At 72.0% G+C, this 57,671-nt stretch carries 41 protein-coding genes and 1 pseudogene (2 of these 42 cut by a window edge); 27 read left to right on the top strand and 15 right to left on the bottom strand.

Annotation, left to right across the window (positions count from 1 at the left end):
- The 4 genes in view from R2S09_RS22880 to R2S09_RS22865 are tightly spaced (at most 58 nt apart) and all read left to right on the top strand, a layout consistent with a single transcriptional unit that may run on beyond the window.
- On the top strand, nt 1-2,495 hold the 3' portion of the coding sequence (locus R2S09_RS22880; protein WP_316742945.1) for a sensor histidine kinase KdpD. It extends 97 nt beyond the left edge of the window; the window shows 2,495 of its 2,592 coding nt (coding positions 98-2,592); its start codon lies off the left edge, out of view; its stop codon occupies nt 2,493-2,495.
- Nucleotides 2,492-3,178 carry a response regulator gene (locus R2S09_RS22875; RefSeq protein WP_316742943.1) on the top strand — a complete coding sequence of 229 codons (687 nt, stop codon included), beginning with the start codon at nt 2,492-2,494 and terminating at the stop codon, nt 3,176-3,178. Before R2S09_RS22880 ends, R2S09_RS22875 begins: the two co-directional genes overlap by 4 nt.
- A 58-nt stretch (nt 3,179-3,236) precedes the next feature.
- Nucleotides 3,237-3,635 (top strand): OB-fold nucleic acid binding domain-containing protein, encoded by a 399-nt coding sequence (locus R2S09_RS22870; protein ID WP_078917104.1) that lies wholly within the window; start codon nt 3,237-3,239, stop codon nt 3,633-3,635.
- Between the two features lie 3 nt (nt 3,636-3,638).
- A complete protein-coding gene (locus R2S09_RS22865) occupies nt 3,639-4,397 on the top strand; it encodes a DUF3159 domain-containing protein (protein WP_306189760.1) in 759 nt (252 codons plus the stop codon).
- Nucleotides 4,398-4,763: 366 nt separating this feature from the next.
- Here R2S09_RS22865 and R2S09_RS22860 read toward each other — a convergent pair whose 3' ends face one another.
- Both R2S09_RS22860 and R2S09_RS22855 read right to left on the bottom strand, forming a co-directional pair.
- The gene (locus tag R2S09_RS22860; protein ID WP_306192469.1) at nt 4,764-5,441 is read right to left on the bottom strand and encodes a TrkA family potassium uptake protein; all 678 of its coding nucleotides are present in this window, start codon (nt 5,439-5,441) and stop codon (nt 4,764-4,766) included.
- On the bottom strand, nt 5,441-6,112 hold the full coding sequence (locus R2S09_RS22855; RefSeq protein ID WP_306192468.1) for a TrkA family potassium uptake protein: 672 nt from the start codon (nt 6,110-6,112) through the stop codon (nt 5,441-5,443). The genes R2S09_RS22860 and R2S09_RS22855 overlap by 1 nt, the downstream gene beginning before the upstream one ends.
- 464 nt (nt 6,113-6,576) lie before the next feature.
- Here R2S09_RS22855 and R2S09_RS22850 point away from each other — a divergent pair, with 464 nt between their 5' ends.
- Entirely contained in the window at nt 6,577-8,643 is a 2,067-nt protein-coding gene (locus R2S09_RS22850; protein ID WP_316742939.1) for an APC family permease, read from the top strand.
- 122 nt (nt 8,644-8,765) lie between these two features.
- Complete coding sequence (locus R2S09_RS22845) at nt 8,766-10,097, top strand: TRAM domain-containing protein (RefSeq protein WP_316742937.1); 1,332 nt, start codon at nt 8,766-8,768, stop codon at nt 10,095-10,097.
- A gap of 159 nt (nt 10,098-10,256) precedes the next feature.
- Here the strand turns inward: R2S09_RS22845 and R2S09_RS22840 are convergent, their stop codons facing one another.
- The gene (locus R2S09_RS22840) at nt 10,257-10,712 is read right to left on the bottom strand and encodes a MarR family winged helix-turn-helix transcriptional regulator (RefSeq protein WP_316742935.1); all 456 of its coding nucleotides are present in this window, start codon (nt 10,710-10,712) and stop codon (nt 10,257-10,259) included.
- A gap of 490 nt (nt 10,713-11,202) precedes the next feature.
- On the opposite strand from R2S09_RS22840, the gene R2S09_RS22835 reads away from it, so the two are divergent.
- Nucleotides 11,203-12,324: a Gfo/Idh/MocA family oxidoreductase gene (locus R2S09_RS22835; RefSeq protein WP_316742933.1), complete on the top strand. Its 1,122-nt coding sequence runs from the start codon at nt 11,203-11,205 to the stop codon at nt 12,322-12,324.
- Between the two features lie 18 nt (nt 12,325-12,342).
- Nucleotides 12,343-13,032: a DUF6882 domain-containing protein gene (locus tag R2S09_RS22830; RefSeq protein ID WP_316742931.1), complete on the top strand. Its 690-nt coding sequence runs from the start codon at nt 12,343-12,345 to the stop codon at nt 13,030-13,032.
- A 46-nt stretch (nt 13,033-13,078) separates the two neighbouring features.
- Here R2S09_RS22830 and R2S09_RS22825 read toward each other — a convergent pair whose 3' ends face one another.
- The 4 genes and pseudogenes from R2S09_RS22825 to R2S09_RS22810 form a co-directional block, all read right to left on the bottom strand.
- On the bottom strand, nt 13,079-13,627 hold the full coding sequence (locus R2S09_RS22825; RefSeq protein ID WP_316742929.1) for an SMI1/KNR4 family protein: 549 nt from the start codon (nt 13,625-13,627) through the stop codon (nt 13,079-13,081).
- A 33-nt stretch (nt 13,628-13,660) separates the two neighbouring features.
- Nucleotides 13,661-14,839 carry a DUF6531 domain-containing protein gene (locus R2S09_RS22820; protein WP_316742969.1) on the bottom strand — a complete coding sequence of 393 codons (1,179 nt, stop codon included), beginning with the start codon at nt 14,837-14,839 and terminating at the stop codon, nt 13,661-13,663.
- Between the two features lie 39 nt (nt 14,840-14,878).
- Nucleotides 14,879-15,373 (bottom strand): annotated as a pseudogene (locus R2S09_RS22815) (GNAT family N-acetyltransferase); the annotation flags it as partial.
- Between the two features lie 869 nt (nt 15,374-16,242).
- Nucleotides 16,243-16,995, bottom strand: coding sequence for a helix-turn-helix domain-containing protein (locus R2S09_RS22810; RefSeq protein ID WP_316742927.1), 753 nt, complete (start codon nt 16,993-16,995; stop codon nt 16,243-16,245).
- 121 nt (nt 16,996-17,116) lie between these two features.
- On the opposite strand from R2S09_RS22810, the gene R2S09_RS22805 reads away from it, so the two are divergent.
- The 3 genes from R2S09_RS22805 to folE all read left to right on the top strand — a co-directional run bounded on the left by R2S09_RS22805 (nt 17,117) and on the right by folE (nt 18,853).
- On the top strand, nt 17,117-17,665 hold the full coding sequence (locus tag R2S09_RS22805) for a DUF2231 domain-containing protein (RefSeq protein ID WP_316742926.1): 549 nt from the start codon (nt 17,117-17,119) through the stop codon (nt 17,663-17,665).
- A 74-nt stretch (nt 17,666-17,739) separates the two neighbouring features.
- Nucleotides 17,740-18,195, top strand: coding sequence for a hypothetical protein (locus R2S09_RS22800; protein WP_306192461.1), 456 nt, complete (start codon nt 17,740-17,742; stop codon nt 18,193-18,195).
- 1 nt (nt 18,196) lies between these two features.
- The gene (gene folE, locus R2S09_RS22795) at nt 18,197-18,853 is read left to right on the top strand and encodes a GTP cyclohydrolase I FolE (RefSeq protein WP_316742923.1); all 657 of its coding nucleotides are present in this window, start codon (nt 18,197-18,199) and stop codon (nt 18,851-18,853) included.
- 96 nt (nt 18,854-18,949) lie between these two features.
- Here folE and R2S09_RS22790 read toward each other — a convergent pair whose 3' ends face one another.
- Complete coding sequence (locus R2S09_RS22790; protein WP_306192459.1) at nt 18,950-28,519, bottom strand: hypothetical protein; 9,570 nt, start codon at nt 28,517-28,519, stop codon at nt 18,950-18,952.
- A 211-nt stretch (nt 28,520-28,730) separates the two neighbouring features.
- A complete protein-coding gene (locus tag R2S09_RS22785; protein ID WP_316742921.1) occupies nt 28,731-31,274 on the bottom strand; it encodes a CHAT domain-containing protein in 2,544 nt (847 codons plus the stop codon).
- A gap of 108 nt (nt 31,275-31,382) precedes the next feature.
- Here R2S09_RS22785 and R2S09_RS22780 point away from each other — a divergent pair, with 108 nt between their 5' ends.
- A complete protein-coding gene (locus R2S09_RS22780) occupies nt 31,383-33,566 on the top strand; it encodes a CHAT domain-containing protein (RefSeq protein WP_316742920.1) in 2,184 nt (727 codons plus the stop codon).
- Here the strand turns inward: R2S09_RS22780 and R2S09_RS22775 are convergent.
- Both R2S09_RS22775 and R2S09_RS22770 read right to left on the bottom strand, forming a co-directional pair.
- On the bottom strand, nt 33,553-33,924 hold the full coding sequence (locus R2S09_RS22775; protein ID WP_306192456.1) for a hypothetical protein: 372 nt from the start codon (nt 33,922-33,924) through the stop codon (nt 33,553-33,555). The two genes, R2S09_RS22780 and R2S09_RS22775, sit on opposite strands and share 14 nt — an antisense overlap.
- A 97-nt stretch (nt 33,925-34,021) precedes the next feature.
- A complete protein-coding gene (locus R2S09_RS22770) occupies nt 34,022-34,594 on the bottom strand; it encodes a heme-binding protein (RefSeq protein ID WP_316742917.1) in 573 nt (190 codons plus the stop codon).
- Between the two features lie 543 nt (nt 34,595-35,137).
- Here R2S09_RS22770 and R2S09_RS22765 point away from each other — a divergent pair.
- From R2S09_RS22765 to R2S09_RS22705, 13 genes are all read left to right on the top strand, one after another.
- Nucleotides 35,138-36,136, top strand: coding sequence for a glycoside hydrolase family 11 protein (locus tag R2S09_RS22765; RefSeq protein ID WP_316742915.1), 999 nt, complete (start codon nt 35,138-35,140; stop codon nt 36,134-36,136).
- Between the two features lie 37 nt (nt 36,137-36,173).
- Entirely contained in the window at nt 36,174-37,163 is a 990-nt protein-coding gene (locus R2S09_RS22760; RefSeq protein WP_316742914.1) for a polysaccharide deacetylase family protein, read from the top strand.
- 225 nt (nt 37,164-37,388) lie between these two features.
- Nucleotides 37,389-37,778 carry a cell division protein SepF gene (locus R2S09_RS22755; protein WP_306184420.1) on the top strand — a complete coding sequence of 130 codons (390 nt, stop codon included), beginning with the start codon at nt 37,389-37,391 and terminating at the stop codon, nt 37,776-37,778.
- 95 nt (nt 37,779-37,873) lie between these two features.
- Nucleotides 37,874-39,127: an AAA family ATPase gene (locus tag R2S09_RS22750; protein ID WP_306184418.1), complete on the top strand. Its 1,254-nt coding sequence runs from the start codon at nt 37,874-37,876 to the stop codon at nt 39,125-39,127.
- A complete protein-coding gene (locus R2S09_RS22745) occupies nt 39,124-39,561 on the top strand; it encodes a nucleotide pyrophosphohydrolase (protein ID WP_306184417.1) in 438 nt (145 codons plus the stop codon). Before R2S09_RS22750 ends, R2S09_RS22745 begins: the two co-directional genes overlap by 4 nt.
- Nucleotides 39,562-39,978: 417 nt before the next feature.
- Nucleotides 39,979-40,452, top strand: coding sequence for a DUF6099 family protein (locus R2S09_RS22740; RefSeq protein WP_316742967.1), 474 nt, complete (start codon nt 39,979-39,981; stop codon nt 40,450-40,452).
- A gap of 68 nt (nt 40,453-40,520) precedes the next feature.
- A complete protein-coding gene (locus R2S09_RS22735) occupies nt 40,521-41,444 on the top strand; it encodes an LLM class F420-dependent oxidoreductase (protein WP_306184415.1) in 924 nt (307 codons plus the stop codon).
- Nucleotides 41,445-41,712: 268 nt separating this feature from the next.
- Nucleotides 41,713-42,624 (top strand): DUF4232 domain-containing protein, encoded by a 912-nt coding sequence (locus R2S09_RS22730; protein ID WP_316742911.1) that lies wholly within the window; start codon nt 41,713-41,715, stop codon nt 42,622-42,624.
- Between the two features lie 123 nt (nt 42,625-42,747).
- The gene (locus tag R2S09_RS22725; protein WP_316742909.1) at nt 42,748-44,346 is read left to right on the top strand and encodes a 3' terminal RNA ribose 2'-O-methyltransferase Hen1; all 1,599 of its coding nucleotides are present in this window, start codon (nt 42,748-42,750) and stop codon (nt 44,344-44,346) included.
- Nucleotides 44,343-46,907: a polynucleotide kinase-phosphatase gene (locus R2S09_RS22720; RefSeq protein WP_316742907.1), complete on the top strand. Its 2,565-nt coding sequence runs from the start codon at nt 44,343-44,345 to the stop codon at nt 46,905-46,907. The genes R2S09_RS22725 and R2S09_RS22720 overlap by 4 nt, the downstream gene beginning before the upstream one ends.
- Before the next feature lie 154 nt (nt 46,908-47,061).
- Entirely contained in the window at nt 47,062-48,288 is a 1,227-nt protein-coding gene (locus R2S09_RS22715; RefSeq protein WP_306184407.1) for an arginine deiminase, read from the top strand.
- Nucleotides 48,289-48,369: 81 nt separating this feature from the next.
- Nucleotides 48,370-49,377: an ornithine carbamoyltransferase gene (argF, locus tag R2S09_RS22710; protein ID WP_306184405.1), complete on the top strand. Its 1,008-nt coding sequence runs from the start codon at nt 48,370-48,372 to the stop codon at nt 49,375-49,377.
- A 128-nt stretch (nt 49,378-49,505) separates the two neighbouring features.
- A complete protein-coding gene (locus R2S09_RS22705) occupies nt 49,506-50,954 on the top strand; it encodes an amino acid permease (protein WP_316742904.1) in 1,449 nt (482 codons plus the stop codon).
- On the opposite strand, the gene R2S09_RS22700 is transcribed toward R2S09_RS22705, so the two are convergent.
- Nucleotides 50,911-51,369 carry an ATP-binding protein gene (locus R2S09_RS22700; RefSeq protein ID WP_316742966.1) on the bottom strand — a complete coding sequence of 153 codons (459 nt, stop codon included), beginning with the start codon at nt 51,367-51,369 and terminating at the stop codon, nt 50,911-50,913. The two genes, R2S09_RS22705 and R2S09_RS22700, sit on opposite strands and share 44 nt — an antisense overlap.
- Before the next feature lie 366 nt (nt 51,370-51,735).
- Here R2S09_RS22700 and R2S09_RS22695 point away from each other — a divergent pair, with 366 nt between their 5' ends.
- Both R2S09_RS22695 and R2S09_RS22690 read left to right on the top strand, forming a co-directional pair.
- Nucleotides 51,736-52,563 (top strand): enoyl-CoA hydratase family protein, encoded by an 828-nt coding sequence (locus R2S09_RS22695; RefSeq protein WP_306184402.1) that lies wholly within the window; start codon nt 51,736-51,738, stop codon nt 52,561-52,563.
- Nucleotides 52,564-52,570: 7 nt separating this feature from the next.
- Nucleotides 52,571-54,931 (top strand): bifunctional salicylyl-CoA 5-hydroxylase/oxidoreductase, encoded by a 2,361-nt coding sequence (locus R2S09_RS22690; RefSeq protein WP_316742902.1) that lies wholly within the window; start codon nt 52,571-52,573, stop codon nt 54,929-54,931.
- Here the strand turns inward: R2S09_RS22690 and R2S09_RS22685 are convergent.
- The 3 genes from R2S09_RS22685 to R2S09_RS22675 all read right to left on the bottom strand — a co-directional run.
- Nucleotides 54,895-55,803 (bottom strand): sulfotransferase, encoded by a 909-nt coding sequence (locus R2S09_RS22685; RefSeq protein ID WP_316742901.1) that lies wholly within the window; start codon nt 55,801-55,803, stop codon nt 54,895-54,897. The genes R2S09_RS22690 and R2S09_RS22685 overlap by 37 nt on opposite strands.
- A gap of 120 nt (nt 55,804-55,923) precedes the next feature.
- Complete coding sequence (locus R2S09_RS22680; protein ID WP_316742900.1) at nt 55,924-56,754, bottom strand: PaaX family transcriptional regulator C-terminal domain-containing protein; 831 nt, start codon at nt 56,752-56,754, stop codon at nt 55,924-55,926.
- A gap of 31 nt (nt 56,755-56,785) precedes the next feature.
- Nucleotides 56,786-57,671, bottom strand: the 3' portion of a protein-coding gene (locus R2S09_RS22675; RefSeq protein WP_316742899.1) for an AMP-binding protein. It continues 800 nt past the right edge of the window; only the last 886 of its 1,686 coding nucleotides appear in the window; the start codon falls outside the window, past its right edge — the gene reads right to left on this strand; it ends in the stop codon at nt 56,786-56,788.

Raw genomic sequence — 57,671 nt, 5'->3', positions numbered from 1 at the left:
GCACCGACTGCGTGGTCGCCTTCGTCGAGCACCACGACCGGCCACGCACCGAGGTGCTGCTGCGCGGCCTGGAACAGCTGCCGCGCAGGGAGCTCCAGCACCGGGGGAGCACCTTCACCGAGATGGACGTCGACGCGGTGCTGCGCCGCGCCCCGGCGGTCGCCCTGGTGGACGACCTCGCCCACACCAACGTCCCCGGCTCCCGCAACACCAAGCGCTGGCAGGACGTGCAGGAGCTGCTCGCGGCCGGTATCGACGTCATCTCCACGGTCAACATCCAGCACCTCGAGTCCCTCGGCGACGTCGTCGAGTCGATCACTGGGACACCGCAGCGGGAGGCCGTCCCCGACGAGCTCGTACGCCGGGCGAACCAGATCGAGCTGGTCGACATGTCGCCGGAGGCGCTGCGCCGCCGGATGGCGCACGGCAACATCTACACGTCCGACAAGGTCGACGCGGCCCTGTCCAACTACTTCCGGCCCGGCAACCTCACGGCCCTGCGCGAGCTCGCCCTGCTCTGGGTGGCCGACCGGGTCGACGAGTACCTGCAGCGCTACCGCAGCGAGCACCAGGTGTCGAAGATCTGGGGTTCGCGCGAGCGGATCGTGGTGGGCCTGACCGGCGGCCCCGAGGGCCGCACCCTGATCCGCCGGGCGGCGCGCCTGGCCGAGAAGGGCGCCGGCGGCGAAGTCATGGCCGTCTACGTCGCCCGCAGCGACGGACTGACCGCCGCCTCCCCCAAGGAGCTGGCCCTCCAGCGCACCCTCGCGGAGGACCTCGGCGGCACCTTCCACCACGTCGTCGGCGACGACATACCGGCCGCGCTGCTCGACTTCGCCCGCGGGGTGAACGCCACCCAGATCGTGCTGGGCTCCTCGCGCCGCAAGACCTGGCAGTACGTGTTCGGGCCGGGAGTCGGTGCCACCGTGGCCCGCGAGTCGGGCCCCGACCTGGACGTGCACATCGTCACCCACGGGGAGGTCGCCAAGGGCCGCGGACTGCCCGTGGCCCGCGGCGCCCGGCTCGGCCGGGCCCGGATCGTCTCCGGCTGGGTGATGGCCGTCGTGGCGCCGGTGGTCCTCGCGCTGCTGCTCAACGGCGTGCACCTGGGCCTGGCCAACGACATGCTGCTGTTCCTCACCGTGACGGTGGCGGCGGCCCTGCTGGGCGGGCTGCTGCCGGCGCTGGCCTCGGCAGCCGTCGGGTCGTTCCTGCTGAACTACTTCTACACACCGCCGCTGCACCGGCTCACCATCGCCGACCCCAAGAACATCGTCGCCATCGCGATCTTCGTCGGGGTCGCGGTGTCGGTGGCGTCCGTGGTGGACCTCGCGGCGCGCCGTACCCACCAGGCCGCCCGGCTGCGTGCCGAGGCGGAGATACTGTCCTTCCTCGCGGGCAGCGTCCTGCGCGGCGAGACCAGCCTGGAGGCGCTGCTGGACCGGGTCCGGGAGACCTTCGGCATGGAGTCGGTGGCGCTGCTGGAGCGGCGCGGCGACGTGGACCCGTGGACGTGCGCCGGACGGGTCGGCACGGGAGGGCCGCTGGACCGTCCGGAGGACGCGGACGTGGACATGCCCGTCGGCGACCACATGGCGCTGGCCCTGACCGGACGTGTGCTGCCCGCCTCCGACCGCCGGGTGCTGGCCGCCTTCGCCGCCCAGGCCGCCGTCGTGCTGGACCGCCGGCGCCTGCGGGAGGAGGCCGACCGGGCCCGCGCCCTCGCCGAGGGCAACCGCATCCGCACCGCGCTGCTCGCCGCCGTCAGCCATGACCTGCGCACGCCCCTCGCCGGGATCAAGGCGGCGGTCTCCTCGCTCAGGTCCGAGGACGTCGAGTGGTCCGAGGAGGACCGGGCCGAACTGCTCGAAGGCATCGAGGACGGCGCCGACCGGCTGGACCACCTGGTCGGCAACCTGCTGGACATGTCCCGCCTGCAGACGGGCACCGTCACCCCGCTGATCCGCGAGATCGACCTCGACGAGGTGGTGCCGATGGCGCTCGGCGGAGTGCCCGAGGACAGCGTGGACCTGGACGTCCCCGAGACGCTGCCGATGGTCGCCGTGGACGCCGGGCTCCTGGAGCGGGCGATGGCCAACGTCGTGGAGAACGCCGTGAAGTACAGTCCGCCGGACGAACCGGTCCTGGTGTCCGCCAGCGCCATCGCCGACCGGGTCGAGGTCCGCGTCGTCGACCGCGGTCCCGGCGTGCCGGACGAGGCCAAGGACCGCATCTTCGAGCCGTTCCAGCGGCACGGCGACGCCCCGCGCGGAGCGGGCGTGGGCCTCGGCCTCGCGGTCGCCCGCGGCTTCGCCGAGGCCATGAACGGCACCCTCGCCGCCGAGGACACACCCGGCGGCGGCCTCACCATGGTCCTCAGCCTCCGGGCGGCCGACGCCGGCCCCGACACGCGCCCCGAGGGGACGTACCGCCCCGGGACGTACCGCCCCGAGGATGCGCACAGCCCCGTACACGCAGAAAGGCAGGTTTCATGACCAGGGTGCTGGTGGTCGACGACGAGCCGCAGATCGTGCGCGCCCTCGTGATCAACCTCAAGGCACGCAAGTACGAGGTCGACGCCGCGCCCGACGGCCGGACCGCCCTCGACCTGGCCGCCTCCCGCCACCCCGACGTGGTCGTGCTCGACCTGGGCCTGCCCGACATGGACGGCGTGGAGGTGATCCGGGGACTGCGCGGCTGGACCCGGGTTCCCATCCTCGTGCTGTCCGCCCGGCACTCCTCCGACGAGAAGGTCGAGGCGCTGGACGCGGGCGCCGACGACTACGTCACCAAGCCCTTCGGCATGGACGAGCTGCTCGCCCGGCTGCGCGCCGCCGTCCGCCGCGCCGAGCCGGTGGGGGCCGGCGAGGACGACGTGACGACGGTGGAGACGGAGGAGTTCACCGTCGACCTGACCGCGAAGAAGGTCACCCGGAGCGGCAAGGACGTACGGCTGACCCCGACCGAATGGCACCTGCTGGAGGTGCTGGTGCGCAACACCGGCCGCCTGGTCAGCCAGAAGCAGCTGCTGCAGGAGGTGTGGGGGCCGTCGTACGGGACGGAGACCAACTACCTGCGGGTGTACATGGCCCAGCTGCGCCGGAAGCTGGAGGCCGACCCGTCGCACCCCAAGCACTTCGTGACCGAGCCCGGGATGGGCTACCGCTTCGAACGGTGAGGGCGAACGGGGTGAGCGGGGTTACGGCGGTGTCGGTGTGCACCGGTACGCTTCAGATATGAGTGCTGTTCCTCGTTCCGAAAAGCCGGTCGGCCGGTTCCGGCGCATGCTCGACCGGCTCTCCTCGTCGCAGGAGGACCTGGAGTCCGAGGAGCTGCGGGAGGACGCCGACACCGCGGGCTGTACGCGGATCGGTGACTGCCACGACCGGCAGATCGTCACCGTTACTGGTACCTTGCGCACGGTCACCCTGCGTCCGCGCGCGGGCGTCCCGGCACTGGAGGCCGAGCTGTTCGACGGCTCCGCCGCCCTGGACGTGGTCTGGCTCGGCAGGCGCTCCATCGTCGGGATAGAACCGGGGCGCAAGCTGATCGCATCGGGCCGGATCTCGATGAGCCGGGGCCGCCGGGTGCTGTTCAACCCCAAGTACGAACTGCGACCCCTCGGACGGGAGTAGCCCGTGACGTCACTCGACAAGCCGACCGAAGAGACGACCGCCGGCGATGAGGCGAGGGCGGTGACGGAGGCCGCGCTGTTCGAGGCGTTCGGCGGAGTCCGGGGCATGGTCGAGACCGTCCTGCCCGGCCTGCTCTTCGTCACCATCTACACGATCAACAAGGACCTGCACTGGTCGGCGATCGCCGCGCTCGCGGTCTCCGTGGTGCTGGTCGTGGTCCGGCTGGCGATGCGGGACACCGTCAAGCACGCCTTCAGCGGTGTCTTCGGCGTGGCGTTCGGTGTGGTCTTCGCGATGATGACCGGCAACGCCAAGGACTTCTACCTGCCGGGCATGCTCTACACGCTGGGCCTGGGCCTCGCGTACATCGTCACCACGCTCGCCGGCGTCCCGCTGATCGGCCTGATCCTCGGCCCGGTCTTCAAGGAGAACCTCTCCTGGCGCACCCGCAACCCGGGCCGCAAGAAGGCGTACGCCAAGGCCAGCTGGGCCTGGGGTCTGATCCTGCTCGCCAAGTGCGCGATCCTCTTCCCGCTGTACTGGTGGGCGGACACGACTCAGCTCGGCTGGGTCCTGATCATCCTCAAGATCCCGCCCTTCCTGCTGGCGGTCTACCTGACCTGGCTCTTCCTGGCCAAGGCCCCCGCTCCCATCGACGTGTTCGCGGAGATGGAGGCGGAGGAGAAGGCCGAGGAGGAACGCAAGGCGGCTGCCGCCGAAGGCCGCGGCACCACGCCGGGCCGCCACCGCCGAGAGGCCTGACCACCCGCCTGTTGCCGCACCCGGGGGGCTTGTAGTCGGGTGGTCATGGCCGCGAGGCCTGGCGGCCGCCCGTCCCCTGCCGAATCCGGGGGTTTGTAGTCGGGCGGTCGTGGCCGCGAGGTCTGGCAGCCGCCCGGAGCCCGCCGAATCTGGGGGCTGGCAGCCGGTGCGTCGCCGCTGCGAGGCATGACCGTCGCCCGCCTGTTGCCGCACCCGGGGGCTTGTAGTCGGGTGGTCATGGCCGCGAGGCGGGCTCACGGCTGTCGCCCCGACCGCCATACCGGGCTCGCAAGCCCCAGCCCCCGCGACGGGAAAGGGCGCCCCGTGATCACAAGGCGCCCTTTCCCGTCGTACTCCCGTAGGGGCTCAGTCCTCCGAGCCTTCCCGTCGCACCGACAGCAGGTCCTCCAGCTGGCCCTCGCGGGCCTGCGCGGCGACGAACAACAGTTCGTCGCCCACCTCCAGGGAGTCCTCCTGGGACGGGGTGAGGACGCGGTTGCCGCGGATGATGGTGACCAGGGACGTGTCCTGGGGCCACTGGACCTCGCCGACCTGCGTGCCGGCCAGCGCCGACTCCTCCGGCAGGGTCAGCTCGACCAGGTTGGCGTCGCCGTGGCTGAAGCGGAGCAGGCGCACCAGGTCGCCGACGCTCACCGCCTCCTCGACCAGGGCGGACATCAGACGCGGAGTGGACACGGCGACGTCCACGCCCCACGCCTCGTTGAACAGCCACTCGTTCTTCGGATTGTTCACCCGGGCCACGACGCGCGGCACGCCGTACTCCGTCTTCGCCAGCAGGGAGACGACCAGGTTCACCTTGTCGTCGCCCGTCGCGGCGATCACGACGTTGCAGCGCTGCAGCGCCGCCTCGTCCAGGGAAGTGATCTCACAGGCGTCGGCCAGCAGCCACTCGGCCTGCGGAACGCGCTCGACCGAGATCGCGGTCGGCGCCTTGTCGACGAGAAGGACCTCGTGGCCGTTCTCCAGCAGCTCGCCCGCGATCGAGCGACCGACCGCGCCGGCACCGGCAATGGCGACCCTCATCAGTGACCGCCCTCCTCTTCGGGGCCCTCGGCGAACGCTGCCTCGACCTTCTCCACGTCGTCCGTCCGCATCATCACGTGCACGAGGTCGCCCTCCTGCAGCACCGTCTGCGAGGACGGCAGGATCGCCTCGCCGAGGCGGGTCAGGAACGCCACGCGGACGCCCGTCTCCTCCTGCAGTTTGCTGATCTTGTGGCCGACCCACTTCGGGGAGGCGTGTACCTCGGCGAGCTGGACCCCGCCGGTGGGGTCGCGCCACAGCGGCTCCGCGCCCGAGGGCAGCAGCCGGCGCAGCATCTGGTCGGCCGTCCAGCGGACCGTGGCCACGGTCGGGATGCCCAGGCGCTGGTAGACCTCGGCACGGCGGGGGTCGTAGATCCGGGCCGCGACGTTCTCCACGCCGAACATCTCCCGGGCCACCCGCGCGGAGATGATGTTGGAGTTGTCGCCGCTGGAGACGGCGGCGAAGGCGCCGGCCTCCTCGATGCCCGCCTCGCGCAGGGTGTCCTGGTCGAAGCCGATCCCGGTGACCCGGCGGCCGCCGAACCCGGGACCCAGTCGGCGGAAGGCGGTGGGGTCCTGGTCGATCACGGCGACCGTGTGCCCCTGTTGCTCCAGGGTCTGGGCGAGAGCGGAGCCCACTCTCCCACAGCCCATGATGACGATGTGCACGACCGTCCTTCCGGTGTCAACAGCTACTGCTCAGCCCCATCAGGGTCTCAGACAGAGGGACAAGCTACACATGCGCGGTGCGGGCCCGGCACCCCCCTGCCCCATCCCGGACGGATCGCGGCGACCGCGGCGCCTCCGGCACCGGCCGAGGGACCTGTTCCGCTTCGGTGGGCGGGCGCCGAGTGATGCTGCGCACGCTGCACAGGGTGAGGAATCCGAGGCCGAGCAGCGTCGCGGCGACGCCGATCAGCTCCGCGGTCGGGGGCATGGGACCTCCGATGAGTCGGGCGGCAGACGGTCGAACGGGCCGGAATGGGCAGAGTTCAGTCAAGTTCCGCCATCTAGGCACGGCCACGCCCTCACCTGCGGAATCCGTAGCGGGCGGGGTCCCCGATTTCACTCGTGAGGCAGATCTCGGGTGGCAGGTGGGCGGCCTCCTGTTCGAAGCCTTACGATCCTCTGTTGTGTCCAAACTGACCGACGTGCCCAAACGGATTCTGATCGGGCGCGCTCTGCGCAGCGACCGGCTCGGGGAGACCCTTCTGCCGAAGCGCATCGCACTCCCCGTCTTCGCCTCCGACCCGCTGTCCTCCGTGGCGTACGCGCCCGGGGAGGTGCTGCTGGTCCTGTCCATCGCGGGCGTGTCGGCGTACCACTTCAGCCCGTGGATCGCGGTCGCGGTGGTCGTGCTGATGTTCACGGTGGTGGCCTCCTACCGGCAGAATGTGCACGCCTATCCCAGCGGCGGCGGCGACTACGAGGTGGCGACCACCAACCTCGGCGCCAAGGCGGGCCTGACGGTGGCCAGTGCGCTGCTCGTCGACTACGTGATGACCGTGGCCGTCTCGATCTCGTCCGGCATCGAGAACCTCGGCTCCGCGGTCCCGTTCGTCGTCGAGCACAAGGTGCTCTGCGCGGTCATCGTGATCGTGCTGCTGACGCTGATGAACCTGCGCGGTGTGAAGGAGTCGGGCACGCTGTTCGCGATCCCGACGTACGTCTTCGTCGCCGGCGTCTTCGTCATGATCCTGTGGGGTGTGTTCCGCGGCCTGATCCTCGGCGACACCATGCGGGCGCCGACGGCGGACTACCACATCAAGGCCGAGCACCAGGGGCTCGCGGGATTCGCGCTGGTCTTCCTGCTCCTGCGCGCCTTCTCCTCCGGCTGTGCCGCGCTCACCGGTGTCGAGGCGATCTCCAACGGCGTTCCGGCCTTCCGCAAGCCCAAGTCCAGGAACGCGGCGACCACGCTGGCGATGATGGGCCTGCTGGCCGTGACGATGTTCTGCGGCATCATCGCCCTCGCCGTGTCGACGAAGGTCCGCATGGCCGAGAGCCCGGCCACCGACCTGCTCCACAACGGCGTCCCGGTCGGCTCCGGATACGTCCAGAACCCGGTGATCTCCCAGGTCGCCGAGGCCGTGTTCGGCAAGGGCAGCTTCCTGTTCGTCGTCCTGGCCGCCGCCACCGCCCTGGTGCTGTTCCTCGCCGCGAACACGGCGTACAACGGCTTCCCCCTCCTCGGCTCGATCCTCGCCCAGGACCGCTACCTGCCCCGCCAGCTGCACACCCGCGGCGACCGCCTCGCGTTCTCCAACGGCATCGTGCTGCTCGCGGGCGCCGCGACCCTGCTCACGGTCCTCTACGGCGCCGACTCCACCCGGCTGATCCAGCTGTACATCGTCGGCGTGTTCGTGTCCTTCACGCTCAGCCAGACCGGCATGGTCCGGCACTGGAACCGCCACCTGGCCACCGAGAAGGACCCGGCCAAGCGGCGCCACATGATCCGCTCGCGGGCCATCAACGCCTTCGGCGCCTGCCTCACCGGCCTGGTGCTGGTCGTGGTGCTCCTCACCAAGTTCACCCACGGCGCCTGGGTGGCCCTGCTCGGCATGTGCATCTTCTTCGCGACGATGACGGCGATCCGCAAGCACTACGACCGCGTCTCCGAGGAGATCGCCGCCCCTGAGGGCCCGAGCGACGACAGTGTCCGCCCCTCCCGCGTCCACTCCGTCGTCCTGATCTCCAAGATCCACCGCCCCACCCTGAGGGCGCTGGCGTACGCCAAGCTGATGCGCTCGGACACCCTGGAGGCGCTCACCGTCAACGTCGACCCGGCGGAGACCAAGGCGCTGCGCGAGGAGTGGGAGCGGCGCGGCATCGACGTACCGCTGAAGGTGCTCGACTCCCCGTACCGCGAGGTCACGCGGCCGGTCATCGAGTACGTCAAGAGCCTGCGCAGCCAGTCCCCGCGCGACGCGGTCTCGGTGATCATCCCTGAGTACGTCGTCGGCCACTGGTACGAGCACCTGCTGCACAACCAGAGCGCCCTGCGCCTGAAGGGCCGGCTGCTGTTCACCCCGGGCGTCATGGTGACCTCGGTGCCCTACCAGCTGGTGTCCTCCGAGGCCGCCCGGGACCGGGCCCGCAAGCGGCAGGAGTGGAACGCCCCGGGTGCGGTCCGGCGTGGACCGGCCGTGGAGCGGCCCAACGAGCCGTCCGCGCCTTCGGCCTCTCCGGGCAAGGACTGAGGCGGCCGAGGCGGGACGAGGCGGAACGAGGCGGGGTGGCGAGGCCGTAGACTGGTGGGCTGTTGTCGGGCCCCCACGCGGGGCCGCCCCCGTCCGCGATCCCGATCTGGAGTCACCCCGCCATGCCCGCAGAACCGAAGAAGTCGCTGGTGGGGGAGGAGTACGAGGTCGAGATCGGCCCCGTCGCCCACGGCGGTCACTGCATCGCCCGGACCTCCGAGGGCCAGGTGCTGTTCGTCCGGCACACGCTGCCCGGCGAGCGGGTCGTGGCACGCGTGACCGAGGGCGAGGAGGGCGCCCGCTTCCTGCGCGCCGACGCCGTACGGATCCTGGAGCCGTCCAAGGACCGCATCGAGGCCCCCTGCCCCTACGCCGGCCCCGGCCGCTGCGGCGGCTGCGACTGGCAGCACGCCAAGCCGGGTGCCCAGCGCCGTCTGAAGGGCGAGGTCGTCGCCGAACAGCTCAAGCGCCTCGCGGGCCTCACGCCCGAGGAGGCCGGCTGGGACGGCACGGTGATGCCCGCCGAGGGCGACAAGCTGCCCGCCGGGCAGGTCCCGCAGTGGCGGACCCGTGTGCAGTACGCGGTCGACCCGGCCACCGGCAAGGCCGGTCTGCGCCGCCATCGCTCGCACGAGGTCGAGCCGATCGAGCACTGCATGATCGCGGCGCAGGGCGTCAGCGAACTCGGCATCGAGCGGCGTGACTGGACGGGCATGGAGACCGTCGAGGCGATCGCCGCGACCGGCTCGCAGGACCGCCAGGTGATCCTGACCCCGCGTCCGGGCGCCCGCCTCCCCCTGGTGGAACTGGACAAGCCGGTCTCCGTCCTCCGCGTCGACGAGAAGTCCGGCGGCGTCCACCGCGTGCACGGCCGCCCCTTCGTCCGCGAGCGCGCCGACGGCCGCACCCACCGCGTGGGCGGCGGCGGTTTCTGGCAGGTCCACCCCAAGGCGGCGGACACCCTCGTGACGGCGGTCATGCAGGGCCTGCTGCCCCGCAAGGGCGAGACGGCCCTGGACCTCTACTGCGGTGTCGGCCTCTTCGCGGGTGCGTTGGCCGACCGCCTCGGCGACAAGGGTGCGGTCCTCGGCATCGAGTCCGGCAAGCGCGCGGTGGAGGACGCCCGGCACAACCTCGCCGACTTCCCCCGCGTCCGCATCGAACAGGGCAAGGTCGAGTCCGTTCTGCCCCGCACCGGCATCACCGAGGCCGACCTGATCGTCCTGGACCCGCCCCGCTCCGGCGCGGGCCGCGACACCGTCTCCCACCTCTCCTCCCTCGGCGCCCGCCGCATCGCCTACGTCGCCTGCGACCCGGCCGCCCTGGCCCGCGACCTGGCGTACTTCCGCGAGCACGGCTACCGGGTACGGACGCTCCGGGTGTTCGACCTGTTTCCGATGACGCATCACGTGGAGTGCGTGGCGATTCTGGAGCCGGTCGAAAAGGGTCGCTGACCTGCGGTTTCTGGGTTGCGCAGGCGGCGACGCGGACAGTCGGGTCCTCTGATCGGCGGGACGAGCTGACGTGCACCAAGTCGAGCGGAGGAGGCAGGACCATCTGGCCGGGGGCCGGTGATCGCGCCCGTGCGGCCTGTCGGCTTCGTGGTCCGGCGGCTACAGCCGGCGGAGGACAGAGCTCAGTGTTTCGATCTCCTGCGAGGAGAGCTTGTCGGTGAAGTGGCGGCGTACCGCGGCGTCAAGGCCGGGGTACACGGCGGTGATGGCCTGGCGTCCGGTGTCGGTGAGGGTGACGATGACACCGCCGGTGCGTTCGCGGGTGACGAGCTGACGCTTGCTCATGCGGGTGAGCTGGTGGGAGACGCGGGTGCGGTCCCAGCCGAGCGACGCGGCGAGCTCGCTCTGTCGCAGGGACCCTCCTGCCTTGTTCAGGCCGGCGAGGATCGTCAGGTCCGGTTCGGAGAGGCCCGCTGCCTCGGCGGCGTCCGCGATCACGCGGGTTCGGACGATCTCGTGGGCGCGCTTGAAGGCGGACCAGAAGCCCACGGGATCCAGTGCGGCCTCGCTCATGGCCTCGTCCGGCTCGAGAGCCCCGGCGTCCGATGTTGACATATCAACCCACCCCTTTTTAGTGTTGAAATGTCAACGTTAGCAGGGTGGCTGCCGCTTCATCGGCCCGTCCGACGGCTGCGCTCGCCACTTCCATTCCGCAGAAGGATCCATGCGAACCCGACCCTTAGGAACCGGCGGCCCGAATGTCGCTCCTCTCGCATTGGGCTGTGCCGCTATGCCCGACCACACCTTCCCCGCCGACGAGGCCGATGCCATCGCCACGATCCACGCGACCTCACTCTGGTCGACCGGCTGCGACCGCTCGCCGGCGCACCCCGCATCAGCGTCGCGCAGCTCGCCACCACCTGGGTCATCGCCCAGGGCCGCGAGCGCGGCCCGAAGCCGTCTGCCCGCACGTGGACTTGGCGGCCGACGGTCGGGCCACGCCCGGTGGGTGCGGGGGCTGCGGGTGAAGGGTCACTTCCGTATCTGCTCCATGGCCACCGCGAGTGACGTCCGTGCCGTTCACACAAAGGACAGGTGACGCATCATGAACACGTCCGAGTCACGGCTTGTCGAGCTGGCCCGGTCCGAGAAGCTGATCGGAGTCGGGATCATAGGACTTGGGGCGCACGGCGGTTGGGCCGAGCGCTCTCATCTGCCCGCCCTGCGCGCCGTACCGGGTTATGAGCTGAGGGCCCTTACCGCGAGTTCCAAACAGTCGGCGGAGCGCTCCGGACAGAAGCATGGTGTGTCCCGTACGTTCGGGACGGCTGCCGAACTGGTGGCCTGCGACGAAGTGGACCTGGTGGTCGTGGCGGTGAAGGTGCCGCACCACCGGGACCTGGTGCGGACGGCGCTGAGCGCCGGCAAGAGCGTGCTGTGCGAGTGGCCGCTGGGCAACGGGCTCGCGGAGGCCGAGGACATGGCGCGGTCGGCGCGCGGTCGCGCCGTGCCGACCGTCGTCGGACTCCAGGCGCGGTCGCACCCGGCCCTCGCCTACGCACGGGATCTCGTGGCCGACGGCTACGTGGGGGAGGTGCTGTCCACGACGGTCGTCGGCTCCGGCGGCGCCTGGGGTGCCACCGTTGGCCCCGGCGACCACTATGTGCTCGACGCCGCGAACGGCGCGACACTGCTGACCATTCCCTTCAGCCACGCTCTCGACGGACTCGCGTCGGTCCTGGGAGAGCCCGAGGAACTGCGGATCCAACTGGTGTCGCGGCGTACGTCGGCCGTGGACACCGAGAGCGGACAGCCCGTGCCGATGACCGCCGCGGACCAGGTGGTGGCCTCCGGACGGCTGCCGGGCGGAGCGGTGGCCGCCTTCCACTACCGCGGAGGCGTGTCCCGCGGAACCAACTTCCGCTGGGAGATCAACGGCACCGAGGGCGACCTCGTCCTCACCGCCCCCGTCGGCCACCCACAGCTCAGCCCGCTCACCCTGGAGGGCGCCCGCGGAACGTCCACCGCACTCGCTCCCATGACGGTGCCGGCATCGTATGTTCGCGTCCCGCGACTGGAACCCCGGGCCGACGCGCCGGCCTACGCAGTTGCCCACGCCTACCGGCAGTTTCTGGACGACCTGCGGGAGGGCACGTCACGCGTCCCCGATTTCGCACACGGCGTCGCGCGGCACCGCAGCATCGCGTCCGTCATCACGGCAGCGTGAAGCTCATAGAGTTGGGTCATGGCGAGTGAATTCAGCGATTCCTTTCTCCGCGAGGCCGAGCGGCATGCCGCATGGGGTGCCGTCCAATTGGAGACTCTGACCGCGTTTCTGCCCGAGGGGCCCTGGACCGCCGACCTGGAGGCCTGCCGATACCGGCAGGGAGACCTGGAACTGCGCGTGGGTGTGCTGGGGACGTACGACACCTCGGAGGAGTCCTGGATGTGGGGCTGGGCGAACCCGGGGCTGCGGGGCACGGAGGTGGTCTCCCTGGCCGCCACCGTCGAGCGGTACGGGCGGGCGCGCGGTATCGCCGAACTGACCGAGGAGGTCCTGGACCTGTCCGGTTTCCCCGATCCGCGCCGGGCCGCCGAGACGCTCGCCTTCACCGGCATGGGGGTGGCCGGGGCACCCGGATACATCGGCGCCCCGGCGGGACCGGCCACTCAGGTGTACTTCCTGCCCGACGACCTACAGGTGCCGCGCGCCGGCCTGGACGCGGTCGCCCTGCCGCGGACGCTGCTCACCGGCGCGCAGCTGATCGGGCATTCGGCCCAGCACGTCGTCAGCGGGTACTCCGACCACCACGGCGTCCCGCACCGTACGGAGGGTGACCGGATCGTCGCCGAGCTGCCCGGCGGCGGGGCGGTCGAGGTCACCTTCGACGCGGCCGGGCGGATCGCGGGAGTGGAGGCCGGGATCGTCCCTTGAGCCGGGGGCCACACCCCGGCCGCCGGGACCCGCCCGCCGGGGTCCCTCAGTCCTCCTCGCCGAGGATTTCGTCGTTGGAGTCGAACTGATGGCTGTCGGCGGGCAGGTCGGGGAAGTACGAGCTCTGGGACTCTCCCGTCAGGACGGCCAGGAGAAAGGAGGCGCACCGGGTGGAGTGGTGCTCCCACTCGGGACCGCGCCCCTCGTTGAACAGCACGGTCCACTCGTCCGGGCTCTGCCCCGGTCCGGCGAGCCAGTAGAGCATGGCTCCGCTGTCCTCGATGTAGGCCCAGGGCAGGACCCGCGTACCCGGCCGGTCGAGTTCCGCCGGCTTCGGCTCGGTCTGCCACAGCCGGGCGAGCACCTTCTCCCGCTCCACGGACTGGGCCACGAGGTTGTAGTCCTCGTCAGGGCACTCCGGGTCGAACAGCCATACCGTCTCGTCGAAGACGCCGCCTCCGTAGACCTCGATCAGTTCCTTGTAGTCCTCCGGCAACGGCGTGCCGAGCGTCTGTTCGACAGCGTTCCAGTCACGGGTCCGCCGGGGACCGCCCGGCGGAACGATCTCGATGAGCCTGGCCACAGCGGGGTGCATGAGGCGCTTGCCTCCTTGGGGGCGTCATAGGCGTCAGCGGGTGGTACGGCCCAGCGGATCGGTGCGGGAGAGCAGGTGGTCGTGGCGGTCCCAGGTCTGGGTGACGGTGTGCCCGAGCGGATCGGTGATCGCGACGATCTGGCCGTGCCGGTTGGCGCGGTAGATCGCGGTGTTGCCGAGTGAATCGGTGTACGTGGTGGTGCAGGTGCCGTCGTCCTGGCGCTCGCCGTAGGTCAGGCGGGAGTTGAGGATGCCGTCGGTCCCGCGGGTCTCGATCGCGCGTCCGCCGGCGTCGTAGACGTAGGTGAACTCGGTGTCGTTGGAGTCCCGCCATCCCGTCACGCGCTGGGCGCCGTCGTAGGTGAACCGCGTGGGCGCGTCGACCGCGTTGCGGACTTCGCCCAGGTTCCCGGTCTCGGCGTCGTAGCCGAAGGCGCGCAGGCGTACCGGGTCGTCGTCGGTGAGGGCCCGCAGCGCGGTGACGCGCTGCCGGTCGTCGCGGTCGACGCGTATGCGGTAACCACCGCTGTGGGTGACGGTGAGCGGCACACCGTCCTCGTCGCGTTCGACGCGGATGTGGTTGCCGTTGCGGTCCTCGATGCCGACCAGCCACCACGGTCCGCACTGCGCAGTACCGGCTTCGAACTGGCGCGTGAGTCCTGAGCACGGGTCCTGCACCGTCAGAACGTAACTGCCGTCGCGGCTCACATACGTCAGCGGGAGGCGGATGCCCTCGGCGGGCTCCAGCCGGTCGCCGGGCAGGTCGGGCATACGCGGATAGGCGAGCGCGGACCCGTCCTCCCGGTGCCACCAGTATCCGCCCAGAGCGTCGTCCTGCTGGATCCGTTCGTCGAGGGTGGAGGCCCAGGACGGGCCGAAGAAGCGGCCTGCTGCGTAGCCGGAGAGGTGGGTACGGCGCAGGATCAGGGGCAGGACACCCGGCAACGCCACGTCCGTCTGGGCAAGCACCATCTGGCCGCTGGCCATGTCGATCGGGTCGCCGCACAGCTGCTTGGTGTTCAGCTCGCGACCTTGTCCGGACAGGTCGGCAGAGTCGATCTTCAGGCCGGGGTCGGGCTTGCGGCCGGACGCACGGGCGCCGTGGTGGCCGCCTGAACCGTCGCCCGACTTGCTGGAGTTGACGTGGACACTGTCGGCCCGGCGGCCGGTGTCGATGTCCTTGCCCTTGTGCAGACGGCAGGTGGCCTTCACGCGGTCCGGGACGGTCTCGGCGAGATGCTTGGCGACCTTCTCGGTCCAGCCCGGGGGCCTGAGGCGTTCCCCCGCCATCGCCACCAGGGCACCGTCGACGCGAACGCCGAGGTAGGTGCCGAGTTCACGGGTGCGCGGCCAGAACAGCCCCGGCTCGGTGCGCGCGACGAGGTCGAGCATCTCGGGCACGCTTTCGCTGCCCAATTCGACGACGCCGGTGTCGGGCGTGGCGCGAGTACGGTCGGGCACGCCACCGCCGGGCCAGACCATCTGACGGCCTTCGAGGCGGAAGACCGGCTCCCAGCTCGGCGGCGGAACGGCCGGGCAGCTGAACATGTCGGCGAAGGCGCCCGGACCGAGCAACGCGGTCAGGCCGGCCCAGTCCTCCGCGCCCGGGTCGGTGGGGACGGCGGAGAAGGTCGCCACGTCCGTGAGATAGGTGGCGGCCCGGCCGAGCCGCCGGGCGAGATGCGCGTGCCGACCGCGGAGTGACTGGCCCACCGGGTCGTCGAGTGCCGATTCGTCCTCCTTCATCATCGTGCTCTTCCTTCACCTGGTGGGCGCGGCTGTCGGGCAACGCGGGCACTCGACCCGGCCGGGGCCCGGCCTCGCCGCCTTCGATCATTGTGTACGGGCGGAGCAGACCTGTGCCGTCACCTGACGAACCCCCGGGGGGCACTGGCGCTTGCGCACCTCGATGCCTGTCGGGGGAGGTTACCTGGCTGGTGCACGGGGGCCGGAGGCCGAGGAGTCGGTCCAGGGCTCGCGCGTGCTTCCCCGCCGTCCACGTCGCGTCAGGAACTGATGTTCCCCCACCGGCGTCTCTGTTCGCGTTGGTGTACTCGGTGAACTGCCGCCGGAGTGATGGGGGAACGGCGCTCCCGATTCGACGGCGTGTCGGACGGCACCATGACTGACCCGATGACCACCCCCCTCGAGGTGTACCGCCTCGTGCCGCGCTTCCACGACGACTTCAAGGGCGCGCTCCTGGGCGCCACTCTCTTGAAGGCCGTGCGCGACCGGTTCGCAGGCACCGGGCACTTCATTCCGGTGAACGTTCCCGGGCTGCCCGCCGGTACGTACACGGCCTATGTCCCCTCGACCGTCGCCGACTGCCTGGACGAGGCCCGGTCCTCCGCGCCCGAGCTGACCGGGAAGATCCGGCAGGCGGTGTTCCGCGGGGACCGGGTGCCGGTGGATGTCCCTGCGTTCCGGTTGCCCGAGAACAGGACGTATGTGTACTGGAACGCTTGGGCGGCGCATCTGATCGAGGAGGCGGCCCCGTCGGGGTCCGTGGAGCTGCGCCTGGTGTGGTCGAGCGACCCGACGGCGACTCCCCACCGGGATCCCATGGGGTTCCAGGGCTCGGAACGCAATCCGACCTGCGGCTTCTCGTCAGGTGGTCAGCGGTCCTGTGCCGTCTCGCCATCACGGTCGGGGTCGCTCGGGCCCAGGCGCACGCAGCACTCGCCGGGCTCGGGTGCCAGGACGGCCTGGACTCCGTTGACCTCCAGGCCGTGGAGGTAGCCGGAGAGGAAGGCGTGGTTCATGCCGCACACCAACTCCGGGGCCTTCGCGGCCAGCGGGTGGAAGGGGCAGTTGCGGAGCCGGAGCTGGGTCGGGGTCTCCCGGACGGGTTCGTAGCCGTACTGGTCCAGTAGCCGCTCGCAGACGGTCAGGCCGCGCTCCGGGCCCAGGCGGCCCGGACGGGTCTCGTCCCGGGCCGCCTCGCCCAACCGCAGGCCACGGTCCTCGGCGGTCCGCATGGCCGCCTGCGTGGCGTTCTCGTCGGGGCTCTCGGTGAGCACGGCGTCCAGGAGCAGGTCGGCCAGGAGCTCGTGGCGCCGGTCGGGGATGCTCACGGTGATCTGGGCGCCGGTGGGCTCGTACACCTTGGGCTGCCTGCCGACCTTGCGGATCCCGCCCGGTGGTTCGTAGCGGGCGCGCAGCAGGCCGGCGTCCACGAGCTTGTCGAGGTGGAAGGCCGCGAGCTTGCGGGAGATGCCGACGCTGGCGGCGGCCTCGTCGCGGGTGACGGCGCGGCGGGCGCGGCGGATGAAGGTGAACATGCGCCGGCGAGAGTCCTCGCTCAGGACGCTGACGGAGTCGATGGCGCTGTCGGCCGTGTCGGCCCGCTCAGTCGGATCAGAAGCCACAGGACCACGGTAACTCCCATCCGGGCGGGCGCAAGTGTTCTTCTGGCTTGCTGTCCTGCATGTCTTGACGGATCTCCTGAATAAGACCAAGATTTATTGGTGAAACTAGTGGGGGGTTCCGATGGCCAGTGAGTCACAGCTTCAGGCGAAGCGCCCGGTCAGCGCCTCGCTCGCCGGTCCGTACGGCCACCCGTTCCACCCGATCCTGGTGACCGTGCCGATCGGTGCCTGGGTGACCAGCCTGGTGTTCGACATCGCATCCCACGTCGTGCATCAGCCGGGCTTCCTGACCCAGTCCTCCACGTGGCTGATCGCGGTCGGCGTGATCGGTGCCCTGCTCGCGGCCATGGTCGGATTCCTGGACCTGTTCGCGCTTCCGGCCGGCACCCCGGCCTTTCGCACCGCCTTGGTCCACATGACGCTCAACCTGCTGGTGACCGCCGCCTACGTCGTCAACTTCCTGTGGCGCCATGGCGACCACGCCGGCGGCGGAAGTGTGGGCATCGGCAGGCTCGTCCTGTCGGCACTGAGCATCGTGGCCCTCGCGGTCTCGGGATTCCTGGGCGGCAAGCTCGCCTACCGCTACGGCGTACGCGTCGCCGACGAGAACACCCAGGCCGAGGGATACACACCCGGCCACAGCCGGAGCGGCACCCGCTCCGCCGCGTGACCCGGCCCCCACGCCCACCATGACGGCCGGTGTCCTCCGGCTGCCTCCACCACCGTCCCCCTCGGGAGTTCCCCATGGACGTCGCCGCCCTGATCACCTGGGTGATCACCGCTCTCGGCGGTTTCTACATGCTCGGCACCTGGATCCAACGCGGCGGAATCCGCCAGCAGCAGACCGGCACCAGCCGGCTGCCCGCACCCGTCGTCTTCGGCCACTTCGCCCTGGCCGCCATCGGACTGGTCGTGTGGATCATCTACATCGTGGCGGACAAGAGTGCGCTCGCCTGGACCTCGTTCGGCCTGCTGCTGCCGGTCGCGCTGCTGGGGTTCGTGATGCTGGCCCGCTGGATCCCCGTCCACCGCGACCGTGCCACGGCCGGCGCGGCAGCGGCCGCCGCGGGGCCGGGAGACGAAGGAACCGTCCCAGCCGAACGGCACTTCCCGGTACCGGTCGTGCTCGCCCACGGTCTGCTCGCCGTGGCCACCCTCGTCCTGGTGCTGCTCACCGCCCTGGGCGTCGGGGGCAGCTGACATGACCGAGCACCCCAACCGCATCACCGCCCTGACAGACCCGCTCGACCAGGCAGCCGCGACACCCGCGCGACCGGCCCTGCGGGTCGTCCACGAGTCCGAGGGGATCGACCTGGCAGCCGCGGAAGCCGCGGCCGGCCAGTTCCTCGCCGCGCTCGGGATCTCCACCGCCTCGGAGAGCCTGCGCGGCACACCGGGCCGGATGGCCCGCGCCTACGCGGAACTCTTCACCCCGCGCCCCTTCGACCTGACCACCTTCCCCAACGACGAGGGATACGACGAACTCGTCCTGGCCCGCCGCATACCGGTCCGGTCGGTGTGCGAGCACCACCTGCTGCCCTTCGTGGGCACGGCGCACGTCGGCTATCTGCCAGGAGCTCGCATCCTGGGCCTGTCCAAACTGGCGCGTGTCGTCGAGCACTTCGCCTGCCGCCCGCAGGTCCAGGAACGCCTGACCAAGCAGGTCGCCGACTGGCTGCAGACACATCTGGAGCCCAAGGGCGTCGGCGTGGTCATCGAGGCGGAACACTGCTGCATGACCCTGCGCGGTGTCCGGGCCACCGGGTCCAGCACCATGACCTCCACCCTCCTCGGCCTGCTGCGCTCCGACGCCCGCTCCCGCAGCGAATTCCTCGGCCTGACCGGAGCAGTCTCCTGACCACGGCGGCTCCACCGACCCCATCGCGATCGCGCTCGCGTACGGGGGCGGTGGAGCCGCCGTGCGGGAACGGCCCCTCGTTCCGTGGCGGCCTCCTCAGTCCGCGGGGCCGGAGTGGGTGCGGAGGATCGAGTGCATGGCCAGGGCGTACTTTCGGCTTCTCGTGGTTGCCGGCTCCAGCGGAGGGAGCAGGGTCAGGGGCACCTTGTCCCTGGTGACCTGTGTCAGGGCCGAGTTCAGGATGGCGGTCTGCCGGTCCAGCAGGAAGTGCTGGGAAGCGGCCGCGTCCGCGGCGGGACGCAGGCTCCGGCCGAGATCGGCCAACGGGCGCAGGATGACGGCGTCCTTGAGGAGGAGGCCGGCGTCCGGCAGACCTCCGCACGCCGCGATCAGGCCCCGCGCCACCGGGGCGGCCGCGTGTTCGTCGCCCGCGGCGGCCAGCGCGGTCAGCGCCTGCGCGAACCTCTCCAGCGATTCCATCTGTGCGTCGGTCAGTTCGGGCCCGAGCTCGACGGACCGCAGCCGCCGCCACAACCCACCGGACTCCAGCTGGCGATCCGGCCGCGTCAGCCACTGGGTGACCAGCGCCTCGGTGTGCAGCGAGCCGAGAGCCCGCAGCCCGATCTTCTGGAGCAGGAAGACGGGCCAGTCGTCGGGCAGCGGCGGACGCCCCGGCCAGGACTTCTTGGCCGCCAGCGCGCCGATGGCGCACACGGCGAGCGCGGGGGCCAGGTCGACGCTCGTCCTGTCGTGGTGCAGGACCGCTTGGCCCTCGGCGCGGTGGAGCCAGTCCGTCACCGCGCGCAGCGCGAAGCTCTGGACGTCGGCCCGGTCGGGGCCGTCGGCCGAGTGGAGCAGTCCCCGGGCGCGCATGACCCGGCATGCCGGGGACTCCGCCGCCTCGTCCGTCAGCTTGCCGGAGAGGCCCTCTTCGTGGCTCCGCCAGTACGCCGCGAACCGGGCCGGGACAAGGCCGTCCACGGGCCGCGGGACCTGGCGGAAGTCCGGCAGCCGGAGCTTGACCAGGGCGTCGGACATCCATCGGGGAAGGTCCGGGACGGTGAGCCGGCTGCCCGGCTTGACCAGGGTCACGAACCGTCCTCCCCGCCTGTCCTGCCGCACCCGCGCCACCTCGGCCACGAGGGACTCCTCGGCCAGTTCCGTCGTGACGTCCACGGCGGAGTAGGCGGCGAGCACGCCGAGCGGTTCCACGGACACCAGGCAGGCCGCGGCCTCCCCGGCGGACGCGTCCTTCGTGGACGCCGCCTTCGTGGACGCTTCCTTCGCGGACGTCACCTTCAGGGACCTGGCGACCACCCGCACCGGCAGCAGACGCCCCGGCGCGAGGTTGTGGAACTCGCGCTCCACCAGCGGAAGCCGGCTGAGACTCACGGTTCCGGGGCCGTCCCGCAGCACGGTGAGCCGGCGGATGCCCCGCAGATGGTCGAAGAGCGTCGAACCGCGCAGACCGCCGGTCCACGCCGCCTCCCCGACGGGCAGCCAGTACGGGCGCTGCGTACGGACGTCACGGCAGACCACGCCCAAGGTGTGGTCCTCCTCGTCGTTGACCCGCAGCCAGACCCGTACGGCGATCTCCTCGCCGCCGCCCTCGGCCCTGTCGGCTCCGTCGGCCGCGCCGGCCCCGCGCCTGCCCGGGATCCCGCACGACAGCAGCTTCTCGGCCTTGCTCCAGTGCAGCCTGACGTACTCCTGGGTGGCGGCCAGCGCCCGGGACGCCGCCTGGATCTGGGTGCCGTGCTCGGGCAGGCCGGGCACGAGCTGCCGGATGTGCACGCGGAACAGCGCGCTTCCCGAACGTACCGCCACGTTTCCGCGGCCCAGGTCGGCCACCGGCTGGGCCAGCACCGTCCCATGGGGCCAGATGCTCCGGGGCTGTGCCCGGCGGGAGACCGTCACCACGGTCTCCGGCCCGGCGGTGACCTGCTCGACGGTGACGGGCAGGACGTCCAGCTGGTTCAGCAGGCCGGCCTCGCCCCGCCGGGCACGCAGCAGTTCGGCGCGCAGCCAGCCGCAGCCGAACCAGGCATCGGTCTCGCTCTCGGCGGCCAGTTCGACCCGTGCCCTCGGCAGCCCGCAGATCCGCAGGCCCTGCTCCCGGTCCAGGGCCAGGAAGACCACGTCGTTCTCCGCGACGCTGCCCGGTTCGGCGACGCTCAGCCGGTTGGCCCGGTCCAGCCATACGGCGCTTCCGACCGGGTGGGCCTCCAGCACGGTCTGGTCCGCGGGGTAGGGCACGGTGCCGCGCCCCTCACCCAGGTAGAGCGCGCCGGCCTCCTCGTCCCGCAGGGCGACCGGCAGCAGCATACGACGTGCGAACGGTGCCGCCATCGCCCCGCGCAGCCCCGGACGCCAGTCGTCCAGCACCAGATGGCCGCACTCGTTGACCCCTCCCTCGACCCGGCCGTAGACCAGGTCGCCGGGGCTGAACAGCGACCAGTCGAGGTCGGCCAGCGGGTGGCCGTCGGCGAAGCGAACCAGCTCCCGGCGCACCTCGGAGACGCGGCCCGGGGCCAGTTCCAGCCAGACGCTGTGCCGGTCGGCGTGGGCGACGGCCCAGGAGCGGCGCCGCCCCTCGGCGATGTCCCCGGCCGGCTCCTCCAGAAGCTCGGTGGCCGGGAAGCCGAACCGCTGCAGCGCCTCGCTCTCGTGCCGCAGGGTCCAGCCGGCGGCGTTGCGGGAGAAGAACACCGGTTCGCTGGTCGAACGGGCCCGCGCCGGAAGCCTGCGCGTGCGCGGCTTGGCCTCGCCGGGCACCCACTCCCGGGTGCGGGAGTCGTGGTAGGTCCATCCGTGCCGGGCGCAGGCCTGAGCGATACGCCGCGCGCTGTCGTCCATGAACGACAGCTGGGCCCACGCCATCGGCGCCTGGGTGGTGGCCAGTTCCGTACCGGCCGGAGCCAGCCGCTCGCGGCGCACACCGGCGACGACATCGCCGGGCTCGAAGGCGACGGTGCCCGCCTCCGAGTGGTCCAGCGGCACCACCCGGTCCACCGGACCGCCCCTCTGCTGCTCCTCCCGCCGGACGGCGGCGATCCGGGGATGACGGGTCTCCAGCAGAACCCTGCCGAAGCCCTTGCGGGCGGTGGCGCTGATCCCCGGCAGCCCGGCGACGGTGAACCGTCCCGGCTCGTCGGCGCGGCGCAGGTCGTCCCGCGTCTTCAGGTTGTCCTTAGGGAAGACGACCACCGGGCGGGGCCGGTCGGTGAGATAGGCGTCGTCGGCCGGGATGGCCAGGACCACCGTCACCCGCCCGGTGTCCGCCAGGTCCAGCCGGACCACAGACCGCGGTGTGATGCCGGGGCCCCGGTGCAGGTCGGCCATGGGGAAGACGACGCCGGGCCGCACCTCGACGCACTGGCCCGCGGGGTCGACGACCCCGAAGCAACCGCCCGAGCGGCTGTTCAGGTAGCTCCGCAGCACGTCCAGCGGGCGGGGCAGCGGGGACTTGGTGGAACCCTGCCAGCGGTTCTCCTTGTCGGGCGACGGGCGCAGGAGTTCCACCAGCATCTTGGCCTGGCCCTCGTAGGCGCCCGGCCCGTCGGTCTCCGCGGCGCGCCGCAGGACGCCCTCCCGGTGGGAGAAGTCCCGGCGGGTGACGATGACATGGAACGGGGCCCGGTCGGGGGCCGCGTCCGGGTCGCTCAGCGCGGCCACACCCTCGGGCAGGTCGAAGCGGAGCAGGTAGTCGTTGGCCGTCGGCTGGATCCGGCCGGCCTCCATGTAGAGCCTGTCGCCCGCGCGCAGGCCGGGGGTCCGTTCGTCCGGCGCGGCCGTCGGGGGGACCAGGCGGAACTGGTGGACGCGGCCGCGGGCGGGTCCCTCCTCCACCACGGCCCGGCCGAGGACGCGCTGCCGGGAGGTGTCCCGGGGGACGGCGGCGAGCAGCCGGGCGACGTCCTCCGGGTGGAGGAGGGCCCGCACCGGGCGCCCCTCCACATGGTCGTCGGCGCCGTCGCGGTCGACGCCCCGGCTGCGGGTGTGGACGCGGAGCACGACCACCCGCCCGGTGGCGTGGTCGATCTCCAGGTCCAGCAGGTGCACCACCTGGTGCGCGGCCTCCTGGTGGATCTGGTACTCGACGCTCTTGCGGATGTCCCGCAGCGCGATCGACACCCGGAGCCCGCCGGGCACCTCCTCCTCGGCCGCGGCGGTGATCGAGACGGCGTCGATCCGGTCGCCGTGGAAGAGCGTCAGCGCCGCCGGGTCCACCGTCGCGCCCCCGACGGTGAGGGCCGCGTGCGGTACGTCGGCGAACCATCCGTACCCCCACTCGAAGCGGTGCACCGGCCCCGCGTCGGTCTCCTCGAACCCGACGTAGTAGGGGCGGCGGTCGCGTTCGATCGGGCAGCGGCTGCCGTCCGTACGGGCGTGTGGGGCCACCTTCTCGACGAACTCGGCCACCGTCAGCGGGGCGGCCCGCAGATGCGAGTAGCGGTATCCCCGCCCGTACGGCACCGGCACGGCCCGGACCAGGTGCTCGGAGTAGCCGCGTCCACCGACGAAGGTCTCCGGTCCGTCGTCCGGTTCCAGCCACCCCTGGTAGGTGCCGTTGACGTCGGGGGCCAGCACGTCGAGGTGCAGCCGTCGCCGTACCCTCGGGCCCTCCAGGGTCCCGTCGCGGCGCTCCAGGAAACGGGCCCACTCGGCCGCGGGATCCGCGGTGCGCCGGTTCCGCTCCGGCCGGGAGCGCAGGGTGGCCGGCGACAGCACGAACCGGCGCTGTACGTCGGTGAAGCGCGGCCGGTCGCCCTGCCCTCGCGACGCGGGGGTCGCGTCGACGCACAGGGTGTGCACCAGGACCTGGTCCACATGGACGGGCTGCGGATCGGCACCCAGGTAGAAGCCGGTCATGGTGCCCACCAGCGAGCGTCCGTCCCGCTCCACCAGGATCCGGCCCCGGGGCAGGCGCCTCGCCCTGGCCGGCTCCGTCCGCCGCCCGCCGTCCTGCGCAGCGCGGCTCAGCGCGAGCCGGGCGAGCGTGGGGTGCTGGGAGACGGCGGCGCCGTAGTCCTCGCCGCGGTCGGAGACCACGCCCACGGGGTGCCAGCCGGCGTCGGGGGCGTCACCCGCCCATTCCCACAGGGCGCGCAGCCGCAGCCGGCGCCGCAGCACCGAGAAGACCCAGCCGGCCGGTGTCCGGGTGGCCGTCAGATGGTCACCCACCGAGGGCGACGCCTGGTCGAAGCACACGGCCGGGACGACGGCCTCGACGACCTCGTCGTCGAGCCGGAACCAGACACGCAGCATGGTCAGGGTGTTGTCGGCGTTGTACATGCGGCCGAGCACCAGACCCGGCAGCGCGCCCGCCCGCTCCAGGCGGGCCGGGTCGCTCAGGCCCGTGCACGCCTGGCGGAGGTCGTCGAACGCCTCCGGGTCCCGCTGTGGCTGCGGACGCGGGGCGTGGCCGTCCTGGACGACGACCGCGCGCCGGCGCACGGTCGTCGACATGGCGGGGAACTCGCCGGTCAGCGTGAGGGACTCGGTGGCCGCCCAGCCGATCAGCCCGGACGACAGCATCACCAGGCAGTCCGTGTCCCCCGGCTTCCTGGTCAGCTGCCGGACCAGTTCGACGACCGAGCCCTCGCGCAGCCGGGCCAGCCGGTCATAGGTCTCGGGGGAGCGGCGCTTCTCCCTGATGCCCGACTCGTCCATCGCCCGGGCGACGGCCAGAAGACCCCGCGCCTGCGGCTCTCCCCAGTGATCGATGCTGCACAGCACGCGCTTGCGCTGCACCCGGCCGGTGAGGTCGACCTTGATCCGGGTGGGGAAGCCGTCGACGGCCGGGACGTCGACGGTCCAGAAGCCCTCGCCGTCGGCGTCGTGCCGACGCGCCTCGTGGTAGAGCTCCTGGACGGGGAGGTCGGCCTGGTCGTCGTCGTGCTCGTCCTCGGTGTGCCCGCCGGCCCCCGCCTGGGCGGCGAAGACGTCGAAGAGTTCCAGCCAGCGGGCGTTGCGGTCGTCGAACGGGCTCCGGCCGGGCGCCGGCTCGCGCAGGGTGAGCCGGCCGTGACCGGGTTCGTAGGAGGCGTGGACGATCAGCCCGGTGCGTCCGGCGGAGCAGGCCTCGTCCAGCTTCTGCCAGTCCGCCACGTCCCAGGCGGACGGACCCAGGACGTAGGCGCGACCCGGTGTGGTGACGAACCGCCAGGCAGGCCCGAATCCCGAGCGGTCGGTCGCCGGCCCCGCGAGGACCAGCCGCAGCGTCGTGCGTTCGCGGCGCTGCCCCGTGCCGGTCTCGTCGACGCCCGGCGCCACGGCGAGTTCCGGGGCCCCGGCGTCCACCGGCACCCAGTGGCCGAGCGCCGCGTCCCAGCGGGCCAGGGTGTCGTAGGGCAGACCGGTACCGACGCAGGACGTGTGGACCCGGGACAGGTCGGGGTCCCAGCGGCGCCGCGCCGCGATGTCGTCGGGACCGGTTCCTCGCGGGTAGCCGTCCTCGTCCACGCCGTGGACGGACAGTTCCAGTCCGGGGAAGCGGTCGACCGCCTTCAGCTTCGCCGACCGGATCTCCCCGTCCTCGGCAGGCCGGCGGGCCAGCGCGACGACCCGGTCGCCGCGCAGCCGGCCGCCGTCCTTGGCGAGCAGGACGGCCACGGCGTCGCCCACGCGCCGGCGCTTGGCCTGCTGCTCGGACACCAGCGCGGGCACGGCGAAGCGCTGTCCGCAGTTGATCCACAGCCGCTGCTGCTGACCCTGCTGGCCGGCGTCCTTGGCGGTGACGAGCCCGAGCACGTACGTGCCCTCTTCCGGCCGGGGCGCGTTGTGCAGGAAGAGGTTGTGCACCGGCAGGCGGCTGCGTCCCTCCATCCGCGCGTCGATCACGACACCGGGCTGGTACAGGAGCGTCTCCCCGGCCCGGCGGTCGACGGTACCGGCCCGGACCAGCCAGAACTCCAGGTCCGACGAGTCGGACTCCACCCGCTGGGCCGGAGTGAGGGCCGGTGCGTGGGTGTCCCGCCACAGCTTGTCCATGCCGGCGGCCAGCGGCAGTTCACGAGCCTCCAGCACACGGTGGGAGGTGTTGCGCAGGAATCCGACCAGGGCGGCCTCGGTACCGCGCAGCGAGACACGGTCGCCGTAGGTGTCGAAGGGGTTGCCGGTCGAGGTGGTCAGGCCCCAGGGTCCCCAGCGGACGTACAGGGACCGCAGCGCCCGCTGCCGGAGGCGGTTGGCGCTCGCGGGCGCCACGTGCATGCCGCTGCCCAGCACTTCGAACAGCCGGTCGTAGTAGAACGGAGCCTTGGCGCTCAGGTCGATCACCGTGTCCACGACCTGCTCCAGGACGCGCAGCACACGATCGTGCGACCCCTTGCCCGAGACCGGGGCCGCGAACATGTCGAACATGCGGCCGCGCACCCAACGCGGCAGATGCTGCGGCAGGTTGAGCGACCGGACCAGCAACGACCACGCCGTGACCCAGTCCTCGTGCGCCTCCGCGTCGCCCAGCTCCGGCTCGCGGAGCAGCGCCGCCAGCCTGAGGGTCCGCACGGTCACCGGAATGATGCCGTGCTCGTCGGAGATGTCCCGCTCCAGCTCCTCGCCCATGTCCTCCCAGTCGGCGACCGAGAAGGCGTCCCGGTCCGGGTCCTTGGGCGCGCTCAGCAGCAGCCTGCGGTAGTGCAGCCCGGCCGCCGCGCTCGGGTCGGCGTAGTCCGGTCTGCCGCCCACCCAGTCCCAGCGCAGCGCGTAGGTCGACTCTCCCGGGTAGATCTCACGCCACAGCAGAGCCGCCTGGACGGAGGTGCCCCGGTGCGGCTGGTCACCGAGGCCGGAGGAGAATTCGAGCAGCGCCCGCGCCGGGGCGACCGAGTCGTCCGGGGTGGTGAACCACCTGCCGCTGCCCTCGGTCCGGTGCGGCTGGGTGCCTCCCGCCGCGGCCTCCTGGAGCCAGCTGAGCGCGATCCCGAGCGCCACCCGGGACCTGACCAGTGTGCGCACCGGCGCGGGGGGCCTCGGCTGCTCCTCGTCCCAGGCGTGCACCCGGGCCACCAGCCGCACCACCTCGCCGGGGTGCACGGCGGGCCGCTTGCCGGTGCCGACGGCGTCGACCTGCTGGATCTGGTGGAGCATGAACGTGCCGAGGCGGCGCACGGGCGCCGACAGCACCGCGGGCCCCCTGGGCGCCCCGGCCTCCCCCTGCCCCTGGCCCTGCCCGCCGCCCGCGTCCCCGTGGCCCTCGGTCAGCTCCCTCATGAGGAGACGGTGGCGGTTGCCGAGGATGTCACGGACGTGCGTCAGAAGAAGCAGCAGGAAGTCCGGGACCCGCCCGGCTCCCTGCACTTCGTGCTCAGGCGTGGCGCAGAGCAGGCGTACGGCCAGGGAACTGGCCGCGAGCAGCCGGACCAGCTGCTCGGCGGTGGCGCGGAACTGCTTCGGCTCACCGGGCGGCGAGAGGATCCACGGCGACCACACCTGGGCGGCCGTCGCCGGATCGGTCTCCTCGGCGGAGCCGTCGGCCAGGTAGAGGATCGGCACGCGCCAGTCGGGGCCGGGCCCGCGCAGCCTCAGCAGGCGCCCCACATGGAGCTGCGCGTGCGCGTAGTCCGCGCCGTGCGGGACGGTCACGTGCGTCCGCCGCTGGTTCGGCAGCCCGTTCGGCGCCTGCCAGTGGCGCTCGAGCCAGTGCACGGCGCGGCCCGCGTCGAGTTCGGCGGCACGCTCGTGCAGGGCCGCCTGCCAGAGCACTCCCGGCATCGGCGACCAGCGGTGGTTCCCGGTACCGCCCAGCCGGGCGTAGGCCAGGACACGGCGACTGCCGTCCGGAGTGTCGTCACCCGGAATGCCCGCCGGTCGCCTGCGGGCCGTCCAGCGGCCCAGTTCGGCTCCCGTGGCCGCCTCCGCCTCGAGCCGGGCCCATACGCCGTCGTCGGCCTCCCCGGTGGTGCGGAAGACCACCCGGGTGGCCGTGGCCAGCACATCGGGCTCCATGTCGAAGGAGCCGCCCACGGCTCGCGCCAGCCGGTCGAGGACGGCCGCGGTGTCCTCCGGCCGCAGGGCGGCGGCCAGTTCCGTCGCCTGGAGCAGCGCCAGCCTGCCGTGCCTGCCGCGCAGGGCACCGTCGAGGAGCACCGGGAACTCGTCCAGGAGCTCGCCCAGGGCGTCCGGGCACACGCCCGTCAGGGCGCGGGCGGCCGTCAGCAGGACGGAGGGCAGCAGATGGTCCAGGAGGTCGTGGTAGGGAGGTGACGGCTCGTCGGCGGCGGCCGCGACCGCGTCGGGCTTCTCCAGCACCTTGCCCAGCAGCCGTACCGCCTCCGGGTCCCCGGTGCCGGCGGCCTGGAGTATCGCGGCGACCAGCGGCCGCAGCTCCTGCGGCAGCACCTCCGCGACACCGCGGTACAGGACTGCCGTACGGGCGGTCAGCTCCCGGACGCAGACGCAGCGCCGGTGCTCCGCCGGGGCGTCCTCCGTCTCGTAGCGCTCGTGCTCCGCCAGGAACACCTGGTGCGCCCTGAGCACATGAGGCAGCGCGTACACCGCGAGCGGAGTGTCCGTTCCGGCCAGCCATTCCAGGGCGGCGCAGACGAGTTCGCCGGACCGGGGCTGTGCGACGGGCTCGCGCAGGGCGGTGACGACATCGAGGTAGTCGGAGGCCGCCCGCGGCGGCAGACCCAGAGCCGAACAGAAGTACCAGTTCTCGAGCACGGCGGTCCTTCCCTGCTGTTCGGCACACTGCCCGCCGTCCCCCGTGGCGCGGCGCGCACCCACAACTCACCCTGCGAACAAGGTGTGTGGTGGGTCACTCAGTCTATCGGGTCATCAGGTTCACCATGTGCTCGATCGGACATCTCCGGTTCACCCCGGGGCCATGCGCGGGCGGACGGCAGGCCCGTGGAGGGAGGACGCGGCGCGGACGTCAAGTCCACGCCCCTTCGGGGGGAGTGAGCAGCGAGGGTCGCAACGCCCGTCGGAAATCGTGCAGTTCGTCCAGGAGAGCGTAGTCCGGTACTCCGCCCGGGTGCCCGTTCCCCAGGCCGACGAGCGAGCGGCGGGCCGGTGAGCGGTCGAGCGCCCAGGCCATGCGGGAGGTGGTCAGAGGAAGCCGTGTCAACAGGGTCCAGCTGCCCAGCCGCTGCCCCCGGGGATCCAGCACCGTGAAGTCCGCACCGGACAGCAGCCCGGCCCTATCCAGCGCCACGGCGTGCTCGGGGCTCGACAGATCCTCGGCGCGCACCGCGTGCTCGCCGCGCGCCGCCACCTTCGCCGCGGCGACGACCGCGTCCGACGGCCGCTGCTCCTCGAGCCACGCACGGAAGACGTCGTCGGTGTGCAGACCGGTGTGCAGGAGGCCCAGGACCACCGTGTCGACCATCGTCGGCGTGAGGACCACGCCCCTGAACGCCTCGGGCGGCGGCAGGCGGCCGGCCCGGTGCGCCGACCGCAGCCATGTCCGGGTGGCCGCGTCGTCGCCCTCGGTCGCCCACAGGGAGGCCCAGCGCGCCGGGTCGGACCGGCCGACGGCGTGGGCGTGGAACAGTTCGTCCCCGATGCCGGGCTGCGTGGCCCGGACGGCCCGCAGCACCCGTGCCTCGCGCGGCACCCCTGCCTCGCCCCCCGGGACGTCCCAGGCCGAGCCGGCGTCGTTCAGATACCCGACGACGGCGGAGGCGTCGGACAGCCCGGCGGGGAGCTCCGCTCCGCAGGACCTCAGCGCCTTGCCCAGCGCAGCGCCGAACAGCTCCGGGGCGGGGGCGTCGGGATGTTCCGGCGCCCTGACCAGGTACTCCTCCGCCCCCAGTCGCCTGGCGATGAGCCGCGCCGTACGGCGTACGGCCGGCAGGGAGCCGTCGTGGACCTGGAGCACGACACCGCGCAGCCCGGGCAGCAGACGCCGCAGCTCCTTGACGTGGCCGGTCCAGTCCAGGTCGGCGGCAAAGGAGGCCCGCCGGCGGACCACCAGTCCCGGGGGCCGCCCGGGCCGGTAGTCCGGGGACAAGGCCTGCGGCAGTGACTCCGCGGTGAGATCGGGCAGGTTCTGCGGCGAGTCGTACGTGTACCAGAGGAGCCGCTCGCCGCCGAAGGGCTCCTTCCGCTCGGTTCTCGTCCGCCACAGGTCCTGTTCCGTACGGTTGAGGAGATCCGCGAGGTTGTCGCCCGAGGGATCGGCGAGCACCGCGGTGAAGGCGCCCTCCCGCAGACACAACTCCGCCTTGAGGCAGACCCGGAAGCGCTCGTCGAGCCGGTCGACGACGTCCACGGGCACGCGGTGCGCCACCGACGGCATCGAGGACGCCTCCCGGGGCGCCGGAGTGCCCAGCCTCAGCGGGGCCCCGGCCCGGGCGGTGAACAGCACCGGACGGGCGTCGCTCCCCTCGAAGGCCCTGGCGCCCTCCAGCACGGCCAGGTCCACGTCATGGCCCCTGACGAGGGCCGTGAAGAACCGGTCGGCGAAGTCGGCCGCCTGGCCGTCGCGGACCTTGCCGTCCACCGCCACCACGTACGGCACCCCGGCCAGCGCCAGCCGTTCGGCCAGAGCCGCCTCATGGAGCCCTTCCTCGCCGGAGGCCGGTGACGCCGAGTCGCAGGCCATCAGGACGGCCAGTGGCACCTTCTCCTGCACCAGCCACGCGGCGAGCGTGTCGCCGTCCAGCCAGTGCGCGTCCGTGGACCCCGGCTGCCGCGCGACCACGAGCCCGCCGTCGACATGATGTCCGCCGAAGTAGAAGGCGAGCGGCCCGCCGGCCAGAGCGTCGTGGACCGCCTCGACATCCGCCGGCGCGGGCTCCACCGGCCGGGTCCGCAACCGGCTGCCGTCCAGGACCCCCACGATCCCGTCCTGGTCCCCGCTTCCGTACGTCAGCGGCCCCGGACCCGCCACGTGCCGCGTCGTACCCGCCCTGGTGGTGATGTCCCCCTGGACGGCGGCGGCGTTGGCGACCACGACGACATCGTTGAGGCCGTCCACGACGGCCGAGGGCATGGTGAACCGGGGGAGGACCTCACGGACGAGGGAGATGCGGGGGTGCTCACCCAGGGGTGTCTTCGAAACGCCCCGGGTGAGGTAGCCGTGCTCGACCCAGTTCTGCCACGGCCCGTTCGCGTCGGCCCTGTTCGCCTCGGGTACTCCTATCCGCTCGAGCGGGAGAGCCGCCAGCCGGACCGGGCCCTCGGGCCCGCCGCGGAGCAGGATCCTCAGCCGCACCTTCTGACCGTCCGTCAACAGCGCCATCTCACGGCTGATGTGCCCGCGCGCGGCCTCGGACAGCACCGTGTCCGAGAGGCCCGCAAGCGTGAACTCGTCGCACTCCGGCGACAGCAGGGCCTCGATGTCGTCCTCGTCCGGGCAAAGGATCTCGGGTTCGCCACCGGGCCGGCCCTCGGGAGTCAGGAGTGCCGCGTGCAGCTCCCCGCTGTCCCCCCACGACAGTTCGACCACCACGTCGCGTGGCGTCGCCGCCATACGGTCCTCCGTCCCCTCGAGTGCCCGCCCACCGGTGTCCGGCAGGCACAATTGTCCCTCCGGTTTCCTCAGCCGGCTTCCTCAGTCCAGTCGAAAGGCCCGTCCGTCATGGCCGACACCGCGCCGATCGGTAAGGGGGAGCTGCGACGGCTCCGCACCTCACCCCTGTGGGACGAGTTGGACGAGCCCGCCCAGACGGCCTTGCTTCAGTTGCTGGCGAGGGAGATCGCCGACGAACAGACGTTCCTGACCGAGGTTCAGGTGATCTGGCGCCAACATGCCAGCTTCAGACGCGTGCTGAGGAAGTACCTGGCGGACCGCGGGACGACCGAGCGCGCCGTCCCCGAACAGGCGCAGCCGGAGCCGGACACCGACGCGGCGGTCGTCCCCCAGGACCTGGCGGGAGCCGCGCCGCCCGACCGCCGCTACCTCAACCTCAGCCTGACATGGCCGATCTCCCGGCAGGTGGTGCCCCACGACTGGCAGCTGGGAGCGGGCGCCCACTACCACCTCCGGCTCGACATCGGAGATCTCGGCCGCGACAGCCTGCTGCGGGACAGCGCGCGGCCGCTCCCGGACGACGCGCTCCCGCACAGGGACGACGGCGGGCGGGGCGACTGGCTTCAGATCACCGTGCTCAGCGAGGACTTCCTGGTGCCGGACCGGCGCCACGCGATGTTCCTGCCGCTCGACGGCCACGCCTATGTCTGTCCCTGCCCGCCGGGTGGCCGGCATGTGTGCCGGCCCGAGCACCGCGGGCGGTACGTGTGGATCCCGGTCACGGCGCCCGACGGCCCGCGGTCCGAGGCGAGCCTGCGGGTCACCGTGGCGTACCGGGGCAACCTGCTCCAGTCCGCGACCGTCGTCGCGCGCGTGGCGGAACGGGAGCACTCCGCGGGGGGCTCGCTGAGAGGGGAGGTCGACTTCACGCTGACCTCGGGCTTCCTCGGCCTGGAGGACCTGCCGAGCCGGGACGCGGCCATCAGGGTCTCCCGCGGGTACGACGGGGCACTCGTCGTGGACGTCGACGGCGGGGACCGGCCGGTGAGCACCTTCTGGCTGACCGAGGCGCAGATCGAGGGCGCCCTCGCCCGGGCCCGTACCGTACTCACCGATGTGCACGCCACCCGTGCGGTCCCCCCGGAGAAGCCCGGAGACACGGCGATCCCGCCGCTGGACCGGCTCGGCCCGGACAACACGAAGAACCCCGAGGAATTCCGGGACGATCTGTGGCGACTGGCCGCCGTCGGCTGGGACCTGCTCCATCTGCTCGCGCCGGTGCCGGCGCAGCGCGCGGCACTGCGCGACCGGCTGCGGGAGCCCGCGACCATCCAGATCTGCCGGCAGCAGGGGCAGCCGCTGATGTTCCCCTGGGCGCTGGTCTACGACATCCCCGTGGACACCGGGGACAGCCCCGTGTACTGCGAGTCGGGGCTGGAGCAGGCCCGGCACGGCGACGGCGCCGGGCGGGCGTGTCCGGACTCGGTGCGGCACACGCGCAACACGGTGTGCCCGTACGGCTTCTGGGGTTTCCGGCACGCGATCGAGCAGCCCACCTCACGCAAGGACCGGGGCACGTTGCCGCTGTGGGCCGGACGCGGCCTGGGCGCACCGCACATGACCGTGGGGCGCGCCCTCACGCTGCCCCGCGCCGATCTGACGGAGCGCCACCTTCTGTCCCTGCGGCAGCAGTTCGGCGCGGCCAACGTGCGGGACTGCGACTCGCGCGAGTCCCTGCTCGACGAACTCTTCCGCGCCGGTCAGGACTGTGTGTACTTCTACTGCCACGGTCGCCGCCAGAAGGACGCCGCCGACCGCACCGGCGCGACGGAACTGGAGATCGGGGACGGCGAAAGGGTCAGGCCCGCCGACATCTCGGCCCGGATGACCGAGACGACAGGGACGACCGAGACGCCAGGGACGACAGGGACGACCGGGACGACCGAGACGACGGGCGCGACCGGGACGAAGGGATGGCGGGACTGGGAGGAGAACGCGCCGCTCGTCTTCCTCAACGGCTGCCACACCACCGACGACACCCCGGGCACCTGGCTGACCTTCGTCGATGTGTTCAGCAGCCTGGGTGCCTCCGGGGTCATCGGCACGGAGATCTCGGTCGGCCAGAACTTCGCGGGCGAGGTGGCCCAGTCGTTCTGGCGCCATTTCCTGGCCGGGCTGACGGTGGGCGAGTCACTGCACCGGGTGCGAGCCGAACTGCTCGGCAAGGGCAATCTGCTGGGACTCGCCTACACGGCGTACTGCTGCGCCGATCTGAGGCTCAGTCGCCCATGAAGGAGCTGACGCTCGGCACATCGGGCTGCTGCGGCAGCGAGGGGGTCTCGCCCGCGGCCCCCTCCGGCCGCGGCACCGGCCGGGCGGCCAGCCGCTTGCGCTCCGCACGGTTCAGCGCCCCTGCGACGATCAGGTAGCCGAAGAAGCCGACGGCCAGCCCGAACGCGTAACAGGCGAACAGGTCCGGGTCGGGGAACCGCGTATTGATCACCACACCGCCGCCGAGTGCGGCCACCACGGTGACCAGGTCGGAGATGCGCGACCCCTCGGAACGCCGCAGGGTCCGGTAGGCGATCCACCCGACGACCAGGCCGAAACAGCCCGAACCCACCAGGCTGAGGACGGAATACTGCTGCACGCTGCTCCTCGAGGCCGCTCCGGCACCGTCTGTGTGCCCCGGACGGATCCGCAAGGCTAGCGCAAAGGCGCTGTCCTCGGGATCAATTGCCCGGGAGTCAACGGCCGTTGCTGACGGCGGCGATGCCGGCCCGGGCGGACTTCTCGTCCAGGTCGCCGGAGGGCGCGCCCGCGACGCCGACGCCCGCGATCGGGGTGTTGTCGTGGGCGACGGGGGCGCCGCGGGCCAGGAACAGGGTGCCCGGGATGTCCTTGAGAGTCGGCGCGGACTCCAGGCGCTCGGTGAGCTGGGAGGTGGGTGCGTTCCAGGCGACGGCGGTGTACGCCTTCTTGACCGCGGACTCGTAGGCCTGTGGGCCGGCACCGTCGCCGCGCAGGGTGACGAGGGTGTTGCCGTCGCGGTCCACCACCGCGACGCTCACCCGCTGCCCCTCCTTCTGGGCGGCCTCCAGCGCGGCCTGGGCGGCATCGGTGGCGGCCTGGATCGTGAGGTGGTCGGTGGTGGTCGTGGCCTTGCCCTTGACCCCGGTCACGGCGGCGGCCGGGGTGCCGTCCGTGGTGTCGGCGGAGGCGGACACGGCGCCGGTCACCCCGGCCCCGACCGCCGCGAGGGCCGCCGCGGAGGTGACGACCTTGGCGCGGGTGGAGAACTTCCTGGCCTTGTGCTGCATCGCGGGCAACTCCCTGTCGTGTCACGTCGGCGTGCGCTTGCCGCGCCGTGTCTCCAGCCTCGGGCCGAAGCCACCGCCGGCCCATCGGCGTTCCGGCTCGTCCCCGGGAGCGGGACGGCTGACGGCCGGGTCATCCGATCGGATGACCCGGTGCCCTACGAAGCTCCGGTAGGGCTCTGGTCAGGCTCTGGTGCATACCGATACGGGCGTCCGCCGCGGCTGCCGGCCACGGACGCGCGCGCCGGCCGGGCCGGCCCTCGTGAACTCGGGGGCCGGGCGGGCTTCGGTTCTGTCCGCGGTCGTTAACAGAATCGAAAGTTTCGACATCGAAAGCCCTGCTTCCGATCATGAAATTGGTGAGCCGACGCCAGCTTGATCGTCAGCCTTGAGGTGTCACTGGTGTGAGCTGCGTAAACGGCCTGTCGAGACCGGGACTTGATCAGCGAAGCTTTCGAAATTCATGCCGAAACTGTTGACAGTTGTCAGGGTCAGACCAACACTCGACGACACCTCACCCGGAGGAAGCGAGGAGGAAGCACGGACATGAACGCGCTCGCGCATCCCAAGGGCCGTGGCGCCGGCCGGCTCAGACTGGCCGTCACAAGCGCCTGGGCCATCGCGCTGGCCGCCATGGCGGCCATGCTGCTGCCCGCCGCCGCCAGTGCCGACACGACCATCACGTCCAACCAGACCGGCACCGACAACGGGTACTACTACTCGTTCTGGACGGACAGTCAGGGCACCGTCTCCATGAACATGGGCTCCGGCGGCAACTACAGCACCTCATGGAGCAACACCGGCAACTTCGTCGCCGGCAAGGGCTGGAGCACCGGCGGCCGCAAGGCGGTCACCTACTCGGGGAGCTTCAACCCGTCCGGCAACGCCTACCTGTCCCTGTACGGATGGACGACCAACCCGCTCGTCGAGTACTACATCGTCGACAACTGGGACACCTACCGGCCCACCGGGACGTACAAGGGCACGGTCACCAGTGACGGCGGCACGTACGACATCTACGAGACCACCCGCTACAACGCCCCCTCCATCGAGGGCACCAAGACCTTCAACCAGTACTGGAGCGTGCGGCAGTCCAAGCGGACCGGCGGCACCATCACCACCGGCAACCACTTCGACGCCTGGGCGAGCCACGGCATGAACCTGGGCTCCTTCAACTACATGATCCTCGCGACCGAGGGCTACCAGAGCAGCGGCAACTCCAACATCACGGTCGGCGGCTCGGACTCCGGCGGCGGAGGCGGCGGTGGCGGCACCGGCGGTGGCTGCACCGCGACGCTGTCGGCGGGCCAGTCGTGGAGCGACCGGTACAACCTGAACGTCTCGGTCAGTGGTTCGAACAACTGGACGGTGACGATGAAGGTTCCCTCGCCGGAGAAGGTGATGGCGACCTGGAACGTGACCGCGAGCTACCCCGACGCCCAGACGCTGGTGGCCAAACCCAACGGCAACGGCAACAACTGGGGCGTGACCATCCAGAAGAACGGCAGCACCACCTGGCCCACGGTCACCTGCACCGCGAGCTGACCCCGCCCGCACGAGACACGAGAGGAGGACACCGTCCATGCGCACCCCACCACGCAGGTCGTGGCGTTCCCCGGTCGCCAGACTGGCCGTGACCGCGCTGGCCGTGGCGGGCGTCTCCGCCGTCGATGCCACCGCCTCGCACGCCGCGGCCTGCAACGGGTACGTCGGACTCACCTTCGACGACGGCCCGTCCAACGACCACACCCCGGCACTGCTCGGCGCGCTCAAGCAGTACGGGCTGCGGGCCACCATGTTCAACGAGGGTCAGTACGCCGCCGCGTACCCCGCCCAGGTGAAGGCCGAGGTCGACGCGGGCATGTGGGTCGGCAACCACAGCTACACCCACCCGCACCTGATCCAGGAGAGCCAGTCGCAGATCGACTCGGAGCTCTCCCGGACCCAGCAGGCCATCGCCGCCGCGGGCGGCGGCACGCCGAAGCTGTTCCGCCCGCCCTACGGCGAGACCAACGCGACACTGAAGTCGGTCGAGGCCAAGTACGGCCTGACCGAGATCATCTGGGACGTCGACTCCCAGGACTGGAACGGCGCGACCACCGACGCGATCGTGCAGGCCGTGGGCCGGCTCGGCAACGGACAGATCATCCTCATGCACGAGTGGCCCGCCAACACCCTCGCCGCGATCCCGCGCATCGCGCAGACCCTGGCGAGCAAGGGCCTGTGCGCCGGCATGATCTCCCCCTCGACCGGCCGCGCGGTCGCCCCCGACGGAGGCTCCTCCGGCGGTGGCGGCGGTACCGGCGGTGGCTGCACCGCGACGCTGTCGGCGGGCCAGTCGTGGAGCGACCGGTACAACCTGAACGTCTCGGTCAGTGGTTCGAACAACTGGACGGTGACGATGAAGGTTCCCTCGCCGGAGAAGGTGATGGCGACCTGGAACGTGACCGCGAGCTACCCCGACGCCCAGACGCTGGTGGCCAAACCCAACGGCAACGGCAACAACTGGGGCGTGACCATCCAGAAGAACGGCAGCACCACCTGGCCCACGGTCACCTGCACCGCGAGCTGACACCCTGGTAGGTCTGGCGCGGCGGCCCATTGACCGCCGCGCCACGGCCGTCCCCGTTCAGCCGACCGGGCGGGCGGCGTCCGTCCCGAGCGTCTTCCAGGCGGTTCCCCCGGCCCGCCGGCCGGGATGTCGTCGCGCACCGTGTCGCTGTTGGGCCGAACAGGTGACATGGCGTAAGAATTGGCTGATGCAGGGGATCAGTGCGAGTCAGGTCAGGGGGAGCCGGTGAACAGCCACGACGTCACCGATGAACAGTGGGAGGGGCTCGCCCAGGTCGTGCCGTTGCGGGGTCGCGACGCCTGGCCCTCCGCGGTGAGCCACAGAGCGCTCCCGGAGGCGGAGACGGAGACGCGGCGCCGGTTCGTCGTGCTCAGGGTGAACGTGTTCGCGGACGCCCGAGATGTCGCCGAGACGCTGATGGCGGGCGTCCCGGTACTCCTGGACCTGACCGGTGCCGAGACCGAGGTCGCCAAGCGGGTGCTGGACTTCAGCACCGGCGTCGTCTTCGGCCTGGCGAGCGGAATGCACCGGGTCGACCGGAACGTCTTCCTGCTGACGCCGGCCGGCACCGAGGTGAGCGGGCTGATGGAGGGGGCGGCGGTTCCCGGGGCGTGAGCCGGGGCGGCAGGCTGCGGGGACCGTCCCCCGATCGTGGGAAGGCAGGCCGGGCGGAACGGTTCGCCCGTGCGGCCGGGCCCTACCGTCCGGGCATGTCCGTGTTCTCGGCGTCCGCCATGTCCTTGACCGAGCCGTCCTTGTCCGAGCATTCCTCGCCTTCGCCCACGCCCTCTGCCGCAACCCCATCCACGACCCCGTCCCCCTCCCGTACGTCCCCGACCCGGCCGGAGCGGCCGTGTGTCACCGAACTGCGGCTGTCCGCCTTCGCCGCGCACCGCGGCGCCCGCTTCCCGCTCGGGCCGCTCACGCTTCTGGCCGGACCCAGCGGCTGCGGCAAGACCAGTGCGCTCAGGGCGTACGAGGCGCTCGCCCGGCTCGGCGGTGGTGCGACCCTCGACGAGGTGTTCCCGGATCCCGGCGCCTGCGTTCCCGAACGCGCGCGGCCGGACGCCCAGCACCGCCGCGGATTCCGGATCGGCTGTACGGCGGACGGTCCCCACGGACCGGTGCGGCTGGACCTGGCCGTGCAGGCGGAGCCCGGACTGCGCGTCGTGGGGGAGAGGTTGACGGCCGGCGGGCGTGTCCTGCTGGAGACGGCGCTGTGCGATCCGAGGCGCCGGACGGTCCAGGCCACCTGGTACACGGCCGGCTCGACGGTCGTGACCAGGGCACCGCTGCCCGACGACCGGCTCGGCACCGCGCTGTTGCCGTTGCGGGTGGCCGGGAAGACCGACGGGCAGCGGCAGGTGCTCGCCGCCGTCGAGCAGATGGTCGTCGCCCTGCGGTCGGTGTTCGTGTGCGAGCCGCGGCCCGCACGGATGCGTGAGCCGGCACCGGTCGGTACGGGACGTCTGATGCGCGGTTGCGACAACCTGGCCGCCGTGCTCCGGCGCACCCGCACCGAGTGCGGGCGGCGGCACGGGCTGCTGGTGGAGGCGGTGCGCGCCGGGTGCGCGGGGCCGGTGGCCGATGTGCTCGCCGAGCCGGTGGGCGACGGGCGGGTGCGGGCGGTGCTGGACCGCGGGGACGGGGTGCGCACCGGGTTCGAGCGGCTGGGCGACGGCGAACTGCGATACACGGCGCTGGCGTTGGTGCTGCTGACCGGGCCGGGGGTGCTGGACGTCGACCCGGTGGGCGAGGTGCCGGCGGCCCTGCAGACGCTGACGGTGCTCTGCGACGACTTCGGCACGGGGCTGGACCCCCGGCAGCGTGACGAGTTGCTGCGGCTGGCGGCGCGGATGTGCGAACGGGGGCACATCCGCCTCGCCGGGGCGGTGAGCGACGGGGCGTGGGCCGGTGAGGTGGGGGAGCCGGGGCAGGGGCGAGTGGTAGACCTGGTGCGGTGACCGATCACCATGAGGAGCCCTGCGGGCCCGGGGAGCCCGCGGGGCCCGGGAACTCCGACCTGGCCGGGTTGCAGCGCCGGCTCGCGGAGTTCGCCGCCGCGCGCGACTGGCAGCCGTACCACACCCCGAAGAACCTGGTCGCCGCGCTGAGCGTGGAGGCGTCCGAACTGGTCGAGATCTTCCAGTGGCTGACTCCGGAGGAGTCGACGCGGGTCATGGCCGACCCGGAGACCGCACACCGTGTGCGCGACGAGGTGGCGGACGTCCTCGCGTATCTGCTGCAACTGTGCGAGGTGCTCGACGTGGATCCCCTGGCAGCGCTCTCGGCGAAGATCGACCGCAACGAGAGCAGATTCCCGGCCCCCGACCGCACGACGAGGGGCGCGGAAGACCCGGGGAACTCGGGACACTTGGGAAACCCGAGCACCTCGTAGCCGTGTTGATGCCCCGTAGCCCCGATGAGGCCTCGTAGCCCCGTTGAGGCCAGGCCCCGTAGGCCCGATGAGGCCCTGAGCCGACGCGACCCGGTGGTTCGGGCGACTCGGGGGCGTGCTCGGTCATTCTGTCCTCCCCCGGCCCGACTGGCCCTGCCCCCAAGCGACTCGGCCGTCACTACGCCACCGGCCGGCGTCCCGTGCGGTCGGCACCGTCCGCACCCGGACTCTCGTCGGAATGCGACCCTCCGATATCACTCTCCGAAGTTGTTCGCTCAGTCGAAATCGATTTGTTGTCCAGAGATTTCCGTCTTCCTCTGGCTTTTCGTCACGTTCGGAGTCACTCTGGGTAGTGAACGAAGGAGTTCGGGCAGACGTGCGAGAAGCGCGCACGTGGGGAAGAGACGGGGGCAGCGCATGGATGCGGTGCGGCTCATCCTGGCGAGCAGGCGTGCCCTGGCGGGGAGCGGCGAGGCCCCCGTCATCCTGACCGAGGTGTGGCAGGCGCAGGCCCTGGCACAGGCGATAGGCAGCCGCCTCGCGGTCTCCGGACCGCCCGAGCTGCGGGGCGAGGCGCTGGGGCTGACCGAGCTGGCGGGCCGGGGCTGCGGGGTGCTGGACGCCCCCGAACTCGATCCCGGGGACTTACGGGCGGCCCAGCTCACCGAACTCGCCGACGCCCACGAGGCGTTGGTGGGGCTGGGCGGCCTGCTCGGCGAGGTCGGCATCGCCCTGGTCGGCATCGCCAGTTCCGCCGCCGACGAACGCACCTACTGGCAGTGCATGGAGGCGATCGACGCGGCCGACGAGTCCAGAGACCGGGTCCGCGAGATGCTGCGGAAGCTGGCCGCCCGGGAGGCGGCGGCGCTGCCGGAGCGGGAAGCGGGCTGACGAGGTTCACCCGGCGGGGCGCGACGGGCGGCGCGGTGGGCGTGACCGCCGGCGTGCAGGATGGAGGCATGGATCTTCGCATCTTCACCGAGCCCCAGCAGGGGGCCACCTACGACACTCTGCTCACCGTGGCCAAGGCCGCCGAGGACCTCGGGTTCGACGCCTTCTTCCGGTCGGACCACTATCTGCACATGGGCGACGTGGACGGACTGCCCGGGCCCACCGACGCCTGGATCACCCTCGCCGGGCTCGCCCGTGAGACCAGGCGCATCCGGCTCGGCACCCTGATGACCGCCGCCACCTTCCGGCTGCCCGGTGTGCTCGCCGTCCAGGTCGCGCAGGTCGACCAGATGTCCGGCGGCCGGGTCGAACTGGGTTTGGGCGCCGGCTGGTTCGAGGCGGAGCACAGGGCGTACGGCATTCCGTTCCCGAAGGACAAGTTCGACCGTCTCGAGGAGCAATTGGCCATCGTCACCGGCCTGTGGGCGACGGAGGTCGGCAAGACCTTCGACTTCCACGGCAGGCACCACGAGCTCGTCGACTCACCCGCACTGCCCAAGCCCGCCCAGGCGAAGATCCCGGTGCTCGTCGGCGGGCACGGCCCCACCCGCACCCCGCGGCTCGCCGCCCAGTACGCCGACGAGTTCAACATCCCGTTCGCCTCCGTCGAGGACAGCGAGCGGCAGTTCGGCCGAGTGCGGGCCGCCGCCGAGGCCGCCGGCCGCGGGGCCGGCGACCTGATCTGCTCCAACGCGCTCGTCGTCTGTGTCGGCCGGGACGATGCGGAGGTCGCGCGCCGGGCCGCCGCGATCGGCCGCGAGGTGGACGAGCTGAAGGCCAACGGCCTGGCCGGCTCCCCGGCCGAGGTCGTCGACAGGATCGGCCGCTACGCCGGGATCGGCTCCCGGCGGATCTACCTTCAGATCCTCGACCTGACCGACCTGGACCACCTGGAGCTGATCTCCTCCCAGGTGCAATCGCAGCTGTCGTAGCGCGACACCAGTGGTGCGGCACCGGTTGTAGGGCACAGGTTGCACGGCACCGGTTGCACGGCACAGGTTGCCTCTCGGCCCGGAAACCGTCGTCCGGGCCGAGAGGCACGCCCCCCGTGGCCGACCCTCGGACCTGGACCTGTGACAGGCCTGTGACCGGAACTATGGCTTCCGCCACAGTCGGAGACGCGGCGCCCTGATGAGGTGACCGGATGCGCAGATCAGCCACCCTCCTCCCGGTCCTCGCCGCGGTCCTGCTCCTCCCGGCGTGCGGATCGGAGCACGCGGGCACCCGGAGCGCCGGCTCGGGCGCAACCAGTTCGCCGCACCGCACCCAGGTCGACGATCCGGGAACCGACGGCGTCCGGATCACCGCGGTGACCGTCCCGTCCGCGTCGCCGCCCCCTCCCGCGGCCACTCGGTCCACGCCGACAGGCTGCCCGCGGACTCGGGCATCTTCGCCGAGTACGAGGTGACCAACGACGGCACGCAGGCGCTGACGTACACCGTCCTGTTCGACTTCACGACCAGCGCCGGCGAGGTCATGAGCAACAAGCGGGAAACGGTGCGCGACGTCGGCCCCGGCAGGACGGCGCGCGGCACGGTCCGCATGGGGGTTCTGCCGCCCGGCGCGTCACCGGTGGCGCAGGTCAAGGTCGCCGAGGTCACCAAGGTTCCCGCGGACGAGGCGCCGCCCGCCGCGGGTGTCTGCCCGTCCTCCGGGATCCGTGTCACGGCCGACCAGGGCGACGCCGCCATGGGACTGCGCGTGGTGGGCCTGCACCTGGAGAACTGCGGAACGCGCGACTACACCGTGGACGGCTACCCGCGGTTGGAACTGCTGGACGGGAGCCGTGAGCCGATCGAGGGCGTCAGGATCCTCCGAGGCAGCGGCGGCATCACCGCCCTGCCCGAGTGGGACGAGCGGCCCCGGCCCGTCACCCTGAAGCCCGGCGAGAGAGCGGTCTCCGGCCTGGTGTGGCGCAACACCACGGAGTCCGGCACACCCGTCGACGTGCCGTACGTCCGCGTCCGCGCGAAGGCCGGCGCCGACCCGGTGACCGTGACGCCCCGTCTCGACCTCGGAACCACCGGGAAGCTCGGCGTCCGGCCGTGGCAGCGCGAGCAGCGGGCACAGAGCGGGCAGCGGGCACAGAGCGGGCAGCCGGAGCAGCCGTAGCCCGGAGCGGCCGTAGCACGGAGAAAATCCCAGGTGCCCAGGCGTCGTTCTCTGTACGTTGGAGAGGCGCACAAGCGTACGACCAGCGCTTTCGCTTCTTCGAACCCTTCGAGGCAGTCCACCGTGTTCCTGACGATCACCACCACCGGTACCCCCGAACGCCCCGCCACCGACATGGGCTTCCTGCTCCACAAACACCCCGGCAAGGTGCAGGCGTTCTCCACCTCCTACGGCACCGCGCACGTCTTCTACCCAGAGGCGGACGACCGGCGCTGCACGGCGGCGCTGCTGCTGGAGACCGACCCGGTGGCCCTGGTCCGGCGCGGCAGGGGCAAGGGACGCGGCGGAGCGCCCGACGCGGCACTGGCCCAGTACGTCAACGACCGCCCGTACGCGGCGTCCTCGCTGCTCGCGGTGGCCCTGAGCGGCGTCTTCTCCAGTGCGATGCGGGGCGTGTGCAACGCCAGGCCTGAGATCGCGGGGCAGCCGCTGCCGCTGCGCATCGAGGTGCCCGTACTGCCGGCCCGCGGCGGAGCCGAAGGGGCGCGACGGTGTCGAGAGGCCGAGCGCGCGGAGGCCCGAAGGGCTGAGCACGGTCGGCCTCTCGACACCGGCTGTAGCGCCCCGCAGGCGGAGCCGGTCAAGCACAGCGGCCCGGACCTCGTCCGGCGCCTGTTCGAGCCGCTCGGCTGGGCCGTGACCGCCGAGCCCGTGGCGCTGGACGCCGAGTTCCCGGAGTGGGGCGACTCCCGGTATGTACGCCTCGTCCTGGAATCCGACGCGTTGACCCTCGCCGAGGCCCTGCGTCACCTCTACGTCCTGCTCCCCGTCCTCGACGACGCCAAGCACTACTGGGTCTCCTCCGACGAGGTCGACAAGCTGCTGCGGGCCGGAGAGGGCTGGCTGCCCGAGCACCCGGAGCAGAAGCTGATCACCAGCCGCTACCTGTCCCGCCGCTGGTCGCTGACCCGGCAGGCGATGGAGCGGCTGGAGCTGGTGCGGCTCGCGGAGGCCGACGACAGCGAGGTCGAGGACATCGACAACGCCGTGGAGGCGGAGACCGAGACCGAGGAGAGGCCGACCCCGCTCGCCGTGCAGCGCCGGGAGGCGATCCTCGACGCCCTGCGCGAGTCCGGTGCCGCCCGTGTGCTCGACCTCGGCTGCGGCCAGGGCCAGTTGGTGCAGGCGCTGCTGAAGGACGCGCGGTTCACCGAGATCGTCGGCCTCGACGTGTCGATGCGGGCGCTGACCATCGCCACCCGGCGGCTGAAGCTGGACCGCATGGGCGAGCGGCAGGCCTCGCGGGTCAGGCTCCTCCAGGGGTCACTGGCCTACACCGACAACCGTCTCAAGGGCTACGACGCCGCCGTGCTCAGCGAGGTGATCGAACACGTCGACCTGCCGCGGCTGCCCGCCCTGGAGTACGCGGTGTTCGGCTCGGCCCGCCCGCGCACGGTCCTCGTGACCACCCCGAACGTCGAGTACAACGTCCGCTGGGAGTCCCTCCCGGCCGGACACGCCCGCCACGGCGACCACCGCTTCGAGTGGACCCGCGAGGAGTTCCGCGCCTGGGCGACGGCGGTCGCCGAACGGCACGGCTACGACGTCACCTTCCGGCCCGTCGGGCCCGAGGACCCCGAGGTGGGCCCGCCCACCCAGATGGCCATGTTTGTAATGAACACAGCCGTGATCAACACAGTGAAGGAGGCGAAGGCGGCATGACCGGGATGCACACCGGACGGGCCCTCCCCGTCACCGACCTCTCCCTCGTCGTCCTCGTCGGCGCCTCCGGTTCGGGCAAGTCCACCTTCGCCCGCCGGCACTTCAAGCCCACCGAGGTCATCTCCTCGGACTTCTGCCGCGGCCTGGTCAGCGACGACGAGAACGACCAGGGCGCCACCCGGGACGCCTTCGACGTGCTCCACTACATCGCGGGCAAGCGCCTGGCGGCCGGCCGCCGCACCGTCGTCGACGCCACCAGCGTGCAGCAGGACGCCCGCCGGCAGCTGGTCGACCTGGCCAGGCAGTACGACGTGCTGCCCATCGCCATCGTCCTGGACGTGCCCGAGGAGGTGTGCGCCGAACGCAACGCGGCCCGCACCGACCGCGCCGACATGCCGCGCCGGGTCATCCAGCGGCACATCCGCGAACTGCGCCGTTCGCTGCGGCACCTGGAGCGTGAGGGCTTCCGCAAGGTGCACGTCCTGCGGGGCGTGGAGGACGTGGAGAACGCCACCGTCGTCACCGAGAAGCGCTTCAACGACCTGACCCACCTCACCGGCCCGTTCGACATCATCGGCGACATCCACGGCTGCGCGTCCGAACTGGAGGCGCTGCTGGCCAAGCTGGGCTACGTCGACGGAGTGCACGCCGAGGGCCGTACGGCCGTCTTCGTCGGCGACCTGGTCGACCGCGGCCCGGACAGCCCCGGCGTGCTGCGCCGTGTGATGTCGATGGTGAAGTCGGGCAACGCCCTGTGCGTCCCCGGCAACCACGAGAACAAGTACGGCCGTGATCTCAAGGGCCGCAGGGTCCAGCACACGCACGGACTCGCCGAGACCGTCGAGCAGATGGAGGGCGAGAGCGAGGAGTTCCGGCAGGAGGTACGGGAGTTCATCGAGGGACTGGTCAGCCACTACGTCCTGGACGGCGGCAAGCTGGTCGTCTGCCATGCCGGTCTGCCCGAGAAGTACCACGGCCGCACCTCGGGCCGGGTGCGCTCGCACGCGCTGTACGGCGACACCACCGGGGAGACCGACGAGTTCGGGCTGCCGGTGCGCTACCCGTGGGCGGAGGACTACCGGGGCCGGGCGGCCGTGGTCTACGGTCACACGCCCGTCCCCGAGGCCACCTGGCTCAACAACACCATCTGCCTGGACACCGGTGCCGTCTTCGGCGGCAAGCTCACCGCGCTGCGCTGGCCGGAGCGGGAACTGGTGGACGTACGGGCCGAGCGGGTCTGGTACGAGCCGGTCAAGCCGCTGCGCTCCGAGGCGCCCGGCGGGCACGACGGCCGGCCGCTCGACCTGAAGGACGTGCACGGCCGCCGGGTCGTGGAGACCCGGCACGCGGGCCGGGTCTCCGTCCGCGAGGAGAACGCGGCGGCGGCCCTGGAGGTCATGAGCCGCTTCGCGATCGACCCTCGGCTGCTGCCGTACCTGCCGCCCACCATGGCGCCGACGGCGACCTCGAAGGCGGAAGCCCGCGGCGGAGCCGCTGATGAGCACTTCCTGGAGCACCCGGAGGAGGCGTTCGCGCAGTACCGGCAGGACGGGGTCGAGCGGGTGGTGTGCGAGGAGAAGCACATGGGCTCGCGGGCGGTGGCCCTGGTCTGCCGCGACGCGGAGTCGGCGCGCAAGCGGTTCGGCGTCGAGGGCCCCACCGGGGCGCTGTACACCCGTACCGGCCGCCCCTTCTTCGACGACCCTTCGGTCACCGAGCAGATCCTCGACCGGCTGCGCACGGCGGCGGGCGAGGCGGGTCTGTGGTCCGAGCTGGACACGGACTGGCTGCTGCTGGACGCCGAGCTGATGCCGTGGTCGCTGAAGGCGTCCGGGCTGCTGCGGACGCAGTACGCGGCGGTGGGCGCGGCCTCCGGTGCCGCGTTCCCCGGCGTACTGGCCGCGCTGGAGGGCGCCGGGGCCCGCGGGGTCGACGTCACCGGCCTGCTGGACCGCCAGCGCGAGCGCGCGAGCGCCGCCGCCGCCTTCACGGCCGCCTACCGCCGCTACTGCTGGACCACCGAGGGGCTGGACGGCGTCCGCCTGGCGCCGTTCCAGATCCTGGCGGTCCGGGGCCGCAGCCTGGCCGCGCTGCCCCACGACCGGCAGCTCGCGCTGATCGACCGTCTCGTGGAGCACGACGGCACCGGTCTGCTCCGGACCACCCGGCGCCTGTACGTCGACACCGGTGACGCGGAGTCGGTGCGGGCCGGCGTCGACTGGTGGCTGGAGATGACCGGCCGCGGCGGCGAGGGCATGGTCGTCAAGCCGCTGGGCGCCCTGGTGCGCACCCCGGAGGGCCGCCTGGTCCAGCCCGGCATCAAGTGCCGTGGCCGGGAGTACCTGCGGATCATCTACGGCCCCGAGTACACCCGCCCCGACCACCTGGACCGGCTGCGGCGGCGCTTCATGAACCACAAGCGGTCGCTGGCGATCCGCGAGTACGCCCTCGGCCTGGAGGCCCTGGACCGGCTGGCCGACGGCGAGCCGCTGTGGCGGGTGCACGAGGCGGTGTTCGGGGTGCTGGCGCTGGAGTCGGAGCCGGTGGACCCCCGGCTGTGACCCCGTGGCCCCCGCCGTGGCCACCCGTGGCCCTCGCCCTGACCGAGGCCACGACCGAGGCCACGACGGGGGCCACGATCGGGGGTCATAACAACAAGGCGCGGAAACGGACGAGCAGAGGGTGAATCCGGTCGCCGATGGTCAGGATGGAGTCATGGGATTCCACGTCGACTCCGAGGCCGGGCGGCTGCGCCGCGTCATCCTGCACCGGCCCGATCTCGAGCTCAAAAGGCTCACCCCCAGCAACAAGGACGCCCTGCTCTTCGACGACGTGCTGTGGGTGCGCCGGGCGCGCGCCGAGCACGACGGGTTCGCGGACGTGCTGCGTGACCGCGGGGTCGCCGTACACCTCTTCGGGGACCTGCTGACCGAGACGATGGAGATCCCGTCGGCGCGGTCGCTGGTCCTCGACCGCGTCTTCGACGAGAAGGAGTACGGGCCGCTGGCCACCGACCACCTCCGGGAGGCGTTCGAGTCGCTCCCCGCCCCGGAGCTGGCGGAGGCGCTGGTCGGCGGCATGACCAAGCGCGAGTTCCTCCAGGGATACGCGGAACCGACCTCCGTGCGCTTCCATGTGATGGACCTGGACGACTTCCTGCTCGGCCCGCTCCCCAACCACCTGTTCACCCGGGACACCTCCGCCTGGATCTACGACGGCGTCTCCATCAACGCGATGCGCTGGCCCGCCCGGCAGCGCGAGACCGTGCACTTCGAGGCGATCTACCGCTACCACCCGCTGTTCCGCGGCGAGACGTTTCATGTGTGGTCCGAGGGGCAGGCCGACTACCCGTCCACCATCGAGGGCGGGGACGTGCTGGTCATCGGCAACGGCGCGGTGCTGATCGGGATGAGCGAGCGGACCACCCCGCAGGCCGTGGAGATGCTCGCGCACAAGCTGTTCGCCGCCGGGTCGGCCCGTACGATCGTCGCCCTCGACATGCCCAAGCGGCGCGCCCTGATGCACCTCGACACGGTGATGACGATGGTCGACGCCGACGTCTTCACCCAGTACGCCGGGCTCGGGATGCTCCGCTCGTACACCATCGAGCCGGGCGCCGGGGACAAGGAGCTGAAGGTCACCGACCACCCGCCGGAGCACATGCACCGCGCGATCGCCGCCGCGCTGGGCCTGAGCGAGATCCGGGTGCTGACCGCCACCCAGGACGTGCACGCCGCCGAGCGCGAGCAGTGGGACGACGGCTGCAACGTCCTCGCCGTCGAGCCGGGCGTCGTCGTCGCCTACGAGCGCAACTCGACCACCAACACTCATCTGCGCAAGCAGGGCGTCGAGGTGATCGAGATCCCCGGCAGCGAGCTGGGGCGGGGCAGGGGCGGTCCGCGCTGCATGAGCTGCCCCGTGCAGCGGGACGCGGCCGCATAGAAATCCGGCGGGGGCGCATAGAAATTCTGAGAGTCGTATAGAATTCCAGCAGTTCTGTCCCCCACCCGTTGGAGCGCCCCCATGGCGACAGTCCCGACCGCCCTCGCCGGCCGCCACTTCCTCAAGGAGCTGGACTTCACCGAGGAGGAGTTCCGCGGCCTGGTCGAGCTGGCCGCCGAGCTGAAGGCCGCCAAGAAGGCCGGGACCGAGACGCGGTACCTGAGCGGCAGGAACATCGCCCTGATCTTCGAGAAGACCTCGACGCGCACGCGCTGCGCGTTCGAGGTCGCCGCCGCCGACCAGGGCGCCTCCACGACCTATCTGGACCCCTCCGGCTCCCAGATCGGGCACAAGGAGTCCGTGCGGGACACCGCCCGCGTCCTCGGCCGGATGTTCGACGCCATCGAGTTCCGGGGCGACAGCCAGGCCGCCGTCGAGGAGCTCGCCGCCCATGCCGGCGTGCCCGTCTACAACGGGCTCACCGACGACTGGCACCCCACCCAGATGCTCGCCGACGTGCTCACCATGACCGAGCACAGCGACAAGCCCCTGAGGGAGACGGCCTTCGCCTACCTGGGCGACGCCCGCTTCAACATGGGCAACTCCTACCTGATCACCGGCGCCCTGCTCGGCATGGACGTACGCCTGGTCGCGCCCAAGACCTACTGGCCCGCCCAGGAGATCGTCGACCGGGCGCAGGAGCTCGCCCGGGCCAGTGGCGCGCGCGTCACCCTCACCGAGTCCGTGACGGAGGGCGTGCTCGGCGCCGACTTCGTCGCCACCGACGTCTGGGTCTCCATGGGCGAGCCCAAGGAGGTCTGGGACGAGCGCATCGAGGCCCTCGCCCCGTACGCCGTGACCATGGACGTGCTGCGCGCCACCGGCAATCCGGACGTGAAGTTCCTGCACTGCCTGCCGGCGTTCCACGACCTGGGGACCAAGGTCGGCCGCGAGATCCACGAGCGGCACGGCCTGACCTCCCTGGAGGTGACCGACGAGGTGTTCGAGTCACCCCACTCCGTCGTCTTCGACGAGGCCGAGAACCGACTGCACACCATCAAGGCGATCATGGTCGCCACCCTCGCCTGACAGCGCGGCCCGACCGACGCACCCGACCACCCCGCATCCTGACCGGCGGCCCGGAACCACCCATTCCATGGCGCCGCCGCGCGACCCACCCGGTCGTCCCGCACCACCAGAAACGAGCACCACCCCCCATGCCCGCTCCCCGCATCAAGTCCCCGGCCCTCCTCGTCGCCGAATCCGGCGCCGACCGCGAGGGCCACGGCCTGAAGCGCACGATGGGACTGTTCCAGCTCATCTGCTTCGGCGTCGGCGCCATCGTCGGCACCGGCATCTTCGTCGGCCTCTCCGACTCCGTCGCCCAGGCCGGCCCGGCCGTCGTCGTCTCGTTCGTCCTCGCGGCGATCACCTGCGTCTTCACCGCCTTCTCCTTCGCGGAGCTGGGCGGCGCGATCCCGGTCTCCGGCTCGTCCTACTCCTTCGCCTACGCCGGCCTCGGCGAGTCCACCGCCTTCCTGGTCGGCTGGTGCCTGCTGCTGGAGTACGGCGTCTCCATCTCGGCCGTCGCCGTCGGCTGGAGCCAGTACGTCAACGAGCTGCTGCACAGCCTCACCGGCGTCCAGCTCCCGGCCGCCCTGTCCGCCGGCCCCGGCGACGGCGGGATCATCAACCTCCCGGCCGTGATCGTCATCGCCATGGCCTCCGTGCTGCTGGTGCGAGGGGTGCGCGAGAGCGCCCGCGCGACGGCCGCCATGGCCGCGGTGAAGCTCGTCATCCTGCTGGCCTTCTGCGCCGTCGGCTACAGCGCCTTCAAGCACGGCAACCTCACCCCGTTCTCCCCGGCCGGCCTCGGCGGCATCGGCGCGGGCACGACGGCCGCGTTCTTCTCCTACATCGGCTTCGACGCGATCACGACCGCCGGCGAGGAGGCCAAGAACCCGCGCCGGGACATCCCGGTCGCGATCATGGTCTGCATGGGCATCGTGACCCTGCTGTACTGCGCTGTCGCGCTCGCCGCGATCGGCGCCATCGGCGGCGAGCAGGTCGCCGGCCGCCCCGCCGCCCTGTCCTACGTCGTCAACGAGGTCACCGGCTCGGCCGTCGGCGGCGGAGTGATCGCCTTCGGCGCGGTCGTCGCCATCGCCTCGGTCGTCCTCGCGGTGATGTACGGCCAGACCCGCATCCTGATGTCGATGTCCCGCGACGGCCTGATCCCGCGCGTCTTCGAGAAGGTGAACCCGAAGACCTCCACCCCGGTCGCCGGCACCCTGATCGTCGCGGTCGTCTTCGCGCTCCCGGCGGCCTTCGCCTCCCTCGACGCCGTGATGAACCTGTGCACCATCGGCACGCTCGCCATCATGGCCGTCGTGAACATCGCGGTGATCGCCCTGCGCCGCCGCGAGCCGGGCCTCACCCGCAGCTTCCGGGTGCCGCTGTACCCGGTGGGCCCGCTGCTCGGCGTCGGCTTCTGCCTGTACCTGATGTACGAGACCGGCCGGCAGACCTGGATCCAGTTCGCCGTGTTCCTCGCCGTCGGCCTGCTGATCTACGCCGTGCACGGCCGCCGGCACTCCACGCTCGCCGGGGCCGCCCCCGAGGTCACGCCGGGTGCCGCCGCTGAACGGGAACCGCAGACAGTCTGAACCACACCGCCTTGCCCGACTCGGTCGGGCGGTGGCCGCAGGAGGAGCTGAGGGCGCGGATCAGCAGCAGGCCGCGCCCGTCCTCCTGCCAGGGGTCGGGTGCCGTCAGATCCGGCCGGGTCAGCCCGCCGGGCGGCGCCGGGTCCGGATCGTGCACCTCCACATGACAGCCGGTCGGCAGCAGATGCACCACCAGCTCTATCGGGCCGGTGCCCGCGGTGTGCTCCACGGCGTTGGCGACCAGTTCCGCCGTGAGCAGCTCCGCCGTGTCGCTGTCGGCCGTGACCAGGTGCGCCGGCTCGGCCAGCGCCGTACGGACCAGTGCGCGGGCCACCGGCACGGCGGCGGCAGTGTGCGGCAGCGCGACGCGCCAGGAGGCGGAGGCTGAGGGTTCGTGCACCGTGAGTCCGTTCATGGTGCGGGGCGCCGGCGTGGAGACCATCGGCGTTCCACTGGTGACCATCGGGCTGCCCCGCTTTCGACGAGGGAATGGTACGGGGGCCGCCGCCGGCGGCTTCCGGCGGGCTCCGTCCGGGACCGTCGGCCCCGGCACGGACGGCCTACCCGGGGGGACGGCGCGCCTCCCGCGACGACTCCGCTCGTTACCGCGCCATGGACGAGCTGTGACGAAACGACGGGCACCGGTCGCGCGGCGGCCACAATGTCACGCGGCACTATCGCGCCATCATGACGACAGTCACAGATAAGTGATAACTTCGAGGGGAAGAACTCAGCAGGCACAGGCAGTCGCGCTCGAGGAGCGCCGAGGAGGCCGTACGTCATGAGTCCTTTCACCGGCTCCGCCACCCGCACCTCCGAATGGCGCCACCTGCGCGTCAAGCTCGACGACGGCGTCGCCACGGTCACTCTCGCCCGACCCGAGAAACTCAACGCGCTCACCTTCGGCGCCTACGCCGACCTGCGCGACCTGCTCGCCGAGCTGTCCCGGGAGCGGGCCGTGCGCGCCCTGGTGCTGGCCGGCGAGGGACGCGGCTTCTGCTCCGGCGGCGACGTCGACGAGATCATCGGCGCCACCCTGTCCATGGACACCGCCGAGCTGCTGGACTTCAACCGGATGACCGGGCAGGTCGTACGGGCCGTACGGGAGTGCCCGTTCCCGGTGATCGCGGCGGTGCACGGGGTGGCGGCCGGGGCCGGGGCCGTGCTGGCGCTGGCCGCCGACTTCCGGGTGGCCGATCCGAGCGCCCGCTTCGCCTTCCTCTTCACCCGGGTCGGCCTGTCCGGCGGCGACATGGGCGCCGCCTATCTGCTGCCCCGGGTGGTCGGGCTCGGCCACGCCACCCGGCTGCTGATGCTGGGCGAGCCCGTGCGTGCCCCCGAGGCCGAGCGGATCGGCCTGATCAGCCAGCTCACCGACGAGGGCCACGCCGACGAGGCCGCCCAGATCCTCGCCCGCCGCCTGGCCGACGGACCGGCCCTCGCCCACGCCCAGACCAAGGCCCTGCTCACCGCCGAGCTGGACATGCCCCTGGCCGCGTCGGTCGAAATGGACGCCGCCACCCAGGCCCTGCTGATGAACGGCGAGGACTACGCCGAGTTCCACGCGGCCTTCACCGAGAAGCGGCCGCCGAAGTGGCGGGGGAGGTGAGGGCCGGGTGACCGGTGCGAGGAGGATCGCCGTCATCGGCGGCGGCCCCGGAGGCCTGTACGCGGCGGCCCTGCTCAAGCGGCTCGACCCGGCCCGCGAGATCACCGTCTGGGAGCGCAACGCACCCGAGGACACCTTCGGCTTCGGGGTCGTGCTCTCCGACGAGACGCTCGGCGGGATCGAGCACGCCGACCCGGTGGTGTACCAGGCCCTCCAGCGGGACTTCGTCCGCTGGGACGACATCGACATCGTGCACCGCGGCACCCGGCACACCTCCGGCGGCCACGGCTTCGCCGCCCTCGGCCGGCGAAGGCTCCTGCAGATCCTGCACGAGCGCTGCCGCTCACTCGGCGTCGAGCTGCGCTTTCGCGCCGAATCACCGCACCCGGCCCGGCTGACGGAGACGCACGACCTGGTGATCGCCGCCGACGGCGTGCACAGCGCCACCCGCGAGGCCTACGCGCACATCTTCCGGCCCCAGGTGACGAGCCACCGCTGCCGTTACATCTGGCTCGCCGCCGACTTCCCCTTCGACGCCTTCCGCTTCGAGATCGCCGAGACCGAACACGGCGTGATGCAGCTGCACGGCTACCCCTACGCCCGCCCGTCGCCCGACCACCACCCCTCAACGAGGCCCTTCGGGCCGCACGACCCATCCTCATCGACGGTCATCGTCGAGATGCGCGAGGAGGTGTGGCGGGCCGCCGGATTCGACGAGCTGGACGAGACGGAGTCCGTCGAACGCTGCGCCAAGATCTTCGCCGACGCGCTCGGCGGACGCCCGCTGCGCTCCAACAAGTCCGCGTGGACCACCTTCCGCACGGTCGTCAACGAGCGCTGGTCGCACGGCAACCTGGTGCTGCTCGGCGACGCCGCCCACACCGCCCACTTCTCCATCGGCTCCGGCACCAAACTCGCCGTCGAGGACGCCCTCGCCCTCGCGGCCTGCCTCCGGGAACGGCCGTCGACCGCCCAGGCGCTCGCGGCCTACGAGGAGGAGCGCAGGCCGGTGGTCGCCTCCACCCAGCGGGCGGCCCGGGCCAGCCTGGAGTGGTTCGAGAACCTCGGCCTCTACCTCGACCAGCCGCCCCGCCGGTTCGCCTTCAACCTGCTCACCCGCAGCCGCCGTGTCACCCACGCCAACCTGCGGCTGCGCGACACCCGCTTCACCGAGGCCGTCGAGCGCGAGTTCGGCTGCCCGCCCGGCACGCCCCCGATGTTCACCCCGTTCCGGCTGCGCGGACTGACCCTGCGCAACCGGGTCGTCGTCTCTCCCATGGACATGTACTCGGCAGTCGACGGCGTCCCCGGCGACTTCCACCTCGTCCACCTGGGCGCCCGGGCCCTCGGCGGCGCGGGCCTGGTGATGACCGAGATGGTGTGCGTCAGCCCCGAGGGCCGGATCACCCCGGGCTGCGCCGGACTGTGGACCGGCCGGCAGGCCGACGCCTGGCGGCGGATCACCGAGTTCGTGCACCGTCAGGCGCCGGGTACCGCGATCGGCGTGCAACTCGGGCACAGCGGGCGCAAGGGCTCGACGAAGCTGATGTGGGAGGGCATGGACGAACCGCTGCCCGAGGGCAACTGGCCGCTGGTGGCCGCCTCCCCGCTGCCGTACCGGCCGGACAGCCAGGTCCCGCGCGAGCTGTCCCGCGCCCAACTCACCGACATACGCGAACAGTTCGCCTCCGCCGCGGGGCGCGCCGCCCGGGCCGGCTTCGACCTCCTCGAACTGCACTGCGCCCACGGCTACCTCCTGTCCGGCTTCCTCTCCCCGCTGACCAACCACCGCACCGACGCCTACGGCGGCAGCCTGGAGGGGCGGCTGCGCTTCCCGCTGGAGGTCTTCGACGCCGTCCGCGCGGTGTGGCCCGGGGAACGCCCGATGACCGTCCGTATCTCCGCGACCGACTGGGCGGAGGGCGGCACGACGGCCGAGGACGCCGTGGCGATCGCCCGCGCCTTCGCCGCGCACGGCGCCGACGCCGTCGACGTCTCGACCGGGCAGGTGGTGGCCGGGGAGCGGCCCGAGTTCGGTCGGTCGTACCAGACGCCGTTCGCCGACCGGATCCGCCAGGAGGCCGGCGTCCCCGTGGTCGCGGTCGGCGCGATCTCCTCCTGGGACGACGTCAACTCCCTGATCCTGGCCGGGCGCGCCGACCTGTGCGCGCTCGCCCGCCCGCACCTGTACGACCCGCACTGGACCCTGCACGCCGCCGCCGAGCAGGACTACCGGGGACCCGGCGTCGCCTGGCCGGTGCCGTACCGGGCGGGCAGCCGCCGCCCGCAGACCGGCCGCGCGGACGCCCCGAAACCCCGGCTCACGCTGGCTCACGCCGCGGAGCCGACGCCCTCCGGCGAGGTGTAACCCCACGCCTGGCACAGCGGCCGCAGCGCCGGGGCGATCTCGTCGTCCGCCGGCAGCTCGCGGCCCGGCTGCACCGTGCCCGTGCGGACGTTGTCGCGCCAGTCGCCGAGGCCCCTGATCAGCTCCGTGCCGGCCTTGCCGCCGTACCGCAGCATCGCCGGCTCGTAGTCGACGCCGAGGAACGCGCACAGGCGGCGCATCTCCCGCTCCGGATCGGCCGTGACGTCCTCGTAGCGCACCGTGCAGCCACCGGTGTCGGCCCGGCGCACCTTCTCCACGGCCGTCATGTAGCGCAGCGCGTCGGTGACGGCCGTGTCGTAGGGGCGCTTGACGGGGTCGCTCTCGTGCCAGGAGCGGACGATCGACTCCGGGTGGCGCAGCAGCAGGACGAACCGCGCGTCGGGCCAGCAGTCGAGGATGCGCTCGTACATGAAGGCGTTGGCCGGGGTCTTCTCGACGACGACGTCCTTGCCGGACCTGACCAGCTCCCGGTGCAGGACACGGTCCCACAGCAGATGCTCCAGGTCGCCGCGGTCCAGGCCGAGGGCGCTCATCGCGCGCTGCGAGTGCCAGTTGTTGCAGATGACGTCGGTCCTGCCGAGGTGCAGTTCGTGCGGGGCGTGCAGCCGTGAGTGGGCGCCCAGCATCATGCGCAGCAGCGTGGAGCCGGAGCGCACGGAGGAGATGATGAACACGGGCCGCCGCAGCAAGCGCTCGACGGGCAGCTCCTGCTCCGACGGACGCCGGTAGGTGACCGCCGGCTGCGCGGACTCCGCCGCGCCGGGCTCCGACGGGGCCGCCCGGGAGGCCTTCCGCACCTGGAGGCCGGTCGTGGCGGTCAGTGCCCGGTTCAAGTTCCGCATGAGACTCATGTGCCGGACGCTAAGTAAGAACTCTGAGAAGACGATCGGAGCAGGCTGAGGGTTCTCTTACCGGACTCGAATGTGCCGCACCCCATGCCTTGCTGTCCGTGGGGTCCGGCAGGACCGCTGTCATGGTCCGGTGACGCCCGCGAAGACCGCTCCCGCGTCCCGCAGCCGCTCGTGCAGCCCCCGGAAGACCGCCGCCGAGCGAGCGCCCGGCCAGTCGGCGGGCAGCAGCCGGGCGGGCAGCCCGGGGTCGGCGTAGGGCAGGTGGCGCCAGGAGTCCAGGACGAGGAGGTAGTCGCGGTAGGCCTCCTCGGGCGGGGTGTCGGCGCGCCGCTCCCAGGCGTGCAGCACATGCGCGTGGCGGCCCAGGAACGCCTCGTGCTGCTTGGCGATCGCCGCCAGGTCCCACCAGCGCCCCACCGCCGCGGCGGTCGGCGTGAAACCCAGGTGCTCGCCGCGGAAGAAGTCCACGTACGCGTCCAGCCGCAGCCGCCGCAGCGTGTGCCGGGTCTCCTCGTACAGCCGGGCCGGGGCGATCCACACGCCGGGCGCCGCCGTGCCGAAACCGAGCCCCGCCAGCCGGGAGCGCAGCACATGCCGCTTGTTCCGCTCCGACTCCGGTACGGAGAACACCGCCAGCACCCAGCCCTCGTCCGCGGGCGGAGCGGTCGCGTAGATGCGGCGGTCGCCGTCGTCCAGCAACTGCCGTGCCTCGGGGGACAGTTCGTAGCCCGCCGCGCCCTGTGCGGTGCGGGCCGGCACCAGCAGCCCGCGCCGTTTCAGCCGGGAGACCGAGGAGCGTACGGAGGGCGCGTCCACGCCGACCGCGGCCAGCAGCCGGATCAGCTCGGCGACGGGCACCGGGCCCGGGGCGAAGCGGCCGTACGCGCCGTACAGCGTGACGATGAGGGACCTCGGGGCGGGCTGCGTGGGCTGCTCGGACACGTTGATCATTTTAGGTCGTCGGCGACGCCGCCGGTCACCGTCACCGGCGCCCGTCAACCGCGCGATTCCCGTCCGCGGCGCGGCTGCCGTCCGCCCCGCGCAGCCGGAACCGCTGCAGCTTGCCGGTCGCCGTGCGCGGCAGCGCGTCCAGGAACACGATCTCGCGCGGGCACTTGTACGGCGCCAGCTCGGACTTCACGTGCGCGCGCAGCCCCTCCGCGTCGCGCGCCGCACCCTCCTTCAGCACGGCATAGGCCACCACGACCTGCCCGCGCGCCTCGTCGGGCCGTCCGACGACCGCCGCCTCCACCACGTCCGGGTGACGCAGCAGCGCGTCCTCGACCTCCGGCCCGGCGATGTTGTACCCGGCCGAAATGATCATGTCGTCGGCGCGGGCCACATAGCGGAAGTACCCGTCGGGGTCGCGGACATACGTGTCACCGGTGACGTTCCAGCCGTCGCGCACGTACACGCTTTGCCGCTCGTCGGCGAGGTAGCGGCAGCCGACGGGCCCCTGCACGGCGAGCAGCCCCGGCTCGCCGTCGGGCACGGGCCGGCCCCGCTCGTCCTGGACCCGCGCGTGCCAGCCCGGCACGGGAACGCCGGTGGTGCCCGGCCGGATGTCGCCGTCCGCCGCGGAGATGAAGATGTGCAGCAACTCGGTGGCGCCGATGCCGTTGACGATGCGCAGACCGGTGCGCTCGTGCCAGGCGTGCCAGGTGGCCGAGGGCAGGTTCTCCCCGGCGGACACGCAACGCCGCAGCGACGAGATGTCGTACGCGTCGCCCGTGCCGAGCGCGTCGAGCATCGTCCGGTAGGCCGTGGGGGCGGTGAACAGCACGGACACCCGGTGCTCGGCGACGGCGGCCAGCAACTGCCGCGGGTGGGCCTCTTCGAGCAGCAGGGCGCTCGCGCCGGCCCGCAGC

The organism is Streptomyces sp. MK7 (assembly GCF_032658145.1).
GTDB lineage: Bacteria > Actinomycetota > Actinomycetes > Streptomycetales > Streptomycetaceae > Streptomyces > Streptomyces spiralis.
The sequence above is the reverse complement of the archived record's forward strand: the minus strand, read 5'-3'. Positions and strand labels throughout refer to the sequence as shown.

Bases quoted from the DNA above. Each gene is read 5' to 3' on its own strand.
- R2S09_RS22700 (WP_316742966.1), bottom strand. From the start codon at position 51,369: ATGAACGGACTCACGGTGCACGAACCCTCAGCCTCCGCCTCCTGGCGC.
- R2S09_RS22845 (WP_316742937.1), top strand. From the start codon at position 8,766: ATGCCCGCAGAACCGAAGAAGTCGCTGGTGGGGGAGGAGTACGAGGTC.
- R2S09_RS22680 (WP_316742900.1), bottom strand. From the start codon at position 56,754: ATGATCAACGTGTCCGAGCAGCCCACGCAGCCCGCCCCGAGGTCCCTC.
- R2S09_RS22830 (WP_316742931.1), top strand. From the start codon at position 12,343: ATGGCGAGTGAATTCAGCGATTCCTTTCTCCGCGAGGCCGAGCGGCAT.
- folE (WP_316742923.1), top strand. From the start codon at position 18,197: ATGACCGAGCACCCCAACCGCATCACCGCCCTGACAGACCCGCTCGAC.
- R2S09_RS22860 (WP_306192469.1), bottom strand. From the start codon at position 5,441: ATGAGGGTCGCCATTGCCGGTGCCGGCGCGGTCGGTCGCTCGATCGCG.
- R2S09_RS22720 (WP_316742907.1), top strand. From the start codon at position 44,343: ATGACCGGGATGCACACCGGACGGGCCCTCCCCGTCACCGACCTCTCC.
- R2S09_RS22715 (WP_306184407.1), top strand. From the start codon at position 47,062: ATGGGATTCCACGTCGACTCCGAGGCCGGGCGGCTGCGCCGCGTCATC.
- R2S09_RS22765 (WP_316742915.1), top strand. From the start codon at position 35,138: ATGAACGCGCTCGCGCATCCCAAGGGCCGTGGCGCCGGCCGGCTCAGA.
- R2S09_RS22685 (WP_316742901.1), bottom strand. From the start codon at position 55,803: ATGAGTCTCATGCGGAACTTGAACCGGGCACTGACCGCCACGACCGGC.
- R2S09_RS22735 (WP_306184415.1), top strand. From the start codon at position 40,521: ATGGATCTTCGCATCTTCACCGAGCCCCAGCAGGGGGCCACCTACGAC.
- R2S09_RS22740 (WP_316742967.1), top strand. From the start codon at position 39,979: ATGGATGCGGTGCGGCTCATCCTGGCGAGCAGGCGTGCCCTGGCGGGG.
- R2S09_RS22805 (WP_316742926.1), top strand. From the start codon at position 17,117: ATGGCCAGTGAGTCACAGCTTCAGGCGAAGCGCCCGGTCAGCGCCTCG.
- R2S09_RS22875 (WP_316742943.1), top strand. From the start codon at position 2,492: ATGACCAGGGTGCTGGTGGTCGACGACGAGCCGCAGATCGTGCGCGCC.
- R2S09_RS22800 (WP_306192461.1), top strand. From the start codon at position 17,740: ATGGACGTCGCCGCCCTGATCACCTGGGTGATCACCGCTCTCGGCGGT.
- R2S09_RS22825 (WP_316742929.1), bottom strand. From the start codon at position 13,627: ATGCACCCCGCTGTGGCCAGGCTCATCGAGATCGTTCCGCCGGGCGGT.
- R2S09_RS22750 (WP_306184418.1), top strand. From the start codon at position 37,874: ATGTCCGTGTTCTCGGCGTCCGCCATGTCCTTGACCGAGCCGTCCTTG.
- R2S09_RS22770 (WP_316742917.1), bottom strand. From the start codon at position 34,594: ATGCAGCACAAGGCCAGGAAGTTCTCCACCCGCGCCAAGGTCGTCACC.
- R2S09_RS22840 (WP_316742935.1), bottom strand. From the start codon at position 10,712: ATGTCAACATCGGACGCCGGGGCTCTCGAGCCGGACGAGGCCATGAGC.
- R2S09_RS22835 (WP_316742933.1), top strand. From the start codon at position 11,203: ATGAACACGTCCGAGTCACGGCTTGTCGAGCTGGCCCGGTCCGAGAAG.
- R2S09_RS22760 (WP_316742914.1), top strand. From the start codon at position 36,174: ATGCGCACCCCACCACGCAGGTCGTGGCGTTCCCCGGTCGCCAGACTG.
- R2S09_RS22695 (WP_306184402.1), top strand. From the start codon at position 51,736: ATGAGTCCTTTCACCGGCTCCGCCACCCGCACCTCCGAATGGCGCCAC.
- argF (WP_306184405.1), top strand. From the start codon at position 48,370: ATGGCGACAGTCCCGACCGCCCTCGCCGGCCGCCACTTCCTCAAGGAG.
- R2S09_RS22870 (WP_078917104.1), top strand. From the start codon at position 3,237: ATGAGTGCTGTTCCTCGTTCCGAAAAGCCGGTCGGCCGGTTCCGGCGC.
- R2S09_RS22705 (WP_316742904.1), top strand. From the start codon at position 49,506: ATGCCCGCTCCCCGCATCAAGTCCCCGGCCCTCCTCGTCGCCGAATCC.
- R2S09_RS22780 (WP_316742920.1), top strand. From the start codon at position 31,383: ATGGCCGACACCGCGCCGATCGGTAAGGGGGAGCTGCGACGGCTCCGC.
- R2S09_RS22785 (WP_316742921.1), bottom strand. From the start codon at position 31,274: ATGGCGGCGACGCCACGCGACGTGGTGGTCGAACTGTCGTGGGGGGAC.